We start from the raw sequence: 57,671 nt of genomic DNA, 5'->3' as shown, positions 1-57,671 counted from the left end.
GCGTCGGCGTGGTCGCCCGAGATTGGGTGGCGCCGGGCGGTCCGAGGCGTGCCGGCGATGATCGCCGGCGATGTCCGCGGTGCGCTCTTCCTCGTGGCGACCGTCGGGTTCGTCGTGGTGGTGACGTGGGCGCTTCCGCCGCTCATCATCGCGGCTCTCGGCTGCGCGGCACTGGCCGCCGTCGCGATTCCCGAGCGTCCCGCGCGTCGTGGATGACTCCACGCCCTCTCTTCCCTTTCCTTTCCCCCGCTTTCCTGCACCCTCGAGGAGACCCCCGTTGCTGTACGGCGCCGATTACAACCCCGACCAGTGGCCCGAAGAGGTCTGGGATGACGACATCCGCCTCATGCGCCAGGCCGGCGTCACGGTCGTCAGCCTCGGGATCTTCGCCTGGTCGCGCATCCAGCCGTCCGAGGAGACCTGGGACTTCGGGTGGCTCGACCGGATCATCGACAAGCTCCACGCCGGCGGCATCCAGATCAACCTCGCCACCGCCACCGCCTCGCCCCCGCCGTGGGTGAGTGCGCGCTACCCCGAGACCCTCCCGGCCGACGAGAGCGGAGCCTCGTACTGGCCCGGCAGCCGCCAGCACTTCGCGCCGTCCTCGCCCACCTACCGGCGGCTGGCCGGCAACCTCGTCCGCCGCATCGGCGAGCGGTACGTCGACCACCCCGGCGTGGTCCTCTGGCACATCGGCAACGAGTACGGCTGCCACCTGTGGATGGACTACTCGGATGCCGCGCGGGACGCGTATCGCGAGTGGCTGAGGTCGCGCTACCGCACGATCGATGCGCTCAACGACGCGTGGGGCACGAACTTCTGGTCGCAGCGCTACGGGGAGTTCGACGAGATCTTCCCCCCGCGCCTCGCCCCGTACAGCCAAAACCCGTCGTCGATGCTGGACTTCCGCCGCTTCACGTCGGACATGCTGCTCGAGTGCTACCTCATGGAGCGCGAGATCCTCCTCTCGCTCGGAGCGACACAGCCGATCACGACCAACTTCATGGGTCCGTTCAAGCCCGCCGATTATCGCAAGTGGGCTCCGTTCATGGACGTGATCGCCGACGACTGCTACACCGATCCGAGCAACCCCGATCGGGTGCGGGATGCCGCGTTCCAGCGCGACCTCGTGCGCTCGCTCAAGCCCGGCACGCCGTGGCTGCTCATGGAGCAGTCCACGGACGCCGTGAACTGGCGTCCGTCCAACCCGGGTAAGCGACCGGGTGCCCTGGCCGCCGAGACCGCGCAGTCGATCGCGCGCGGAGCGGACTGCATCATGTTCTTCCAGTGGCGTCAGTCCCAGGCGGGCAGCGAGAAGTTCCACTCCGCGATGCTGCCGCATTCCGGCACCGACACCCGCACCTGGCGGGCGGTCTCCGAGCTCGGCGAGCGCTTGGCGGCGCTCCCCGAGCTTCCGTCGCCCGGGCGCGATGCGCGCGTCGCGCTGGTGTTCGACTGGGAGAACTGGTGGGCCGTCGAGGAGCGCGATCACCCGACCGTGATCGACTACCTCGCCCTGTCGCTCGCCTGGTACGGCGGGCTGCACGATCGGGGCCTCATGGTCGACGTCATCGGCCCCGAACAGGTCGACAGCGGCTACGACCTCGTGATCGCGCCCGCGCTGTATCTGCTGAGCGACGCCGGCGCGGCATCCCTCACCGGTTTCGTCGAGAGCGGTGGAACGCTGCTCACGGGCCCGTTCAGCGACATCGTCGACCCGAACGACCAGTTCCGTCCGGGCGGGTTCATCACCCAGCTGGCTCCGATGCTCGGCATCCGCTTCGAGGACTTCGGTGCCCTCGGCGGCCGCTCGTCGACCGGGGGAAGCGGCGTCGGGGCGCAGACCACCCCGACCGGGTCCCCCATCGCCGTCGACACCGTCCACTTCGATCTCGGTGGCGCTCCCCGCACCGGCACCCTGGCGGCGGAGCTGATCGAGACCGCGGGCGCCGACGTCGTGTCGGTGTTCGCCGACGGACTCTCGGCCGGCTCCCCCGCGCTCACGCGTCACCGGCACGGCGCCGGGGAGGGCTGGTACGTCGCGACGATGCCCGACCGTGAGGGCGTCGCCGCCGTCCTCGACGCATTGATCGAGGCATCCGGTGTCGTCCCCGTGGTCGAGGGCCTCCCCGCGGGCGTCGAGGCGGCACGTCGGGGCGACCTCGTCACGGTCATCAACCACACCGACGCGGCCGCGACGATCGAGCTCGTCGGCACCGATCTGGAGACCGGTGAACAGGTCGACCGCCGGGAGCTGCCTCCGCAGGGCGTGCTGTTCGCGCTCGTGCCCGTCGATGCCGAGCCCATCGCGCCGTCACGGGCCGGCAGCGTGCTCGAGACGGCGGGGCTCTCGTGAGCGGCCGGCCCATCGGGGACGGCGCGTCCGCACGGCTGGATCCGCACAACGACATCGCCGACATCGACCGCCGGGTGTTCGGCGGTTTCGTCGAGCACCTCGGCCGGCACATCTATTCCGGCATCTTCGAGCCGGGGCACCCGACCGCCGATGCCGCGGGCTTCCGCACCGACGTCATCGAGCTCGTCCGCGAGCTCGGGGTCTCGTCGATCCGCTATCCCGGCGGCAACTTCGTGTCGGGGTATCGCTGGGAGGATGGCATCGGACCGGTCGACGAGCGACCGACACGGCTCGACCTGGCCTGGCACTCCACCGAGACCAACGAGGTGGGACTGCACGAGTTCGTCGCGTGGCTCGATCGCGTCGGCAGCGACCTGATGCTCGCCGTCAACCTCGGCACGCGCGACACCGCCGAAGCGCTCGACCTGCTCGAGTACGCGAACGCGCGCGTGCCCACCGCGTGGACGGCCCGTCGAGCGGCCAATGGGCACCCCGAGCCCTTCGGCGTGAAGATGTGGTGCCTCGGCAACGAGATGGACGGCCCGTGGCAGCTCGGGCACCGCAATGCCGACGACTACGGCAAGCTCGCCTCCCGAACGGCCAAGGCCATGCGGATGCTCGACCCCACGATCCAGCTCGTCGCCTGCGGCTCGTCGGCGCGCAGCATGCCGACCTTCGGCACGTGGGAGCGCACGGTGCTCGAGCACACGATCGACGACGTGGACTTCATCTCGTGCCACGCCTACTACCAGGAGCAGGGCGGCGACGCGCAGGAGTTCCTCGCGTCGGCGGTCGACATGAAGATGTTCATCGAGAGCGTGATCACGACGGCCGACGCGGTCGCCGCCGCCCGGAAGACGGACAAGCGCATCGACATCTCGTTCGACGAGTGGAACGTCTGGTACCTCTTCAACGATGACGGCACGATGAACGAGAAGAGCGAAGACGAGTGGCCGGTCGCGCCGCGTCTGCTCGAGGACGTCTACAGCGTGCTGGATGCCGTCGTGTTCGGCGACCTGTTGATCACCCTGCTGCAGCACGCCGATCGCGTGCGGTCCGCATCGCTCGCGCAACTGGTCAACGTGATCGCGCCGATCATGACCGAGCCCGGCGGACCCGCGTGGCGGCAGACGACCTTCTTCCCGTTCTCCCTCACCTCGCGTCTCGCGCAGGGGCGCGCGGTCAACGTCCCGGTCCGCTCGGGCAGCTTTTCGAGCAGTCGCTTCGGCGATGTCGACGCGGTCAACGCCGTGGCGACGATCGATGCCGCGGGTGCGAGCCTGTTCCTCGTCAACCGCTCGACGACGGAGGGTGGCCCGGTCCGGATCGACCTGCGCCCCTTGCAGGACTTCATCGAACGCACCGTCTCGCTCAGCGAGACGCATCAGCTGGCGGATGACGACATCTACGCGGTCAACACCCTCGCCCACCCCGACCGGGTCGGCGTGCGCGCCGTCGACAGCGCCTCGGTCGTCGACGGCTTCCTCGAGATCGATCTTCCCGCCGTGTCATGGACGGCCCTCCGCCTGGAGTAGCCGTGCTTGCGCCCGACCTCCCCTCCGTGGCACCATTGGGGGAGTTGGAAAGCGCTTACCCTCGCTGCCTCGGGCGGTCTTCTCCCCCGATCACCACACTGCTCCTCCACTCGACCATCAGCCAGACCGAAGAAAGAAGACACCGTGTCAGAGACGACCGTCCTCGCCCCGTCACAGCCGGCGGCATCCGCCCCCTCCGTTCGTGAGATCGGCATCATCATGAACGGCGTCTCCGGCCGCATGGGATACCGGCAGCACCTCGTGCGCTCGATCCTCGCGATCCGCGACCAGGGTGGCATCGAACTCAGCGACGGCACCAAGGTCACGGTGAAGCCGCTCCTGGTCGGGCGGAGCGCAGCGAAGCTCGCCGAGCTCGCCGCCGCCCACGCCATCGAGGACTACACGACCGACCTCGACGCGGCACTCGCCGACCCGCGCTGGGAGATCTACGCCGACTTCCTCGTGACGAAGGCCCGGGCATCCGCTCTTCGCAAGGCCATCGCCGCCGGTAAGACGATCTACACCGAGAAGCCGACGGCCGAGACCGTCGAAGAGGCCCTCGAGCTCGCGAATCTCGCGGCGGCGGCCGGCGTCAAGACCGGTGTCGTCCACGACAAGCTCTACCTGCCGGGGCTGCAGAAGCTCAAGCGCCTCATCGACTCCGGCTTCTTCGGCCGCATCCTCTCGGTGCGCGGCGAATTCGGCTACTGGGTGTTCGAAGGCGACTGGCAGCCCGCGCAGCGGCCCAGCTGGAACTACCGCGCCGAAGACGGCGGCGGCATCATCGTCGACATGTTCCCGCACTGGAACTACGTGCTCGAGAACCTCTTCGGCAAGGTCGAGACGGTCTACGCGCAGGCCTCCACCCACATCCCGACCCGCTGGGATGAGAAGGGCGAGCCGTACCAGGCCACGGCCGAAGACGCCGCCTACGGCATCTTCGAACTCGAAGGCGGCGCGATCGCACAGATCAACTCATCGTGGACCGTGCGCGTGCACCGCGACGAGCTCGTCGAGTTCCACGTCGACGGCACGCTCGGATCAGCCGTGGTCGGACTCTTCGGCGCGAAGATCCAGCACCGCAACGCCACCCCGAAGCCGGTCTGGAACCCCGACCTGGCCGACGCGCACGACTACGACGCCGACTGGGCGGACGTGCCCACGAATGACGTGTTCCAGAACGGCTTCCGCCAGCAGTGGGAGGAATTCCTCGAGTCGTACGTGCTCGACACCCCGTACGAGTTCGATCTGCTCTCGGGCGCGCGCGGCGTGCTGCTGGCCGAGGCGGGGCTGCAGTCCAGCCGCGAGGGTCGCAAGGTCGCCCTCACCGACCTGACGCTGGACTGACCCGATGACCGACCTCACCCTCCTCTCGACGGACGGCGTCACCTCGACCGTCGAGCTCGCCGCGGCGCCCGGCTACGCGAAGCCCACCTCGCCGCTGCAGAGTCGCGTCGCCTATGCCGCGGCGCACGTCGTGCCGAAGGTGTCGGCCGACAACACCCCCGGCCGTCCCGCCGAGATCGACTGGGATTGCACACTCGACTTCCGTCGCGCCGTGTACTCCTGGGGCCTCGGCGTGGCCGACGCCATGGACACCGCTCAGCGCAACATGGGCCTCGACGCCGCCGCGACCCGTGAGCTCATCGCGCGCTCCGCCCAGGTCGCCCGCGAGGAGGGCGGCTCGGTCGTGGTCGGGGTGAACACCGACCACCTGGATCAGGATGTCGTTTCGATCGACGCGATCATCGACGCCTACAAGGAGCAGCTGCACTTCACGGAGGAGCAGGGTGCCGGCCCGGTCCTGATGGCCAGCCGCCACCTCGCACGCGCGGCGGAGTCCGCCGACGACTACCGCCGCGTGTACCGCGAGATCCTCGGCGCGGCCACCACTCCCGTCGTGCTCCACTGGCTGGGAACGGCGTTCGACCCGTCCCTCGCAGGCTATTTCGGAGCGATCGACTGGCGTGAGGCATCCGCCGTGCTCCTCGAGATCATCGGCGAGAACACGGACCGCATCGCGGGCGTGAAGATGAGCCTGCTGGACGCCGCGTCCGAGGTCTCGGTCCGCGAGCGGCTCCCCGCCGGGGTGCGCATGTTCACCGGCGACGACTTCAACTACGTCGGTCTGATCGGAGGGGACTCGCTCGAGGGCGGTTCCGGGGTCGGTGCCGCGAGTGCACGATCCGCCGCCGAGCACACGGACTCCGTGCGCGGCGGATCCGCGCCGTCGGCGGGAACCCGTACGCTCGCGCCCGCCGCGCCCGCGGCCGGACACTCCGACGCACTGCTCGGTGCCTTCGCCGCCCTCACCCCGGTCGCCTCCGCGGCGATCCAGGCGCTCGACGCCGGCGACCCCGACGAGTATCTGCGCATCCTCGGTCCCACCGAGGCACTCAGCCGCCAGGTGTTCGCGGCGCCGACGTTCTACTACAAGACCGGAGTCGCCTTCCTGTCGTGGCTGAACGGCCACCAGAAGGCGTTCCAGATGGTCGGCGGGCTGCATTCCGCGCGCAGCCTCCCCCACCTGTCGCGCATCGTCGAACTCGCGAACGCCTCGAGTGCGCTCGAGCAGCCGGAACTGGCTGCCGACCGGTGGCACGCGATGCTGCGCGTGAACGGAGTGGACGCATGACGATCGACCCCCGCCTCTCGATCAACCAGGCGACGATCAAGCACGCCGACCTGGCGACGGCGCTCCGGGTGACGGCCGAAGCCGGCGTCCAGGGCATCGGCCTGTGGCGTGAGCCCGTGCAGGCGGTCGGGCTGGCCACGGCTGCGTCCATGCTGGGCGACTCCGGCCTGCGCTTCACCACGCACTGCCGCGGAGGCTTCTTCACGGTCCCCGAAGGTCCGTCGCGCCGCGCATCGATCGACGACAACCGTGTCGCGATCGACGAGGCCGCGACACTGGCCGCAGCCGGAGCATCCGGGTCGCAGGCGATCCTCGTGCTGGTCGCGGGCGGCCTTCCCGAGGGTTCGCGTGACCTCATCGGGGCTCGCGAACGGGTGCGCGACGCGATCGGCGAGCTCGCACCGGATGCTGCGGCCGCCGGTGTGACGCTCGCCATCGAGCCGCTGCATCCGATGTACGCGTCGGATCGCGCCGTCATCTCGACGCTGGGCCAGGCCCTCGACATCGCCGGCGACTTCGATCCGGACGTCGTGGGCGTGACGGTGGACACCTTCCACGTCTGGTGGGACCCGGACGTACGCGCCCAGATCGCCCGCGCCGGACGCGAGGGGCGGATCGCGACCTACCAGGTGTGCGACTGGAAGACGCCGCTCGCTGCCGATGTCCTGCTGTCGCGGCACTACCCGGGCGACGGGGTGATCGACTTCGGGTCGCTCACCGTCGCGGTGGAGGATGCCGGTTACACCGGCGACATCGAGGTCGAGATCTTCAACGAGGAGATCTGGGCGACCGACCCGCTGCTCGCCGTGCAGCGGACGGCGGCCGGCTTCGCGCGCGCCGTGAGCCCGCACCTGGCCGCACGGGCCGCCCGCGTCTGAGGGCTCGACCCGCGGACCCTCCCGCGTCGGCGACCGCGACGTAGGCGTCGGCGTACAGGAATAGAATCGGCGCTGTGAGCGAGACGAACACCCCCGTGCGCTCTGCGGCGACCCTCGAGGACGTCGCTCGGGAATCAGGGGTGTCGCTGGCCACGGCGTCGCGCGTGCTCAACGGCTCGACGCGCAAAGTGGCGGAGAGCTACCGGGCGCGGGTGCAGGATGCCGCGGATCGCCTCGGCTACACCGCGAACCTCTCCGCGCAGGCCACGGCCCGTGGCACCTCCGCCATCATCGCGCTGCTCGTCGCCGACATCGCCGACCCGTACTTCGGCCAGATCGCGGCGGGCGTCGCGCGCGGCGCCGACGAGGCCGGGTTGGTCGTCACGATCGGCATCACGGAGCGCGACCCGGTGCGCGAGACCCGTCTCGTGCGCGCCCTTCGCGGCCAGCGCCCGCGCGGCCTGATCCTCGCCGCCTCCCGCGGTGCCGACGCGGATTCCGCGGGGCTGCAGAGCGAGCTCGACGCCTTCACCGCCATGGGAGGACGCGTCGTGGTCTTCGGAGCCGGGGGCAGCGGCATCCGCTCGATCGTCTTCGACAACCGCACGGGCGCGGAGCAGCTGGGCGCCGCTGTGGCGGGTGCCGGCTATCGCGACGCGCTCGTGATCGGCGCCGCGAACGGTCTGCGCACGTCCGACGACCGCATCGCCGGTTTCACCGACGGGTTCGCGTCGGGCGGCGGCACGGTGCTCGAGGTGCTCCGCGGCGGCTTCACGCGTGATGCGGGGTACGCCGCTGCGACGGAAGCGCTCGCGCGCGGCGTCGCGCCGGGCACCGTCATCTTCGGCATCAGCGATGTCGTCGCGATCGGCGTCATGTCGGCGATCAGAGACGCGGGGCGAGTGGTGGGCGCCGACATCGCGGTCGCCGGGTTCGACGACATCTCCACCGGACGCGACGTGCAGCCCGGCCTCACGACCGTCCACGTGCCTCTCGAGGAGCTCGGCTACCGCGCGCTGCAGGCGGCGACGGACCCGGAATGGGATGCCTCGCTCCCGGCCCTCCCGCTCGACGTGAAGCTGCGCGGCAGCACGCCCCCTCGCGACTGAGTCGCCGGCACCGCGTCGCGTGTATCAGGGCGGCCGTTCGCGTCGTCTATCTCTTCGGAGGAACCACCCGGGTCCCCTCCGAGATCGAGGTGCGACATGACTCTTCCCATCAGCGGCGGAATCGGCGTGGCGACGACCACGAACGGCGGTCCGGCGGAACCCGCCGGCTTCTTCGCCGACATCCTGAGGTCTTCCGCCGAGAGCGCGTGGGCGGAGGGTCGTCCCCGGCTCGAGAAGCAGCTGAAGGACCTGCTGGGGCAGGGTGACCTGATCCATGCGGGGTTCACCCTGTACGACATCACGCTCCACCTCTCGCCCGACCTGTCGTTCACGATCGACAGGAACGCGCCCGGCGACCTCGTCGTCACGGTGACCACCGGCGGCAACTACGTCGAGGCGACCTCCACGCAGCCGACCGCGCTCGGCGAATGGGCGGACCCGAGAGTCTCGGTCGCGTTCGGTCTGACGTTCTCGTACGTGCTCGACATCCCGCCGCTCACCGGTGCCGTCTCGGCCACCGGCTTCCGAGACGTGCGCGTGCTGAACCCGCTGCCTGACTCACACAACCTGGTCGCCGACATCGCCTTCTTCTTGAACGACCTCGTGGATTTCTTCGGCGGTTCGAACCTGCTGGAATCCGTCCGGGCCATGGTGTCCTCGATGGACTTCTCCGGCATCATCAACGGGGCGCTGGCGCCCCTGAACGCGAAGCTCGCCGAACTCGCCGCGGAGGGCTTCTGGTTCCTCGACCTCGCCGTCGACCAGCTCGACGGCACGAGCGGCAGCATCCACGGACTGAGCATCCCGGGCGCGACGCCCGATCGGCTCGACGTGCTCCTCGTCGCCCGCGCACTCGACCGCTCCGGCATCGTCGAGGGCGAGATCTCCTGGCCGCGGGCCCTGGGCCGGCCGATGCTCGCCGGGATGATGACCGACTCGATCGACATCGCCGGGTCGACCGCCGCGGTCATGGTCGGATTCACCCGGTCGGACACCGTCGCCAGGTTCGCGACGCTCCCCCTCCCCGCCCGCCCCGCCGACGCGCCGGCGCCGGTGCTCGCCGACACTTCCGGTGCGCCCGCTCCTGCGCTCGACTCGCCGCTGGACGTGGCGCTGTCGCAGCTGCCCGACGCCGAGCGCGCCGCGGCGGTCGGCGAGCTGCGGCAAGGTGCGGCATCCCGCTTCGTCTCCCTCGTCGGATCGGCGACCGCAACCCTGGCGCTGAACGAGTTCGCGCGGGGACGAACGGACTTCACCGTCGAAGCCACGACCCCCGTCGGAGGCACCGGGCTGTTCCCCGACATGAGGGTCGTCTCGCAGCGCGACGGGCTCTGGGCGGCGGACGACGCCACGACCTGTCGCCGGCGGTTCCGGCTGGTGGATGTCGCGACCGACGTCGCCCTCACGATCACGGCCGCCGTCGCGCCGCGGTGGGAGTGGAACGGCCCCGACGATCAGGTCGTGGTGGTGAGCGCGGGCTGGAAGGGCACGGTCACGGTCGAAAAGGGTGACCCTGCCTCTCATCCGAAGCTGATCGAGGACTTCCGGCGGTTCACGCGGGAGCGGCTTACTCTCGAGGACGGTGTCGGAGGAGCCGTGCGCCGCCCCTTCACCCCGTCACGGTCCGACGAGACGTCGCTCAATCCGCAGCCGCTGCCTCCCGTGGAGGTGCAACTCAACCCGCAGCCGCTGCCGCCGGTCGAGGTGCGGGTGGGTGTCTCGGACGGCATCCTTTCGACGCTGCGCGGGCGCGCCTCCGTCTCGGACGCCGTCATCGGCGGGATGCGGAACGAAGCCGTCCTCTCCCAGGTTCGCCTGAGCGACCACGTCGATCAGGTCATCGACGCCGATCGCGTCGACCTCACCCGGTTCGATGTGCAGAACCCCTCCGGCAGGGGGCTCGTAGGCGGTATCGACTTCACCGTCCGGCCCTACGTCGCGCCGGTCGTGCGCTGATGCGGCGCCGCGGGAGGCAAGAGTCCGCCGGATAGGCTGAGCCGACCCGAGCCGGAAGGAGCAGCCGATGTCGCGGCCGACGAAGGGTGTCACGATCTCGGATGTGGCCGCACGGGCCGGGGTTTCGCTGTCGACCGTCTCCCGGGTGCTCAACGACAACCCGACGGTCGACCCGGTGATGGCGGACCGGGTGCGGGCCGCCGCCGCAGAGCTCAACTACTCGGCCAATCCGCTGGCGCGGAGCCTCGTGCTCGGCCGCACCCAGACGGTGGCGGTGGTGGTTCCCGATCTCGGCAACCCCACATTCCAGGGGATCCTCCGGGGACTGAGCCGCGCAGCGGCCGCGGACGGCTACCACGTGCTGATCGCGGATTCGGCGGAGACGGTCGGTGAGGAGTCCGTGCTCGCGGTGGCGACCCGCCGTCGCACGGACGGCATCATCCTCTGCGCCCCCCGCATGCCCCTGGACGAGCTGCGGGCGCTGCTGCCTCAGATCTCGCCGGTCGTGCTGGTCAACCGGGCTCCGGAGGCGGGTACCCCGGTCGTCGCCGCGGACTACGCGGCGGCCCTCCGCGAGATCCTCGACCACCTGTACGCGTACGGTCACCGTCGCTACCTGTACCTCGCCGGCACGACACGGAGCGCCTCGAATGCGGCGCGACTTCGGGCGATCGCAGAGTTCGGCGCCGCGCACCCGGACGTGACGGTCGACGAGCGGGAGGCGGGCGTCGATTTCGAGAGCGGGGAGCGGGCTGCGGCAGGCCTCGGCTCGACCGATGCCACGGCGATCCTCGGCTTCAACGACCTGGTGGCGATGGGCGCGATGAGCACCCTGCGGGCGGCGGGCGTTCGCGTCCCCGAAGACGTGTCGATCACCGGCTTCGACGACATCCCCTTCGCCCGACACGCCACGCCGGCGCTCACGACCGCCTCCGTGCCGACGGGCGAGCTGGGGGCTCGCGCCTGGGCGGCGATGGCCGCGCTGCTGGCGACGGGCGATGTCGCCGAGCCGCTGTTCCTCCGGCCGCGGCTGCAGGTGCGGGCGAGCACGGGCCCCGCGCGCTGAGCTGCGCCCCGCCCGCGCCGCGGACCGCGTGATACGCTGAGAAAACGTTTCCTGAAGGAGTCATCCCCCATGAACCAGCGGCGCTACGCCCTTGTCGGAGCCGGCGCACGCGCGTCGATGTACGTCGGCGCGATCACCGGCGACTACGCCGAGATCGCCACCCTCGCCGCGATCTGCGAACCCAACCCGGTGCGTGCGGCGCACTACCTCGGCACGGTCGCCGAGCGCACAGGGGCGACACCGAGCACGTGGCATCCGGATCGCCTGGAGGAGATGATCCGCACCGAGCGGATCGACCGCGTCATCGTGACGGCCCGCGACGATCTGCACGCCGAGATCATCGTGCGGGCACTGGATGCCGGAGCTGACGTCGTCGTCGAGAAACCGCTCACGATCGACGCCGGGAGTGCCGCCCGCATCGAGGACGCGATCGCCCGCACCGGGCGCGAGGTCGTCGTGACCTTCAACTACCGCTACTCACCGCGCAACAGCGCGCTGCGCGAGGTGCTGCAGAGCGGCGCGATCGGCCGCATCACCTCGATCGACTTCTCGTGGGTGCTCGACACCAAGCACGGCGCCGACTACTTCCGTCGGTGGCACCGCGAGAAGGAGCACTCCGGCGGTCTGCTTGTCCACAAGGCCAGCCATCATTTCGACCTCGTCAACTGGTGGATCCGCAGCCAGCCGCGCCGTGTCTTCGCCTCGGGCGGTCTGCGCTTCTACGGTTCCGAGAACGCGGACGCCCGCGGCATCCCTCCCCGCCCGACGCGGGGCACGCACGACGGCGATCACACGGCCTTCGAACTCGATCTGCGCGACGACGAGAACCTCGCGTCGCTCTACCTCGACGCCGAGGCCCATGACGGCTATCTGCGCGACCGCGACGTGTTCGGAGAGGGCATCACGATCGAAGACAACCTGGCGCTCGTCGTGGACTACGACTCGGGCGCGACCCTGAGCTACTCGCTGAACGCGCACTCGCCCTGGGAGGGCTACCGCGTGGCCGTCAACGGCACCGAGGGACGTGCCGAGCTCGAGGTGATCGAGCGCGGAGCCGTGCTCGCCGACGAGGGGCTGCACCCAGTGCTCGACCCGAGCGCGGTCGATGCCGGGGCGACCGGATCACTCCGGCCCCAGGGCGAGCGCCTGATCGTGCAGCACCACTGGGAGGACGCGACCGAGGTTCCGATCGACGGCGGCCTCGGCGGACACGGCGGCGGGGACGCGCTCCTGCTCGCCGACATCTTCCTCGGGCCTTCGGCCGACGACCCGCTGTCGCGCCCCGCCGACTGGCGAGACGGCGTGCGGTCGATCGCGGTGGGCATCTCGGGCAACCGCTCGCTCGAGACCGGACTGCCGGTGGACGTCGCCGACCTCGGGATCCGGATGCTCGAGCGGCAGCGCGCGTGAGCCGGATCGCCGTCACGGGCGGCTCGGGCCGGCTCGGCCGGTCGCTGGTCGCGGGCCTCTCCGCCGCCGGCCACGAGCTCGTCTCGCTCGACCGCGTGCCGTCCGACGCCCCCGAGCTCGCCACGGTCGAGCAGATCGCGGTCGATCTGACCGCGGCGGACGACGCCGCTCGCGCGATCCGGGAGGCCCGTGCTGATGCGCTCGTGCATCTCGCTGCGATCGCCGTACCCTTCAGCGCCCCCGAGCACGTCATCCTGCGGACGAACGCCGCGATGGCCCTGAACACTCTGAGCGCGGCCATCGGTGCCGGCATCCCCCGCATCGTCACCGCTTCGAGCCCGACGGTGCTGGGCTACGGCGCTCCTGCCGGCTGGATTCCCGACCGGTTCCCCCTCGACGAGGACACGGCGCCCGCGCCCTGGAACGCCTACGCGCTCTCGAAGCACCTGGCGGAGCAGACGATGCGGATGCTGCAACGGCAGACCGGCGATGCGACGCGTTTCGCCGCGTTCCGGCCCTGCTACGTCATCGCCCCCGAGGAATGGGCCGGTGCACCCACGCAGCAGGGCCACACGGTGCGCGAGCGCCTGGACGACCCCGCCCTGGCGGCACCCGCCCTGTTCAACTACGTCGATGCGCGCGATGTCGCGCGCTTCATCGACACCCTCTTGCCGGCGATGAGCGACATTCCCAACGGGGAGGTGTTCTTCGTGGGCGCCGAGGACGCGCTCGCCCGCGAGCCGCTCGCCGAACTCGTGCCCCGGTTCTTCCCCGGCACCGATGACGCGGCCGCGGTCCTGACCGGAACGGCCCCGGCATTCTCCACCGCCAAGGCGCGACGGATGCTCGGCTGGACGCCCGTGCACCGCTGGCGCGACGCACTGATCGCGCCCGCACCCCTCGACCGAAAGGACGTGCCGGAATGGACTTCGACGGCATCCTCTTCTTCCCGGTGACGCCGTTCGACGCGGATGGACGCGTCGAGACGGGGCTGCTGCGCCATCACATCTCGACCACGCTCGCGCACTCCCCCGGCGGGGTCTTCCCCGCGTGCGGCACCGGCGAGTTCCATGCCCTGTCGGCCGACGAGATCGGCACGGTCGTCTCCACCGCCGTCGACACCGTCGCGGGTGCGGTGCCGGTCGTGGCGGGCACGGGCGGTCCGCTCGGGCAGGCCATCGCGCTCGCGCGTGCAGCGGCGGACGCCGGAGCCGACGGGCTGCTCCTGCTTCCCCCGTACCTCGTGGGCGGACCGCAGGCGGGACTCGTGGCCTATGCGGAAGCGGTGGCCGCGGCATCCGATCTCCCCGTCGTCATCTACCACCGCGGCACCGCGCAGTACTCGGTGGAGTCCGTGCGCCGCCTCGCGCAGAACCCCAAGATCGTGGGGTTCAAAGACGGCACGGGTGACATCGGCCTCGCCCAGCAGATCGTGCGCGCCGTCGCCGAGACGGGGCGCACCGATTTCGCGTTCTTCAACGGGCTGCTCACGGCGGAGCTGACCCAGGGCGCGTACCGCGGCATCGGCATCCCGCTCTACTCGTCAGCGGCGTTCGCGATGGTCCCCGAAGTGGCGAACGCGTACTACCGCGCGTACGTCGACGGCGACGAGGGCCGGCGGCTGGAACTGCTCGACGGGTTCTACGCTCCCCTCGTGCGGCTGCGCGACGAGACCCCCGGGTTCGGCGTCTCGCTCATCAAGGCCGGGCTGCGCTTGTCGGGGCTGCCCGTCGGGGGCGTCCGCGCTCCGCTGGTCGACCCGTCGCCCGCGCAGGAGCAGCGTCTCGGCGAGATCCTCGAGGCGGGACGCGCCCTGCTGTGACCCCCACGATCGCCTCGTTCGACGCCCGTCTGCTGCGCGTGCCGCTGACGCGGCCGTGGGCGGCGGATGTCACGTCGGTCGGCGTGATCGCGACGCACGTGCGCCGCTCGGACGGCGGCGAGGGCTGGGGATTCTCGTGGACGCCGCAGATCGGGTCCCAGGCGGTGCACGCACTGCTCGCCCACGACATCACCGCGTTCGCGATCGGCCGGACCGCCGATCCCGAGCTGCTCTGGGACGACACGTGGCACCATCTGCACGAAGCCGGCGGGAGTGGTCTGACGACGATCGCGCTCGCCGGGCTCGACCTCGCGCTGTGGGATGCCGCGGCCCGGGCCGTCGGCCTCTCGATCGGCGACCACCTGGGCGGGCGTCGGACGTCGGTGCGCGCCTACGGGTCGGGCGTCAACCTGCACTACTCGCTCGATGACCTCCGCGCCCAGGTGGGCCGGTGGATCGACGCCGGGTTCGAGGCGGTCAAGATCAAGGTCGGCCGGAACGAGCTCGCCGACGACATCGCGCGGGTCGCCGCCGTGCGGGAGCTGCTCGGGCCGAACCGCGCGCTCATGATCGACGCGAACCAGCGCTGGAACCTCGAGACGGCGACGCGTGCCGTCGCCGCTCTCGCGGAGTTCGACCCGGCGTGGATCGAGGAGCCCCTGCGCGCGGAGGATCTCGCGGGTCACGCCGAACTCGCCCGTCGCATCGCCATCCCGATCGCCCTCGGCGAGAACCTCCACACGGCGTCGCGCTTCGCCGAGTTCCTCGACGCCGGCGCCGTGCAGATCGTGCAGCCCAATATCGTGCGCGTCGGCGGCATCACGCCCTTCCGCCGCATCGCCGCGCTGGCCGCCCGGCACGGCGCGACGCTGCATCCGCATCTGCTGCCCGAGCTCTCGGGTCAACTCGCGCTCACCCTCGAACACGCCCCCGGAGCCGCCGAGCCCATGGCCGAAGACGTCGAGGACGCCGGCTTCGGCGCGCTCGGCGCGCTCCTCGACCCCTCGCCGGTGGCCATCGCCGGTGGCATCCTGACCGTTCCGCCGCACGTCGGCCTCGGCATCCGCTTCGCCTGACCGTTCGCACACGAAGGACACCCCCATGAGCATCACCACCAGCCCTGAAACCAACGGCGGAGCGCCCATCGGCGCGGAGCCGACGAGCGCAGCGCGGCTCGACGAGCTCGCCCGGCGGGCGGCCGTGGCCGCGCCGATCTGGCGGGCGTCCACCGCCGCAGAGCGCGCGACGTGGCTGCGCGCCGCGGCGGACGCCCTCGACGCGCACCTCGACGAACTCGTGGTGATCGCCGACGAGGAGACGCGCCTGGGCGCCGTCCGCCTCCGGGGCGAGGTGGGCCGCACCTCGGGGCAGCTCCGGCTGTTCGCCACGGTCGTCGAGGAGGGCTCGTACCTAGAGGCGATCGTCGACGACGCCGATCCCACCGCCACTCCTCCCCGTCCGGAGCTGCGCCGCATGCTCACCGGGGTCGGACCGGTGGCGGTCTTCTCGGCCTCCAACTTCCCGTTCGCGTTCTCGGTCGCCGGGGGCGACACCGCCTCGGCTCTCGCTGCGGGCAACCCGGTCATCGTGAAGGCCCACTCCGGGCATCCGCGGCTCTCCGTCCGCACGGCCGAGGTCGTCGCCGCCGCGCTCACCTCCGCCGGTGCGCCCGAGGGCTCACTCGCGCTGGTCACGGGTCGGGAAGCGGGCAACGCCCTCGTGCAGCATCCGGTCATCCAGGCAGCGGGCTTCACAGGGTCGGTGGGCGGAGGCCGGGCCCTTTTCGACCTGGCCACCGGACGCCCCGACCCGATCCCCTTCTACGGTGAGCTCGGGAGCGTGAACCCGGTCGTCATCACCTCCGCCGCGATCACGGCGCGCGGCGATGCGCTGGCCTCGGGGCTGGTCTCGTCGTTCACGCTCGGCGTGGGGCAGTTCTGCACGAAGCCCGGCGTCGTCTTCGTGCCGCGCGGCGGTGCCGGCGGCGCGGAGTTCGGCGCGCTCGTCGCGCAGGCGGTGCAGGGCGTCGCCGGCGGCCCGCTGCTGACCGACCGCATCACCGAGGCGTTCCCCGAGGGCATCGCGCACCTCGCCGCCGACCCCTCGGTCTCAATCCTCGCGGGCACGGTGCCGACGCCCGACGCCGCTCAGCCCGACGCCGCTCAGCCCGTCGTCCTCGCCACGGACACCGCCGCGGTCATCGCGCGTCCCGAGGTGCTGCTCGAGGAGTGCTTCGGACCCGTCACGCTGCTGGTGGCCTACGACGGTCCCGACGATCTGCTCGCGGCGCTGGAGTCGGTGCCCGGCAGCCTCACGGCGACGCTGCACTCCGAGCCCGGCGACGACGTCGCGGACGTGCTCGAGGTGCTGCAGCGCAAAGCCGGCAGAGTGCTCTTCGCCGGGTGGCCCACGGGCGTCGCCGTGACCTGGTCGCAGCAGCACGGCGGACCGTGGCCGGCGACGACATCGCTGCACACGTCCGTCGGTGCCACCGCGATCCGCCGGTTCCTCCGCCCGGTCGCGTTCCAGGATGCCCCCGCTCATCTGCTTCCCGCGCCGTTGCGCGATGCGGAGCTCGCCGGCATCCCCCATCGCCGCAACGGTGTGCTGAGCTCCGCTACCGGCTGAACTCCGCTGCGAGCCGCGCCCCCGCGACGCGGAGCCAGTGCGCCGTCTCGGACATCGACGCCTCGGCCGAACCCGCCAGGTCGGTGAGCGAGATCGCCGCCGAGAAGGCCGAGGTCGGGGCATCCGGAGCTATCCGTCCCGCCACGAGTCTCACCGGCACGCCCGCCTGCGCCGCGAGCGCGGCGACATGCGAGGGCACTTTGCCCGACGCCGACTGAATGTCGAACGAGCCTTCACCCGTGATCACGACGGATGCCTCGGCCACCGCCGCCCGCAACCCGATGAGATCGGCCACGGCCGCCGAACCGGGAACCAGCGTCGCGCCCCACACGAGAAGTCCGTAGCCTGTTCCTCCCGCCGCGCCGGCGCCGGGAGCGACCGGGTCGGCTCTCCCGACGAGCGCGGCGAACCGTCCGAGCGCAGCGTCCATGGCTGAGACGTCGGCGGGTCCCGCGCCCTTTTGAGGCCCGAAGACGGCGGCGGCTCCGCGGGCACCCTGCAGCGGGTTCGTGACATCGGTGAGCACTGTGACACCGCCCGCCGGGAGGGCTGGCAGCCCTGAGAGATCGACCGCCGCGATCTCGGCGAGACCACGCGCGCCGTCGACGATCGCCCGGCCCCCGGCATCCGTGAATCGCGCGCCGAGCGCGCTGAGCATGCCTGCGCCACCGTCCGTCGATGCGCTCGATCCGATGCCGAGCACGAGGCGCGTGATGCCGTGAGCGAGGGCGTCCGCGATCGCCTCGCCGAACCCGCGGGTGCCCGCGTCGAAGGGGCGCCGACGTGGCCCTCCGCCGGGGAGGGTCTCGAGCAACTCGATGCCGGACGTGTTAGCGAGCTCGACGACGGCGGTACCCGCGGGGGTCTCGGCGGTCGGAGGGAGGAGGAGCCAGGATGCCGCCACCGGCGTGCCCTCCGGACCGTGGACCGTCACCGCACGGCGCGAGGCGCCGGGCACGGCCGCGGCGAAGGCATCGACGGTGCCCTCACCGCCGTCGGCCATCGGGCGCAGCACCACGTCGTCGGACGGACGCGCCTCGAGCCAGCCTTCGCGCAGGCACCGCGCGGCGTCGGCGGCGCCGATCGTCCCCTTGAACGAGTCGACGGCGATGACGATGCGTTCCGCCATCCCGACCTCCGTACCCGTCGCCCCGGTGCGGGCGCGGTCTCAGCATACCGCGGGGGCGTGAGCGAGGGAAAGCGCTATCCGATCGAGTGACCGACCCGGGCGGGACACGGCTCCGCGATAGCCTGGGCGACGGCGGCGCGTTCCCGCGGTCCGCTGCATCCACCCCGAGGAGTGTCATGTCCTGGCTCGTGACCGGCGGCGCCGGCTACATCGGCGCACACATCGTGCGCGCGCTCGACGCGGCGGGCCTGCCGCCCGTCGTGATCGACGACCTCTCGAGCGGTCACGCCTCCTTCGTGCCGCGCGGCGTGCCGTTCATCGAGGGCACGATCCTCGATCGGGCCCTCGTCGAGGACACGCTGCGCTCGCACGACGTCGAGGGCGTCATCCACGTGGCCGGCTTCAAATACGCCGGCGTCTCGGTCACGCGCCCGCTGCACACCTATGCCCAGAACGTCGATGCGACGCGGGTCGTCCTGGAGGCGATGGAGGCGGCGCGCGTGACGAACCTGGTGTTCTCCTCGAGCGCCGCCGTGTTCGGCACGCCCGATGTCGACCTCGTCACGGAGGAGACGGCGAAGGCGCCCGCCTCCCCGTACGGCGAGTCGAAGCTCATCGGCGAGTGGCTGCTGCGCGACCAGGGCATCGCGACCGCGGGGTCCAAGCATCCGCTCCGCCACACCTCCCTGCGCTATTTCAACGTCGTCGGGTCCGGCGATCCCGCGGTGTTCGACTCGAGCCCGCACAACCTGTTCCCGCTGGTGTTCGAGGCGCTCATCGACGGACGCACGCCGCGCATCAACGGCGAGGACTACGCCACGCCCGACGGCACGAACGTGCGCGACTACGTGCACGTCGCCGACATCGCCCTCGCACACGTCGCCGCCGCCCAGCGACTGGTCGCGGGAGAACCGATCGAACCGGCCTACAACCTCGGCTCGCAGAACGGCCTGTCGGTCCGCGAGATCATGGACGCGATGGCGCGGGTGACGGGCATCGACTTCACGCCCGACATCGGCCCCCGGCGCCCGGGCGATCCCGACCGGATCGTCGCCACCGGCGAGCTCGCCGCGCGCGACCTCGACTGGGCGAACCGCTACAGCGTCGACGACATGGTGCGGAGCGCCTGGGAGGCGCGTCGGGCGGCATCCGCCTGAGCCGGACGCCGGCGGTTCATCCGCCCGGCCGCCGCCGCGTGCTCTCGCGCACGACGAGGGAGGTCGCGATCAGCGCCCCGGACGACGCCCGACCGCCCTCGATCGTCGCCACGAGCATCGCCACCGCCTCCGCGCCGAGCGCGTCGAAGTCCTGACGCACCGTCGTCAGCGGCGGGCGGTACTGCGCGGCGTCCTCGATGTCATCGAACCCGATCACCTCCACATCGTCGGGGACACGACGCCCGGCGTCGAAAAGCCTTCGCAGCAGACCGAGCGCCATCTGGTCGTTCGCCGCGAACACCGCGGTCGCGTCGACGGGCAGGCGGAGCGCCGCGTCGTACCCGGAGCTCGCGGTCCAGTCGCCGCGGAGCACGGGCGGTGCGGAGCGGGCTCCGAGACCGAGTCGCCATCCTCGCTCCCGCTCGGCGGCCGCGAACGAGGCCGGCGGTCCCCCGAGGTGCCACACCACGTCGTGCACCGCACCGTCGTGCCCCACGTCGGGCGACGCGCCGTCGTGCGTCCGAGAGAGCAGATACTCGGTCGCCGCGCGGGCACCGGTCGCATGATCCGTCTGCACGATGCCGAAGCGTCCGTCGGGCGGAGAGTCCACCACGACGACGGCGATACCGGGCGGGATCCCGGCATCTCGCGCGAACACGGTGGCCTCGTTCAGCACGATCGCGCCGTCGACGCCCTGGTCGTGCAAGCGCGCGAACGCGTCGGCGACGGCGTCGGGGCCGCCGAGTGCGACGACCGTGAGGGCATAGCCCCGAGATGCCGCGGCATCCGTCACCGCCTGCAGCATGCGGGAGTTGCCCACCGTCGCCAGAGTCGACACGACCAGCCCGATGGTCTGCGTGCGGCCCGTGCGCAGCGCTCGCGCGGCACGGTGCGGTCGGTAGCCGAGACGGACCATCGCCGTCTCGACGCGCGAGCGGGTGCCGGGGTCGACCCGCGGGCTGCCGTTGACCACGCGCGAGACCGTCTGGCCCGACACTCCCGCCGCGGCGGCCACGTCGGCCATCGACACGCGACGGGTCGGATCGGGAGCCTCCCTCGGAGGTCGCCGGGGATCGGGGACGCCGGTCAGGTCCTGGTGACTGAGCCCCATTCGTCGCCCTTCTGATCGCCGCGGGGGCAGTCTGCTCCCGTACCCGCCGGAGCGCGTGCGCAACGTCGGCATGTTGACGTTACCATCCGGTCTTGCTACCGTGTTGACGTGAACACACCGGATTTCGGCACGACGATGCCCGCCCCTCAGACGCTCGGTGCGGGTGTCGTCAAGCGGTCGACCCGCCTGGCCGACGGCCGCGAGCTGATCTACTTCGACGACCCCGGGACGACCTTGCCCGCTGAGCGCGCCGCCGACACGCGTGAACCGGGTGCACGCGCCGAGACCGCGACGATGCGTCGCGACGTCCTGACCGGCGACTGGATCTCGATCGCCGCGGGACGCCAGAACCGTGCCTTCCTGCCCCCCGCGCACCTCGACCCGCTCGCCCCGCAGACGCCGACGAATCCGTCGGAGATCCCGTCGATGTACGACGTCGCCGTGTTCGAGAACAAATCGCCCTCGTTCGGGCCCGCCCTCGCCGTCGCCACCATTGACGCTCCCGCCGCGGAGGATCCGCCGCGCAGTCTGGCCGATCTGGACGCCCCCGGCCTCGGCCGCACCCGCAGCTCGGTCGGACGTTGTGAGGTCGTCTGCTTCTCGCCCGAGCGCGAGGGCTCCTTCGGCACCCAGACCCCCGTCCGCGCCCGCACCGTGATCGAGGCCTGGGCGGACCGCACCGAAGCGCTCTCGGCGCTCCCCGGCGTGCAGCAGGTCTTCCCGTTCGAGAACCGCGGCGAGGAGATCGGCGTCACGCTCCGCCACCCCCATGGGCAGATCTACTCCTACCCCTACCTCACCCCGCGGACGACCCTCCTGCTGGGCTCGATCGCCCGGGAGGGCGACGACCTCTTCGCACGCATCATCGACTTCGAGTCGGCGGGCCCCCGCGTCGTCCTCGAGGCGGAGCACTGGATCGCCTACGTGCCGTTCGCCGCGCGCTGGCCGATCGAGGTGCACCTGACGCCACGCCGCCACGTGCCCGACTTCGCCGCCACCTCCGCGGCCGAACGCGACGAGCTCGCCGCGGTGTACCTGCGTCTGCTCCGTGGCGTCGACGCCCTCTACGACAGCCCGACCCCCTACATCGCGGCATGGCACCAGGCCCCCGTGACCGTCGGCCGCGACACCGTGCGTCTGCACCTGCAGCTCACGAGCCCCCGCCGCGCCGTCGACAAGCTGAAGTACCTCGCCGGTTCGGAGTCCGCCATGGGCGCCTGGATCGGCGACGTCCCGCCCGAGACCGTGGCGGCCCGACTCCGAGAGGTGATCCCCGCATGACCGCAGCATCCGAGGCCCGCGCACTGCTGGCCACCCTCACGCGGACGGCGCCCTCGGGCGAGTGGTCCGCACCGGGGCGCGTCAACCTGATCGGCGAGCACACCGACTACAACGACGGCTTCGTCCTGCCGTTCGCGATCGACCACCGCACGCACGTCGCACTGGCCGAGCGGACGGATGCCACGATCCGCGTGGCCTCCACTTTCGATGCCGCCCCGGTCGAGGTGGCGCTGAGCGCACTGCCGGACGTGTTCCCGCAGCGCGACGGCCACGAGACCGTGCCGGAGTGGGCGGCGTACCCCCTGGGCGTCGCGTGGGCCCTCGTGCACGCCACCGGGGTCGACGTCTCGACCCTCACCGGCGTGGACATCGCGATCGCCTCCGACGTCCCCGTCGGCGCCGGCCTGTCGTCGTCCGCCGCCATCGAAGGGTCGACGGCCGCGGCGCTGAACGACGTCTGGGGTCTGCAGCTCGACCCGGTGGCGCTCGCGCGCGTCGGCCGCACCGCCGAGAACGATGCGGTGGGTGCCCCCACCGGCATCATGGACCAGATGGCCTCGATGCTGGGCCGGACGGATGCCGCGATCTTCCTCGACTGCCGTTCGCTCGAGGCGACGGTCGTCGACCTCGGCTTCGACCGGGCCGGCCTCGAGCTTCTCGTGATGGACACCCGCGTCTCGCACTCCCACGCCACCGGCGGCTACGGCGAGCGCCGCGCCTCGTGCGAACGCGGAGCCGAGATCATGGGGGTGCCGGCGCTCCGCGATCTCTCCCTCGCCGACCTCCCCCGCGCCGAGCAGCTGATGGACGACGTGACCTTCCGCCGCGTGCGGCACATCGTCACCGAGAACCAGCGGGTGCTCGACACCGTTCGCGCACTGGAGGACGACGGGCCGGCGGCGATCGGCGCACTGCTGGTGGCTTCCCACGCTTCCATGCGCGACGACTTCGAGATCTCCGCCCCCGAGCTGGACACCGCCGTGGACGCCGCACTGGCCGCCGGCGCCGTGGGCGCCCGCATGACCGGCGGCGGCTTCGGCGGTGCCGCGATCGCGCTCGTCGCACACGATCGGGTCGGGGCCGTGAAGGATGCCGTGGACGCGGCCTTCGCGGCATCCGGTTTCGCCGCTCCGGTGCAGTTCACCGTGACGCCCTCGCAGGGCGCCCGGCGCGACGCCTGAGCCGGGGTCGCCGGCCCGGGACGGCCGTCCTCAGCGCCGACTGTAGGGTCCGGTGCTGTCGCGCACGACCAGCTCGGTCGGAATGAACGTCGTGCCGACGCCCGCGCCGGGGTCGGCGATCTGCGCGAGGAGCCGCTCCATGGCGAGCCGTCCCACCTCGCGGAAGCTCTGATGCACGGTCGTCAGCGGCGGCCAGAAGTCGCGCGCCTCGTCCATGTCGTCGAAGCCCACGACGCTGACGTCGCCCGGGATGTCGCGACCCAGCTCGTGCAGCGCGCGCATGGCTCCGAGCGCCATCTGGTCGTTCGCGGCGAAGATCGCCGTGACGTCTTCGCGCGCGCCCAGCTCACGACCGATCCGGTAGCCGGAGTCGGTGGTCCAATCCCCGTAGAACTCCTCGGGCGGGGCGATGCCCGCGCGTCGCAGCGTCGAGCGCCACGAGTCCGCACGGTGGGACGCCGAGAACGACGTCGTCGGGCCGGCGATGTGCCAGACCTGCGGGTGTCCGAGGCTCAGCAGATGCTCGGTGGCGACGCGGGCGCCCTGCGCCTGGTCGGTGTCGACGACCGGGTAACCCGAGCCGGCGTTCGAGTCGATGACGACGACGGGGAGCCCGGGAGGCAGCGAGATCTCGACACGGTCGAGGAGAGACGCCTCGAAGATGATGATGACGCCGTCGACGGCCTGCTGTGTGAGGCGGCGGTACGCGCCGGACACGGCGCCGATCGTGGGGTCGGGGACGGGCATCAGCGTGACCGAGTAGTCGGCCCTCGCCGCCTCGACGGCGATGGCGTCGAGGGTGCGCACGTTGCCGAGCGTCTCGAGGGTGAACATGATCACGCCCACGGTGTGGAAGCGCCCGGACTTGAGCGCCCGGGCGGCGCCGTTGGGCCGGTAGCCGAGGGCGCGCATCGAGCGGAGCACCCGATCCCGCGTGGAGTCGTCGACGTTCGTGTGGCCGTTCGAGACCCGCGACACCGTCTGGGCCGAGACGGCGGCGTGCCGGGCTACGTCGGCCATGGACGGCGCGCGGCGCTGCTTCTCCTGCACGATCCCCCTCGATCCCGACGTGGAGCCTCCCGGTCTGCGGGATGACTTCCGGGCACTCCCTGCCGGACGCCTGCTGTCAGTGAATCAGCACTTGCATGGTTACGCAAACATGTTAGGCTCCGTTTCGGACATGGTTACGCAAACATGTCCCCCAGGTCAACGAATGGACTGAATCATGACGATGGCGTCGACACTCGCTTCGGGTGCTCCCCCCACCACCGCGGCCCCCCGTCGGGCGCGACGGGACTGGCGTGGCTGGGGATTCGTCGCACCGTTCATGATCGTGTTCCTCGCGGTGCTGGTCGCCCCCGTGATCTACGCCCTGTACCTCACGCTCTTCCGCCAGCAGCTCGTCGGCGGCAACGGATTCGTCGGACTCGCGAACTACATCCAGCTCTTCCAGGACGAGAAGTTCTGGGAAGCGCTCGGTCGCGTCACCCTCTTCCTGATCGTCCAGGTGCCGATCATGCTGCTGCTGTCGTTGTGCGCCGCCCTGGCCATCGACAGCGCGCGCCTCCACGGCGCCGGATTCATCCGCATCGCGATCTTCCTGCCCTATGCCGTCCCCGGCGTGGTGGCCGCCCTCATCTGGGGGTTCATCTACGGCAACCAGTTCGGGCTGACCGGGACGCTCAACGACCTCCTGGGTGCCGAGATCTTCCAGCCCTTCACATCCCAGTGGATCCTCGCCTCGATCGGCAACATCGTCACGTGGGAGTTCCTGGGCTACAACATGCTCATCTTCTACGCGGCCCTCAAGGTGATCCCCGCCGACCTCTACGAAGCCGCCGAGATCGACGGCGCGGGTCAGTTCCGGATCGTGACCGGCATCAAGCTTCCCGCCCTGCGGGGGTCGATCGTGATCGCGACAGTGTTCTCCATCATCGGCAGCTTCCAGCTGTTCAACGAGCCCAACCTGCTGAAGAACCTCGCCCCCAATGTCATCAGCAGTTTCTTCACCCCGAACATGTACGCCTACAACCTCTCGTTCGCGGGCCAGCAGTTCAACTACTCCGCCACCGTCGCGATCGTCATGGGTGTCGTCACCGCGACGATCGCCTACATCGTGCAATTGCGCGGCTCCCGACAGGAGGTGCGCTGAGATGGCCACCCACACCGAGGTCCTCACCTCCACCCCCCGCGCCCGGCCCGGAAACCGTCGCGTCCCCTACGTGCATCGGCGCCCGTCCCGCCCGCGCCGGTCGATTATGCTCACGATCGTCATGGCGATCATGGTGATCTACTCCGTCATCCCGCTCGCGTGGCTGCTCATCAATGCGACCAAGAGTCAGGCCGACCTGTTCTCGAGCTTCGGGTTGTGGTTCGGCTCCGATTTCCACCTGTGGCAGAACATCGTCGACACCCTGACCTACCGCGACGGCATCTTCGTGCAGTGGTTCGGCAACACCCTGCTCTACGTCGTGGTGGGCGCCGGCGGTGCGACACTGCTGGCGACGGTCGCGGGCTACGGGATGGCGAAGTTCAACTTCCCCGGTCGCCGCGCCGTGTTCGCCGTCGTTCTGGGCGCGATCGCGATCCCGGGCACGGCGCTGGCGGTGCCCACGTTCCTCATGTTCAGCCAGCTGGGGCTCACCAACACCCCCTGGGCGGTCATCCTCCCCTCCCTCATCAGCCCGTTCGGCCTGTACCTGATCTGGACCTATGCGGTCGACGCGGTGCCGACCGAGCTGCTCGAAGCGGCGCGCATGGACGGATCGGGCGAGTTCCGCACGTTCTTCACGATCTCGCTGCGCCTGCTCTCCCCCGGGATCGTGACGGTGCTGCTGTTCGCCGTCGTGGCCACGTGGAACAACTACTTCCTGCCGCTGATCATGCTGAGCGAGCCGACCTGGTATCCGCTCACGGTCGGTCTCAGTCAGTGGAGCGCGCAGGCGACGGGCGTCGCCGCCCAGCCGATCTACAACCTCGTCATCACCGGCTCGCTCCTGACGATCATCCCGATCGTCGTCGCCTTCCTCTTCCTCCAGCGCTTCTGGCAGTCCGGCCTCAGCGCCGGCAGCGTCAAACAGTAGGTCCCGCATCACCCGGGCGTCCTGCCCACCCCTAACAAAGAAGTGAAAGGAACACCGATGTCCACCATCACCCGAGCGCGCAGAGCGCGCCTGGCAGCTGTGGCCACAGCATCCGCCGTCTCCCTCGGCCTGATCCTGTCGGGCTGCTCGTCCAGCACCGGCGGGGCATCCGGCGGCGATGCCAGTGCCGACGCCCTCGAGAGCGCCCTGGAAGCCGGCGGCGAGATCACGTACTGGAGCTGGACACCGTCGGCCGAAGCCCAGGTCGAGGCGTTCGAGAAGGCCTACCCGAAGGTCACCGTCAACCTCGTCAACGCCGGGACGAACACCGACGAGTACACGAAGCTGCAGAACGCGATCACCGCGGGTTCGGGTGCTCCGGATGTCGCACAGGTCGAGTACTACGCGATCCCCCAGTTCGCCCTCGCGGACTCGCTGGTGGACCTCGCGCCCTACGGCTTCGGCGATCTGAAGGACAAGTACACCGCCGGACCCTGGGGCGCCGTCACCTCGGGCGACAAGATCTACGGCCTGCCGCAGGACTCGGGCCCCATGGCGATGTTCTACAACAAGACCGTCTTCGACACCTACGGCATCGCGGTCCCCACGACGTACGACGAGTACGTCGCCGCCGCCGAGAAGCTGCACGCCGCCAACCCGAATGCCTACATCGCATCCGACACCGGCGACTCCGGCTTCGCGACGAGCATGATCTGGCAGGCCGGCGGCAAGCCGTTCAGTGCCGACGGCACCGATGTGACGATCAACCTCCAGGACGACGGCTCGAAGAAGTGGGCCGACAGCTGGAACCGGCTCGTCGAAGGCGGCCTGCTTTCGAGCACCCCCGGCTGGAGCGACGAGTGGTACAAGGCCCTCGGTGACGGCACGATCGCGACCCTGCTGACCGGCGCGTGGATGCCCGGCGTCCTCCAGTCGTCGGTGCCGGATGCTTCCGGTGACTGGCGCGTCGCCCCCATGCCGACCTACGACGGCACCCCGGTGACCGCCGAGAACGGCGGCGGCGGCCAGGTCGTGCTCAAGCAGAGCAAGAACCAGGCGCTCGCGGCCGCGTTCCTGAAGTGGCTGAACAGCGACCCCGCGTCGATCAAGGTCTTCCTCGAATCGGGCGGGTTCCCCTCCACCACCGCGGAGCTCGAGTCCTCCGACTTCCTCGCCGACGCCCCCGAGTACTTCGGCGGCCAGAAGATCAACGAGGTGCTCGTGGATGCCTCGAAGAACGTCCCCTCCGGATGGCAGTACCTGCCCTACCAGGTGTACGCGAACAGCATCTTCGGCGACACCGTCGGTCAGGCCTACAAGAACGGCACCGACCTGAACGCCGGGCTCGAAGAGTGGCAGAAGCAGCTCGTGGACTACGGCAACCAGCAGGGCTTCACCGTCAAGTAGCACGAACGAAGAGATCGAACACGGATGCGGCGGCCGCACGTCGGCCGCCGCATCCGCATCTCCTCCCCCCGAAGGATCCCCATGCTCTCCGCGCGTCTCCCCCTCGACCCGCAGCTCGTCCTCGCGCCGGTCCCCCGCCGCCTGTTCGGCACGTTCGTCGAGCACATGGGCCGCGCCGTGTACGAGGGCATCTACGAACCGGGTCATCCCACCGCCGATGCCGAGGGGTTCCGCGGCGACGTGCTCGCGCTCGTCCGCGAGCTCGGGGCGACCACCGTGCGGTACCCCGGCGGCAACTTCGTCTCGGGCTACCGGTGGGAGGACGGGGTCGGACCGCGGGCCGATCGTCCGGTGCGACTGGACGCCGCGTGGCACAGCACCGAGACCAATGCCGTCGGGCTCCACGAATTCGCGAGCTGGGCCGCCCAGGCCGACCTCGAGCTCATGTACGCCGTCAACCTCGGCACGCGCGGCATCGACGCCGCCGCCGACGTCCTCGAATACGCCAACCACCCGGCCGGGACCGCGCTCTCCGACCAGCGTCGCCGCAACGGCGCCGACGCCCCCTTCGCCATCGGACTGTGGTGTCTCGGCAACGAAGTCGACGGCCCGTGGCAGATCGGCCACAAGACCGCCGACGAATACGGGCGTCTCGCTGCCGAGACCGCGCGCCTCATGACGTTCCTCGACCCCGACATCGAACTCGTGGCCGCGGGCAGCTCGAACGCCGAGATGCCGACGTTCGGCGAGTGGGAGCGGACGGTGCTCACGCACACCGCGGGACTGGTGCACCACATCTCTGTGCACGCGTACTACGAGGAGCAGGACGGGGACGCCGTCAGCTTCCTGGCCTCGGCCACGGCGCTCGACCGCTACATCGACACCGTCGCCGCGATCATCGACGAGGTCGGCGCGGGCCCCGGATCTGCGCATCCCGTCGGCATCAGCGTCGACGAGTGGAACGTGTGGTCGCAGACGAGGTGGAACGAGCACGACAAGACGGCCGTCCTCACCGGCGGATGGCCGGAGCACCCGCGGTTGATCGAGGACACGTACACGGTGACGGATGCCGTCGTGGTCGGGTCGCTGCTCATCTCGCTGCTCCGTCACAGCGACCGCGTGTCGATGGCCAACCTCGCCCAGCTCGTCAACGTCATCGCGCCGATCCGGTGCGAGCCGGGGGGTCCTGCCTGGCGTCAGAGCACGTTCTTCCCGTTCCAGCACACCGCGACCCGGGCACGCGGCAGCGTGCTCGCCGCCGACGTCGACTCCCCGGAGATCGACACGCTCCGCCACGGTGCGGCGCCGCTGGTGGATGCCGTCGCCACGGTCGACGACGACGGGCGGATGACCGTCTTCGCATGCAACCGATCGCTCGAGGACGCCGCCGAGCTGACGATCGACGTCACCGACGCCTCGGCCGCGACATCCGGATACAGACTCGTGCGCGCCGAGACGCTGACGATCCCCGCCGACGGCGACCGCCACACCACCAACACCGCCGAGGCCCAGCCGGTCGGCATGCGCCCCCTGACCGTTCCTGCACCGCAGGCGGCGGCGACACCGACGCCGCCATCGTCCTCGATCACCGTCGTGCTGCCGGCCCTCTCGTGGTCCGTCCTCGAGCTCGCTCCCACCCGAAAGACCCCGCATGAGTGATTCCCGCCCCGCCCACGACTTCCGCATCGGCGCCCAGGACTTCGAGTTCGACGGTGCACCGCTGCAGATCCTGTCGGGCGCCCTGCACTACTTCCGGGTGCACCCCGACCTCTGGCGCGACCGCATCCGCAAGGCCCGGCAGATGGGACTCAACACGATCGAGACCTACGTCGCATGGAACGCGCATGCTCCGCAGGAGGACGTCTTCGACCTCACGGGTGGCCTGGATCTCGGGCGGTTCCTGGACGATGTCGCTGCCGAGGGCATGCACGCGATCGTCCGACCCGGGCCGTACATCTGCGCGGAGTGGGACAACGGCGGTCTCCCCGCCTGGCTGTTCCGCTCGGGCACCGTCGGGGTGCGCCGTGACGAGCCGCAGTACCTCGCCGCCATCGAGCGGTACCTGCAGCAGCTCGCACCCGTGCTCGTCCCGCGGCAGGTGGGCCGCGGCGGGCCGATCATCCTCGTGCAGATCGAGAACGAGTACGGCGCCTACGGCCACGACCCCGTCTACCTGCAGAAGCTCGTCGACATGAACCGCGCGATCGGCCTCACCGTGCCGTTCACGTCGGTCGACCAGCCGACCGACGAGATGCTCGCGAACGGCAGCATCCCCGGCCTGCACACCACCGCCTCGTTCGGCTCCCGGTCGATCGAACGGCTGGCGACCCTCCGCCGGCACCAGCCCACCGGGCCGCTGATGTGCGCGGAGTTCTGGGACGGCTGGTTCGACCACTGGGGGGCGCACCACCACACCACCCCCGTCGAGGAGTCCGCGGGCGACCTCGACGATCTCCTCGCCGCCGGAGCCTCCGTGAACCTGTACATGTTCCACGGCGGCACCAACATGGGCTTCACGAACGGTGCCAACGACAAGGGCGTCTACCAGCCCCTCGTGACGAGCTACGACTACGACGCCCCGCTGGACGAGGCGGGCAACCCGACCGCGAAGTACTGGGCGTTCCGCGACGTGCTGGCGAAGTACACCGACCTCGCGATCGACGACGTGCCCGCGGCATCCGTCCCCGCGCCGACTCCTCACACCCGGTGGAGCTCCGCGGTGCCGCTGGCGGAGGTCGCACCGTCGCTGGGGACCGCGTCGGCGCACGAGGAGCTGCCGAGCATGGACGCGCTCGGCGCGTTCACCGGGTTCGCGCTGTACCGCACCGTGATCGACGTGAGCGGTCCCGCCGTCCTGCACATCGATGAAGTGCGCGACCGGGCGATCGTGTTCGTCGAAGGTTCGCCGGTCGGCGTCCTCGCGCGCGAGCATCACGATGCCCGCCTGCCGCTGCCTTCGCACGCGCGCGGGGTGTTGGAGCTGCTCGTCGAAGACCAGGGCCGGGTCAACTACGGCGAGCGCATCGGCGAGCCCAAAGGGCTGATCGGCGCCGCCACCCTCAACGGCGAACCGCTCCGTCAGTGGGAGGTGCAGGCCCTCGACCTCCGCGACCTCGGTCCCGTGCGGGACGCGCTCCACGACCGTCCGTGGGACGGCGCCCTCGCCGGACCGGTGTTCGGCCGCGCCGAGGTCGAGCTCGACGAACCCACCGACCTCTTCATCGACACCCGCGGCTGGGGCAAGGGCGTCGTCTGGGTCAACGGCGTGAACCTCGGCCGCTACTGGTCGAAGGGTCCGCAGCACACGCTGTTCGTCCCCTCCGCCCTGGTGCACGCCGGAGCGAACGAGGTGATCGTGCTCGAGCTGCACGCCGCCGCGTCGACGGTCGCCTTCGCCGCCGAGCCAGACCTCGGGCAGACCGACTTCTGAGTGCGGGTTCGATGCGGTCGCGGTGCCGCGGCGGTCGTACGCCGTCTCGGCCGCCGGGGCAACCCCTGGTCGCGCGCCCGCCCGCGATCTACCGTCGAAGGAGTGGCCGTTCCGCCCTCGGCACCCGAGGCGCCGGTGGGCGGACCTCCGGCCGCTTCAGACGAAAAGGAGCGAACGTGGCACGCATCACCGTCGGCATCGAGAACTCATCGGACATCTCGCTGTACTACACCGATCAGGGGTCGGGACAGCCGGTCGTCCTCATCCACGGATTCCCGTTGAACGGGGAGTCCTGGGGGAAGCAGCAGGCCGCCCTCCTGGACGCCGGCTACCGCGTGATCGCGTACGACCGCCGCGGTTTCGGCGCGTCGACGAAGACCGCGAGCGGGTCGGACTACGACACGTTCGCCAGCGACCTCGAGGCGCTCATGGTGGCGCTCGATCTCGAGAAGGCCGTGCTCGTCGGGTTCTCGATGGGCACGGGCGAAGTGGCTCGCTACCTGAGCACCTACGGCAGCGAACGGGTCGCGAAAGCCGTCTTCCTGGGGTCGCTCGAGCCGTATCTGCTGAAGACCGATGAGAACCCCGACGGAGCGGGCCCGCAGGACTTCTTCGACGCAACGGCTGCCTCGGTGCGCGCCGATCGGTACGCGTTCCTGACCGGGTTCTTCGCAGACTTCTACAACCTCGACGAGAACCTCGGCACGCGCATCTCCGAAGAAGCGCTGCACGCGAGCGTCTGCATCGCCAACCAGGCCGGCAACGCCGCGATCGCGGCCGCTCCCCTCACGTGGCCGACCGACTTCCGGGACGACATCCCCAAGATCGATGTTCCGGCGCTCATCGTCCACGGCACCGCCGACCGCATCCTCCCCATCGACGCGACCGCTCGTCGGTTCGCGAAGCTGCTCCCCGACGCGACATACGTCGAGATCGAAGGCGCTCCGCACGCCATGATCTGGACGCATGCCGACGAGGTCAACACGGCGATGCTGGACTTCCTGCGCACCTGAGCCGCGGTCCGGGAGGAACGACGGATGCCTCGGCGCAGAGTGTGCGCCGAGGCATCCGTCGTCCAGCCGCCGTGCTGTTACGTGCGGCTGATCCGGCGGCGCAGCGCCACGAGCGCTCCCCCGGCGATGAGCATCGACCCGGCGAGGACCAGCGGCACGATGGGCTGGCTCCCGCCGGTCGCGGCGAGCGCCTTCGTGGAGCCGTTCCCCGAGACGCCCGTGGCGTCGGTCGGACCCGAGACCGGACCCGCGGGAGTGCCGGGCCCGGTGACGGGCAGCGACGGGCCCACGGGGTCGGTCGGGTCGGTCGGGTCGGTCGGGTCGGTCGGATCGACCGGCGCCTCGACGTACGTGCAGGGGAAGGTGCCCTGACGCAGGGAGAAGCCATCGGTGTCGTTGTCGTCGGCGTAGAACGTCGGCTTGGTGCCCGCCGGCGCGCAGACCGCGTCATCGGCGATCGCGAAGCCCTCGTTCGCGATACCGGCACCCATGCCCGCCGGGCGCTCGTACACGTGCGTGGCGACGAAGGCGCCGTCCGTGAGCTCGTACACGGCGGTCTGACCGTCGCAGGCATCGTCGCAGGCGACCCACAGTGCGCCCGCACCGCTCGCGGCATCGGCGTCGAACTGCACCTCGGCGACGATCGCGAACGGTGTGGCGATCGTCGCCACCCGCGTGAAGGCGCCGCTGTCCTGAAGCGCATAGGCGTACACGGATGCCGTGCCCTCGACCCCGACGAAGAACAGGCCGTCGCCGTGGCCCGGGTAGGACGCCGGCGCGTACGGCGCACCTGTCGTCGCGTCGATGAAACCGCCCGCGACCAGGGAGGCGTCGGAGATCCAGGTGATGGCTTCGAGCCCGGCGTTGGCGCCCAGACCGGGGAAGTCGGCGGCGAGGTTCCACTCCTGCGACGCGTTCAGGCTCGTCGCCGAGCCCGACACGTCGTAACGAAGGACCGAGGGGCGGCTCACGCCGCTGTCGTCGTTGTCGCGCTCACTCGAGACGTAGACGCCCGCTGCGGCTCCGGCATCCGTCATCGTCACGCCCTCGGCGTCGACCGCGCCGGTGCCGTCGGCGTAGTGCAGCACCTTGCCCGCCGCCCATTCGGCTGAAGCATCCGGCGCCCAGCTGCCGTCGACGTCGGAGACGATGCGGTAGAGCAGTCCGTCGCCGTTCTGCACCGCCCACAGGGTGCCGGGCGCCGCCGTGCCCGATGCCTCCCAGTACAGTCCGCTCAGATCACCGCTGGGGAAGGTGTCGGCGTCATCGAGCGTGCGCACCTCGGCGCCGCCGGGCCACGCCTCAGGGGTGATCAGCCCGGTGCAGACGTTGATCGCATTCTTGGACGGGACCGCCGTCGTCGTGAACTCCCCCGTGCCGTCGGGGCAGCGGCCGTAGGTCGTCGAGGCGTGCTCCGCCCAGCTGTAGCTGTCGAGCAGCGTCGATCCGTTCGGCGCGAACAGCCGCACGGAGTCGGCGCCGCCGAGCCCGAAGCCGTCTTCGGCCGCGTCGACGTCGGCGACGTAGAAGCCGCCGGCCGCGACGGTCGTTCCGGCGGGCACGACGAACGCGTGCGTGTCGTCGTCGTCCTTCACCGTGAATCCACCGAGGTCGACATCGGTGGTGCCGGTGTTCACCAGCTCCACCCAATCGGTCGCGTCACCCCTGCTCTCGATCTCGTTGATGCGCACGGGCGAGCTGCAGTCGTTGGCCGCGCCCTTCGTCGATGCCGTCGTCTGCTGCATGTCGCCCACGCCGTCGGGGCACCGCCCGTAGCTGACGGCCGCGTGCGTCTCCCACGCATAGCTGGCGACGAGCGTGGTCCCGTCGGGTGCGAAGATCCGCGCGACGTCGCCCCCGCCCAGGCCGAAGTCGAACCCGACGGGGTTCGTCGCGCTGGTCTGGTCGATCACGAGGAATCCGCCTGCGGCGACGAGCGAGCCGGCCGGGAGGACGAACGCGGCGTGCGTGTCATCCGAGTCGAGGAACCGATAGCCCGTGAGGTCGATCGATTCGGCGCCGGTGTTGTACACCTCGACCCAGTCGGTGTCGTCGCCGTTGCTCTCGACCTCGTTGATGACGAGCGTCGAGGCGGCCGGCGGCAAGGGGTCGGCCTGCGCCGGCGCGGCGACCAGGAGCGGGACGGCCACGAGACCCAGCGCGGCGGCGACCGCGGCCCAGCGGCGCCCAGGGGTGGGAAGAGGGGAATCGGAACGCATGCGGCGTGCACCTTCGATCGGCAGACGGGGGAGCGGCCAGAATGGTCCGCGCACACGGCCGGGAGGTGAACGCCGCGTGACGCGCCAGGGACGGACCTCGCTGCGCGCGGGCCAGGCGAGCGCGCACGACCGCGGTCTACAGTCGAGACATGGCCCGACGAGATGCGCGTGGCGGCGAGCCCGTGGCACACGCCGCACCGGTCGTCGACATCGCCCCCGGGTCCGTCCGGGGATTCTGGCGCGGACCGTCCGCCGCGTTCCTCGGCATCCCGTTCGCGCAGGCACCCGTGGGCGACCTGCGGTTCGCCGCTCCGGTGCCACCCGAGCCGTGGGCCGGCGTCCGTGACGCACGCGAGAACGGCGCGACGGCCAAACGGGCGAAGCCGGGCGAGCGGACGCTCATCCCCGAGCCCGCGATCCCCGGGGAGAGCACGCTCAATGTCAACGTCTTCACGCCCCTACCGGGAGCAGTGGATGCCGCATTGCCCGTGCTCGTCTGGATCCACGGCGGCGGCTTCGTCGAAGGCTCGCCGGCGAGCCCGTGGTACGACGGGGCGGCCTTCACCCGCGACGGCATCGTGACCGTCAGCGTGTCGTACCGCCTCGGTTTCGATGGATTCGGCGCGATCGAGGACGCCCCGAGCAACCGTGGAGTGCGGGACTGGCTCGCCGCACTCGAGTGGGTGCAGACCAACATCCGCGCGTTCGGCGGTGACCCCGGCCGCGTCACGATCGCCGGGCAATCCGCCGGGGGCGGCGCCGTCCTGACCCTGCTCGGCATGCCCGCCGCGCAGCATCTCTTCCACGCCGTCTGGGCGCTGTCCGCCGTGGTGGGCGATGTTCCCGCGGCCCGAGCGACGGCGCTCGTGGACCGCCTCGCCGATCTGGCGGGGGTCGCCCCCACGCGGGCGGGTTTCCGTTCGGTGCCGGAAGCCCGGCTTCTCGAGCTGCAGGATGGCGCGGCATCCGCTCTCGGGACATCGCCGTTCGAGAAGCTCAGGTCCACCCTCGACGAGGGTCGCGCGTGGGCTCCCACGATCGACGGCGACCTGCTCACCCGCCCCACGCCGGAGTCGCTGCGTTCCCGCATCGGCGCGGACAAGCCGCTCGTGCTGGGCACCACCGACGACGAATTCACCATGGCGACCGACAGGGCACGCAAGGCGCTGCGGTTCGTGCCGGTGTCACTCGCCCTCGGTCGCCTGCAGAAGGACCGGGGTGTGCGGAATGCCTACCTCGCCGACAATGCGCAGCAGAGGCGGAGGGGCACGGCCGCCGTGCTCGGCCGGTACGCCACCGACCGGATCTTCCGGGCGTTCGCCGTGCGGGTGGCCGACGCACGCGGGGACGCCCCGACGTGGATGTACCGCTTCTCATGGGTGTCGCCGACGATCGGCTGGGCGTGCCACTGCCTCGACGTGCCGTTCTGGTGGGACTGCCTCGACGCCGACGCGGTGCCGGGGATCGCGGGCGACGCTCCCCCGCAGGCTCTCGCCGACGCGCTCCACGGCTCGGCCGCGGCTTTCATCCGTGGCGCCGAGCCGGGGTGGGAGGCGTGGTCGGACAGCCGTGGGACGACGCGTGTGTTCGGCGGCGAGGCGTCCACCGCCGATGTGATCCCCGACGGTTACGCCAGCGTGCGGGCCCTGGTCTGAGTCCCGTCGCCGGTCAGAACCCAGGCCCGGTCCCGGGGCCGCTCAGTCCAGTGCGGGGATGACCTCGCGCTCGAACAGGTCCACGCCCGAACGGTCGTAGGCGTGCTCGGGGAAGTAGTGGATCGCGTAGCCGAGCCCGACCGCGCGCATCTCGTTGAGGCGCTCCACGATCTGCTCGGGGGTTCCGACCAGGCCGGCGCCGCCGCGGTACTCCGCCATGAAGGCCTCGGTACGGTCGCCGAGGTACGGGGCGACGCGTGCCTCGATGGCGTCGACGCGCTCGGCCACTTCGGCCTCGGTCTCGCCGATCACGGTGTTGAAGTTGGCCGACTTGGTGATCTCGGCGAAGTCGCGGCCGACGGCGTCGGTGTGGCCCCGCAGGATCTCGGACTTGCGGGCGAACTCCTCCGGCTGACCGGAGAAGTTCGTGTACTGCGCGTACTTCGCCGCGATCTTCAGCGTGACCTTCTCGCCGCCGCCGGCGATCCAGGTGGGGATTCCGCCCTTCTGCAGCGGCTGCGGCTGGACGATCGCGCCGTCGACCTGGAAGTGCTTGCCGTCGAGCGTGGCGGATCCCGTCGCCCAGGCCTGCTGCATGATCTGCACGCCCTCGTCGAGCGCGCCGAGGCGGTCGCCGATGCCGGGGAAGCCGTAGCCGTAGGCACGCCACTCGTGCTCGTACCAGCCGCCGCCGATGCCCATCTCGACGCGTCCGCCCGAGATGATGTCGACCGTGGCGGCGACCTTCGCGAGGTAGGCCGGGTTGCGATAGCCCATGGACGTGCACATCTGCCCGAGGCGGATGCGGTCGGTCACCGCCGCGAAAGCCGACATGAGCGTCCACGCCTCGTGGGTCGCCTCTGCGCTCGGTACGGGGACGGTGTGGAAGTGGTCGTAGACCCACAGGGATTCCCACGGCCCCTCATCGGCGCGCTGCGCCAGCTCGCGCATGACGCGCCATTGGTCGACGGGATCGATGCCGACGAGGTCGTGACGCCAGCCCTGGGGGATGAAGGTTCCGAAACGCATGCTCTCAGACTAGGCGCGTCCGGCCTCCGCGTCTCGGCGACGCTCCTGGTCGACGACGGCCTCGCGATCAGCGAGCCGCCGGAGACCGGCGAACGGCTGCGCGAGACGGTGGTTCTTGCCGAGGGTCGGCTCGACGCGGTCGAGGAAGGCCCAGTATCCGGCCGTGTACGGGCAGGCGTCCTCGCCGAGACGCTTCTTGGGGTCGAAGCGGCAGCCGCCGCAGTGGTCGGACATCCGGTTGATGTAGGCGCCGCCCGCCGCATAGGGCTTCGTCGCGACACGGCCGCCATCGGCGTGCAGCGTCATGCCGACGACGTTCGCGGGCATGACCCAGGGGGTGCCGTCGACGAACATGGCCACGAACCAGTCGTTCATCTCGCGCGGGTCGTAGCCGCGCTGCAGAGCGTGGTTGCCGATCACCATGAGTCGCTGGATGTGATGCGTCCACCCGTGGTCGCGGACGCCCTCGACGGCGGCCGACAGGCACGCCTCCTCGATCGCCTCAGGAGCCAGATCGAGGAACGACGACGGCACCGGATGCCGCGCCCCGAGCTCGTTGCTGTGCACGTAGTCCTCGCCGAACCGCCAGTAGAGATGCCAGACCCACTCGCGCCATCCGATGATCTGGCGGGTGAAGCCCTCGACGCTCGCGATGGGAGCGCGTCCCGCGTCGTATTCCGCGACGACCGTCTCGACGGCTTCGCGGGGGTCGAGCACCCCGAGATTCATCGGCACGCTCAGCAGCGAGTGCGCCATCGTCCAGTCGCTGCGGAGGATGGCGTCCTCGAACGGCCCGAAATCGCCGAGCCGGGTGTCGACGAAATCCTGCAGCGCAGCACGAGCCTCTGTCGGAGTGACGGCGAACTCGCGGGGCCCGTCCTCGCCGACGAAGCGCACGTCGCCGTCGCGCTCCCAGCGGTCGAGATCTCGACGCACCTCGGCGTCGATGTCGTCCTCGGTCGGCCACCACGGATCGGGAAGCCCGAGGGTGAGGGCGTTCTTGGGTGGGGGGTTGCGGTTGTCGCGGTCGAAGTTCCAGGCGCCGCCCGCGGGGCGGTCGCCCTCCATGAGGATGCCCGTGCGCTCGCGGACCCAGCGGTAGTAGTCCTCCATCGCCGCATGCTCGTGCGCGTCGGCGAACCCCGCGAAGTCGGCCTCGGAGGTGACGAAGCCCCGACTCGGGAGGATCTCGGCGCCGAGCTCGCGGGCGAGGCGTCGCGCTCGATAGGACGTGGGATCGATCACCTCGAGGTCGCGTCCTGCGAGCGCTTCGCGGAAGGTGTCGGCCCGCACGTACTCGAGCCGATCACCGAGTTCGGCCTTGCGGTGCCGCATGGCGGAGAGGTACAGGTGTGCTTTGCGCCGATGCATCGGAGCACGGGCGAATGCCGAGCGCGCCTCGACCAGCAGCATCCGTCCACCGTCGTCGAACTGCTCGCCGAGCTGACCGGCCACCACCCACCGCACGCGTGTCATGGCTCCATCCTCCGGCACGGGTGCGACACCGGGGCGGGGTTGCGCCGGCCGCGACCTCCTCCGCGCGCCGGTGCTCAGTCGACGACGCGGGCGTACGGCATCCTCGAGGTCATCACGGCGATCGCCTCCGGGTTCGCGTCGACCAGCACGGCGTCGCGCCCGAGGGACGCGGCGACCGCACCTGTCGTGCCGCTGCCGGCGAAGAGGTCCAGGACGAGGTCGCCGGGGCGACTGGAGGCCTGGATGATCCGGCGCAGGATTCCCTCGGGCTTCTGCGTGGGGTAGCCGGTCTTCTCCCGGCCGGTGGTCGGCACGATCGTGTGCCACCAGACATCGGTGGGCAGCTTGCCGCGCGCCGCCTTCTCGGGCGTGACCAGTCCCGGCGCCATGTAGGGCTCGCGGTCGACGGCGTCGGAGTCGAACCAGTAGCGGGCCGGGTTCTTGACATACACGAGGATCGTGTCGTGCTTCGTCGGCCAGCGCTTCCTCGTCTTCGCTCCATAGTCGTACGCCCAGATGAGTTCGTTCAGGAAGCGCTCGCGGCCGAAGAGCGCGTCCATCAGCACCTTCGCGTAGTGCACCTCGCGATAGTCCAGGTGCACGTACAGCGTGCCGTCGTCGGCGAGGAGTCGCCAGGCCTCGAGCAGCCGCGGCTCGAGGAAGGCCCAGTAGTCCTCGAAGCGGTCGTCATAGACGCGGAGGTCGCCCCGCAGCCGCTCGTACTCGCGCCCGTGGAACCCGAGGCGCCGGGCCGGTGCCGCGGGGCCGGCTGCCGCCGAATCCCGTCCCGAACTTCTGCGCGGTGGGTCTGATGTCGCCGACACCGACCCCTCGGCGCTGATTCCGTCACGCGCAGCAGAACTCGGGGACATCCACCGCGCCGTCTCGACCGCCTTCTCCTGCGGCCGCCCCGTGTTGAACGGCGGATCGAGGTAGATCAGGGTGAACGCGCCGTCGGAGAGACCCGCGGCCACGGCGAGGTTGTCGCCGTGGTGGATCGTCACCGCACCGGGTGCGACACCGCCCGCGGGTGCCGGCCGCGCGGGGTCGGTCACGGAACCCGGTGCAGCCAGGCCTCGGTCGAGAACTTCGACTGCACGAGCGCCTCCGCTTCGGCGTACTCGTCGTCGGTGATGTGGCCGGTCTCGGCGCCGTACATGGTCGTGAACGTCTCGATGAAGCGCTCGATGATCGCCTCGCGCGGCAGGCCGGTCTGGCGCCGGAGGGGATCGACGCGCTTGGCCGCCGACACCGTGCCCTTGTCGCTCAGCTTCTCGCGCCCGATACGCAGCACCTCGGTCATCACCTGACCGTCCATGTCGTAACTGAGCGTCGCGTGGTGCAGCACTCCCCCGTTCGCGAGACGCTTCTGCGCGGCGCCGCCGATCTTGCCCTGCGGCGAGGCGATGTCGTTGAGCGGCTGGTAGGTGGCGTCGACACCGAGGGAGCGCAGGGCCTGCAGCACCCAGTCGTCGAGGAAGGCGTACGAGTCGGCGAACGTCATCCCCGAGACGAGGGATGCCGGGACGTACAGCGAGTAGGTCACGATCGAGTTCGCGCCCATCATCATCGCGCCGCCGCCCGAGATGCGCCGGACGACGTCGAAGCCGTGCGCGGCCGCCCCGGCGGGATCGACCTCGTTGCGGTAGGACTGGAACGATCCGATCACGACCGCCGACTCGTCCCATTCCCACAGCCGCAGGGTGGGGTTGCGCCGACCTTCCCCCACGCGGGTGGTGAGCACCTCGTCGAGCGCGAGGTTCAGCTGCGGCGAGACCGGGCGGTCGTGGACCACCTCCCACGAGAAGTCGCTCCAGCCCGGGGCGACCACGAGCGCGCGCCGCACGGCGGTGCCCACCGACTCGGCCGTGAACCCGAGCAGCTGCGCCCCCTCGGGCAGCGCCGCCCGCACCGCGGCGGCGATGGTCGTGACATCGGATTCGACCGGCATCCCGGTCACGGCCGCGTCGATGTCGGCGAGGGCGTCGTCGGGCTCGAGGAAGAAGTCGCCGGCGAGGTGGAAGTCGGCGATGACGCCGTCGCGCACCTCGAGATCGACGACGACGAGTTTGCCGCCCGGAACCTTGTATTCGCCGTGCATGGCTTCAGCTTAGGCCGCACCCGCTAGGCGGTGACGAGCGCGCGCAGCGCCTCCGGCGACAGGGCGTGCTCGATCGCCAGCATCCCGGCGCCGCGGACGCCGGCGTCACCTGCTGCCGAGGACTGCACGATACTGAGGTGTTCGGTCGCGAGCGGCGTCGAGCGGCTGTAGATGACCTCGCGCACCCCTGCGATCAGATGCTCGCCGACGCGCGCCATCGACCCGCCGATGGCGATCACCGACGGGTTCATGAGGCTGACGCAGGTGGTCAGCACTTCGCCGATGTCGCGCCCCGCCTGGCGCACGGCCAGGATCGCGTCGATGTTGCCGTGCTTCACGAGATCCACGACGTCGTTGCCCCCGTGCGCATCGATCCCGTGACTGCGCAGCTCGCGCGCGATCGCGGGGCCGGATGCGAGCGCTTCGAGGCATCCGCGGTTCCCGCAGGTGCACGGCACGTCCGCGCCGCGCGCGACACGCACGTGCCCGATGTCGCCCGCCACACCCTGTGCTCCGCGCAGAAGCTGGCCCGACGAGACCACACCCGCGCCGATGCCGGTCGCGACCTTCACGAAGATGAGGTTCTCCACCGCCGGGTCGACCGCCGCCCGTTCGCCGAGCGCCATGACGTTGACGTCGTTGTCGACGAGCACGGGAGCATCGAGATGCTGCGCGACCCAGCCCGGCACGTCGAAGCGATCCCAGCCGGGCATGATCGGAGGTTTGATCGGTCGTCCGCTGGAGAACTCCACCGGCCCGGGGACACCGATGCCGATCGCCGCCACGTCGTGCGGCGAACGCCCCGCCTCCGCGAGCAGCTCGAAGACGATCTCGAGGGTGCGCTCCAGCACGGGAACGGGGCCCAGGGCGATGTCGAGAGGCTCCTGGCGCTCCGCGAGCGGCGTCGCCCCGAGGTCGGTGATGGCGACGGTCGCGTGGGATGCCCCGAGGTCGGCGGCCACGACCACCCGGGCGGCCGGGTTCAGGGCGAACTGCGAGGGCGGCCGGCCGCCCGTGGACGCCGCCTCGGCGACGGGCGTGACGAGCCCCATCCGCATGAGTTCGTCCACGCGGACGGCGATGGTCGAACGGGCGAGACCGGTCGACTTCGCCAGCTGGGCCCGCGTCCGCGGCACTCCGTCGCGGAGGAGCTGGAACAGCTCCGTCACACCGATTCCGGCAGAGGCAGACTCCACACCCATGTACCGATCCACTCACTCATGCAGCCGCAGAGGGCGGGAGGGAGCGACATCCTCCCCGGCCTCGCGGACGGCCACCGTCGACCCGCCGAAAGTGCTGACGTCGCCCGCACGAGCAGGCAGACGGACCATCGTCAGGATTCTCGGCCGACCGGACGAGCGAATCTCTGCTGCAGGAGCACCGCGACCACGATGATAACGCCCTTGGCCACCGCCTGAACCGAGGATGACAGGTTGTTCTGGACGAACACATTGGTGAGGGTCGCGAAGATCAGGACACCGAAGACCGTGCCCGTGATGGTGCCGCGGCCGCCGACGAGCAGGGTGCCGCCGACGACGACGGCGGCGATCGCGTCGAGTTCGTAGAGCTGACCGTTCGTCGAGCTGCCGGCGGTCGTGCGGCCGAGGATCATCACACCGGCGATGCCGGCCGTCAGTCCCGCGATCGCATACAGCCACATCGTGTGGCGCCGCACGTTGATGCCCGCGAGGCGCGCGGCCTCGCGGTTGCCGCCGATCGCGACGGTGCGTCGTCCGAAGGTGGTGCGATTGAGCAGCACCCAGCCGAGGGCGGCGACGAGCACGAAGATCCAGATCAGGATGTCGACGCCGATGAAGTCGGAATTCATGAACGTGATGAACCCGCGGTCCTCGACCACGAGGGTGCGCCGCTCCGCCAGGATCTCGGCGAGCCCGCGTGCGGCCACCAGCATCGCGAGGGTCGCCATGAAGGCCACGACCTTGCCGTACGCGATCACGACGCCGTTGATGAGCCCGGCGGCGAGCCCCACGGCGAGCGCGATGAGCACCATCACGAACCAGTGGGTCTGGTCGGCGAGGTCCTGGATGGCTGCGAGGGTGGCGACGATCGAGGCCAGTCCCATCACCGAGCCGACCGACAGGTCGATGCCGCCGGCGATGATGACCAGTGTCATGCCGATGCTGATGACGCCGATGATGGATGCCTGGCGGAGGATCACCAGGGCGTTGCTCAGGGATGCGAAGTTCTCGCCGGCGCTGACGGTGCCGACGACGACGAGCACCACCAGAGCGACGACCAGTCCGAGGTTGCGGCCGACCGAACCCGACATCACCTTCTGCAGGCCGGTCTTCTCACCGGCGCGCGGTGAGGACGGCCCGGACGGAGCGCCCTGCGGCGTGCCCGCCGAAGAGGGCGGACCGACCAGGTCCCCGGTGGTTACTGGCTCGCTCATGCGGCTGTTCCTCTCATGACGAGATCGAGCACACCGTGCTCGTCGATCTCTGCGGCGGGAAGGGTCTGGAGAACGCGTCCGTCCGAGACGACGAGCACGGTGTCGGCGAGGCCGAGCACCTCCTCGATCTCGCTCGAGACGATGACCACGGCGTTGCCCGCGGCGGCCAGCCGGCGGATGAGGGCGTAGATCTCGGCGCGGGCACCGACGTCCACGCCGCGGGTGGGCTCGTCCAGCAGGAGGACCCGGGTGCCGTGCACCAGCCACCGCGCGAGGAGGATCTTCTGCTGGTTGCCGCCCGAGAGGGTCCGCGCCGGCCGATCGGTGTTCGCGGGCCTCAGCTCGAGCGCTTCGATCTGCTCCGCCGCGACGCGGCGCTCCGCCCGTTCGTCGAGGAAGCCCGCTTTCGCGAACCGGTCCATGGACGAAAGTGTGACGTTGACGAAGATGGGTTCGTCGAGCACGAGCCCCTGGCTCTTGCGCTCCTCGGGTGACAGCCCGATACCCGCGCGCACCGCGGCCACGACCGATCCGCGCCGGAGCGGACGCCCGGCGACCGTCACCGTGCCGGCGGTCGCCTTGCGTGCGCCGTACACGGTCTCGACGATCTCCGATCGGCCCGACCCGACGAGGCCGGCGAGGCCGACGACTTCGCCGGCCCGCACCGAGAAGGACACGTCCGAGAACACCCCCGCGAGGCCCAGGCCATCGACCTCGAGCACGACCGGGGCGTCCGCGGCCAGAGGCTCGGCCGGCGGGAAGACGTTGGCGACCGTGCGGCCCGTCATGAGGCGGATCAGTTCGGCGGTCGGGGTGTCGGCGACCGGGATGCCGGACGCCATCGACTTGCCGTCCTTCAGCACCGTGATGCGGTCGCCGATCTGGCGGATCTCCTCCAGTCGGTGGGTGATGTAGACCACGGCGATGCCCTCGGAGGTCAGCTCCTTGACGACGTGGAAGAGGTTCTTCACCTCTTCGGTGTCGAGCACGGCCGAGGGCTCGTCCATGATGATCAGCTTGATGTCGTGCGACAGCGCTCGCGCCATGCTCACGATCTGCTTGTTCGCGGCGCTGAGCTGGCCGACCTCCGTGTTCGGGGCGAGGTTCTCGTGACCCAGACGCCGCAGAAGTTCTCTGGTCTGACGAGCGGCCTCCGACCGCTGCGTGAAGCCGCCGCGCGAGAGCTCGTGACCGAGGAAGATGTTCTCGGCGATCGTCAGGCCGTCGACGACGTCGAGCTCCTGGTACATCGTCGCGATGCCGAGACCGATCGCGGTGTCGGGGTCGCTGATCTCGACGACCTCGCCGCGCCACACGATGGTGCCCTCGTCTGGCCGGTGGACCCCCGCGAGCGTCTTGATGAGCGTCGACTTGCCGGCGCCGTTCTGGCCGAGTACGCAGTGCACCTCGCCCTCGCGGACGTCGAGATCCACTCCGCGCAGCGCCTGCACGCCGGCGAAGCTCTTCGTCACACCGCGCACCTCGAGTAACGCCGAATGTTGGTCACCTTTGATCACGAGCAGACAGTAACACGCCGGTCGCTGCCGGATCGAGACCCACATGCGAAAGTCACCGTGCCCCGCCGACGCTCGCGAACCCCGGAACGGCGCTGATTTCGGATCATCACACTTCTGCCACGAAACCCGCAAAAGCTGTCGCCCGAATGCAGCATTCTGCTACGTTGTCCCCGTCAGCCCGGTCGACCTCCGCTTCCCTGCGCGCCGCTCGCCGCCGACACCGCATTCACATTCAAGGAGGAATACATGCGTTCTACTCGATCCGTGCGCGTTCGCACGATCGGCGCCGGCGTCGCAGCGTTCGCCGCCATCACCATGCTCGCCGGCTGCACCGCCGGCGCGGCCGAAGAGGACGTGGCCGACCAGGGGACCACGTCGGAGGAGAACCAGGCGAGCGGCGACAAGGTCGTCATCGGCTTCTCGGGCCCCGCGGCCGACCACGGCTGGCTCGGCGCGATCAACTCGGGCGCAACGGCGGCGGCCGCCAGCTTCCCCGATGTCGAGCTCGAACTGGCGGAGGGCACCAACGACGTGAACGCCCAGATCGCCGCCGTCGAGACCTTCATCAACAACGGCGTCGACGCGATCGTGTTGCTGCCGAGCGACGGCGCAGCCCTCACCGAGGTCGCGACGAAGGCGATGGAGGCCGGCATCCCGGTCATCAACGTCGACCGCGAGTTCTCCAGCCCGTTCGCGGCACGCGCCACGATCCTCGGCGACAACTACGGCATGGGCGTCAGCGCCGGCACCTACATCTGCGAGCAGCTCGGCGACAACCCCGACGCCGTGGTCGCCGAGATCCCCGGTATCGACTCCCTCCCGCTCACCCAGGACCGCTCTGCAGGCTTCGCGGACGCCCTCGAGGACTGCGGCCTGACGGTCTCGGCCCGCGTGGCGGCGGACTTCACGGTGCAGGGCGGAGAGGCCGCGGCATCCCAGCTGCTGTCGGCCAACCCGCAGATCGACGCCCTGTGGAACCACGACGACGACCAGGGCATCGGCGTCCTCGCGGCGATCGCCGCCGCCGGACGCGACGAGTTCATCATGGTCGGCGGTGCCGGCTCGAAGAACGCGATGGACGCCATCGCCGCGGACGACTCGGTGCTCAAGGCGACGATCATCTACCCGTCGACCCAGGCCGCCGACGGCATCGCGCTCGCTCGACTGATCGCCCAGGGCAAGACCATGAGCGACCTGATCACGCCGAGCGTCGCGAACCGCATCGTCCTGGATGCGCCCGTCGTCACGAAGGAGAACGTCGACCAGTTCATCGATCTGGCCTTCGAATCCTGATCTGAACCGCTCGACACTCCGTGGAGGGGGCGCCTGCGAACAGCGGGCGTCCCCTTCACGGCATCCCCCTGTCTCTTCGACACCCTCTGCACTCTCCCAACCCCAGGAGCACTCATGACCGAAACACTCCGCGTCGCCATGATCGGCCACGGCTTCATGGGCGCAGCCCACTCTCAGGGATGGCGCGTCGCTCCCCGCTTCTTCGACCTGCCCGCCGATCCGGTGATGGCGGTGGTCGTGGGTCGCGACGCCGCCGCGGCCGCGCGGGCCGCACAGAAATGGGGCTGGGCCGAGTCCTCGGTCGACTGGCGCGAAGTCATCGACCGCGAAGACATCGACGTCATCGACATCGTCACCCCGGGTGACACGCACGCCGAGATCGCGATCGCCGCACTCGAGGCGGGCAAGCACGTCCTCTGCGAGAAGCCGCTGGCGAACACGGTGGAGGAAGCGCAGGCGATGACGGATGCCGCGTCCCGGGCGGCGTCCCGGGGCGTTCGGGCGATGGTCGGCTTCACCTATCGTCGGGTTCCGGCTGCGACGCTCGCCCGCGACCTGGTGGCCGCCGGCCGCATCGGCGAGATCCGCCAGGTGCGCGCGGCCTACCGTCAGGACTGGCTGACGGATGCCGAGGCGCCCCTCACGTGGCGCATGCAGAAGGACCGTGCCGGTTCGGGTGCCCTCGGCGACATCGGCGCGCACGCCGTCGACCTGTCGGAGTACATCACCGGTCTGCGACTGACGAGCGTGTCGGGCATCATCGACACCATCGTGACGGAGCGTCCGCTGCTCGCCGAGGGCTCAGGTCTCTCGGGCACCGCCTCGACCGAGCGCGGCGCCGTGACCGTCGACGACATCGCCCTCTTCTCCGGTCGCTACGAAACGCCCGCGGGCAGCCGCTACGCGCCCCTCGCCGGCTTCGAGGCGACGCGCTTCGCGACCGGTCGCAAGAACGGCCTGACCATCGAGGTGTCGGGGTCGAAGGGGGCGGTCTCGTTCGATCTCGAGCGCTTGAACGAACTCGACTTCTACGACGCCACCCTCCCCGGCGCCGAGCAGGGCTTCCGCACGATCCTCGTCACCGAGCCCGAGCACCCCTACCTCGCCCCGTGGTGGCCGGCAGGCCACATGCTGGGCTACGAGCACGGCTTCTCGCACCAGGTGGTCGACCTCGTCGAGGCGATCCATCGCGGGGAGCAGCCGCGGCCGTCGTTCGGCGACGGACTGCACGTGCAGCGCGTCCTCGACGCCGTGGAGCGCAGCTCGGCCGCCGGCAGCAGCTGGATCGCGATCCCCGAGGATCAGCGCGACTGACGACCGAGCGCCGGTGCGACGGTGACGCCGACGCGAATCCGTCAGTCCCGCGCCGGGAAACGGGCGTCGAGCCAGGCGAGCAGGTCGGCGCGCACGTCCTCTTGCGCGACCTCGGCGAAGATCTCATGCCGCGCGCCGGGGTACACCAATGTCGTGACGTCGGTGAAACCCGACCTCGTGCGGTAGGCGTCGGCCAGTCTGTGCACGCTCCGCGGTCCACCGACGGTGTCGTCCCGACCCACCATGAGAAGAGTCGGGATGTCGCGGCCCAGGTTCTTCCTCGGCCGGCCGAAGAGGCGCGCGGCGTCGATCGGTCCGAACAGCTGCATCAGCGGCGTGCTGGTCGTGAGCGGATCGTCGACGAAAGCTCGGCCGACGGCGAGATCGGACGAGAGCCATTCCATGCCGATGGCGTCGGGACCCGCCCACGGCGCGTTGAGATCGCCGGCGTTCAGCGATCCCGGCCAGCGCAGCGCCGACCCCGAGAGGATCAGCCCGTCGTAGGCGTCGGGGTGGTCGTTGAGCAGGATCTGCGCGAGGAATGAGCCCCACGAGTGGCCGAGCAGTACGAGAGGCAATCCGGGGTTCTCGTCGCGGATGAGCCGGGTGAGCTGCCAGACGGCGGCGACCGTGGCGCGATGACCGCCCGCGCCGAGCCGCCCGAGCTTCGAGGCATCCCCCGCGTGCTGCTTCATACCCGTGCGGCCGTGACCGCGATGGTCGTCGGCGTACACCGTGTAGCCGTCGGCGACGAGAGCGGCGATCGTGGCCTGGTATCGGCCGGCGTGCTCTCCGACGCCGTGCAACAGCTGGACGACCGCCCGCGGCGCGGTGGTGGCGGGATGGACGTCGTAGACGATCGCGACGCCGTGCGCGTCGATGAACTCGGGCATGGTGCCGATCCTATGGTTCCGGACGCCGTGAAGGCCGGGGCACCCGTGCGGATGCCCCGGCCTTCACGTTCGATCAGCCGCAGGTGATCGCGGCGTACGGCAGCGAGTATGTCGAGTGGTACCCGACGCCGTCCGCGAACGAGTACGCCGTCACCGAGGCGGCGCCGGCCGCGACGGACGTCTGCCCGCTGGGGACGAGGTTGTACACCGCGGCGGCAGGTGCGACCGCCGACTGCTTCTTGTCGACGCCCCGCACCGAGAGCCGGATGTCGGCCGCCTTGCCGGAGCTGTTGTAGGCGTACACCGCGACGTGAGCAGTGCCGTTCACGCACTGCGACTTCGCGTTGACGCCCAGCGGAACGGGCTGCTTCCCGGTCACCACCGCACCCGCGGAGGCGTCCGACGGGTCGGACGCTCCCTGGGCGTTCCGGGCGACGACGGTGGCCGTCCAGGTGCCGGCCGGCACCCCCGCGAACGTCGTGCTCCGGGCCGCAGCCCCCACGTCCTGGGTGCGCGACTCACCCGAGGCGGGCGTCAGCGTGACGCGGTAGCCGGTGATCGCCGAGGTGCCCTCGACCGCCGGCGCCTGCCAGGTGACGTTGACTCCCGCGGTCGCGACGCCGATGCCCGGCTTCGCGACGGGCTGGGGAGCGGCGCGCAGCGGTACGTCCGCGAACGACATGTCGGACGCGAGGTAGAACCCGGTGTAGCTGGGCTGGTTGTAAGTCGTCTGCTGGCGGGCGACCTCCGCGCGGTACTGCGGATCGTGCATGAGCGTGTACAGCTTGTGGGTCGTCACCTCGGTGCTCGTGAACAGCCGGAGCGCGCTCGAGTCCGCCGTGCGCACGACGAGCTCCTCCCGCCAATCCCCCAGCACGTCGGCGACCAGCCCGGGGTTGCCCTTCGTGCCGTTGTTCGTCCGCGTGCCGGTGGCATCGAGCACACGGCCGCGCGTCCAGTCGTCGATCGTCGCGTCTGCGGTGCCGCTGCCGTTCACGAGCTGCGTGGTGAGGTCGGCCGACCACCGGATGGACTGGTTGGTCCCAGGCGTCGAGACGGAGAGGATGTCACCCTGCGCGGACAGCAGGCCCGAGGCATCCGTCCCGCCCGGCATACTCGACCACGTCTCGATGCCGGGCACATCCGCCCGGACGTCGCCGATCATTCCGCGGCCGGTGTCGCGGCCGGAGTAGGCGCCGAAGATCACCTCTCCGGTCGCCGCATCGCGCATCGCGGTGCCGTAGGGCGCGTAGGCGCCGCCCTCGTGCACCGTGAAGATCTCGAGTCCGGGGCGAGCGGGATCGATGTCCGTGACGTGCATGGCGTCCCCGTGCCCGAGGCGCGTGTCGACGCCGGGGGTGGCACTGCCCTCGGGCATGACGTCGGTCGAGCTGTAGAGCAGGCCGCCGTCGTCGTCGATCGTCGCCGAGCCGTAGACGATCTCGTGCTTGCCGTCGCCGTCGACGTCGGCGGCGCTCAGGCTGTGGAAGCCCTGCGTCGTGATCGACCCGTACACGGGGTCGGTGCCGTCGCGACCGTGCGGGCCGTCGTTGAACGGGTTGGTCAGCGGAACGTGCCCACTGTCGATCGACCAGCGCGGGGTGAGGTGCGAGCCGTCCCAGTCGTACGTCGCGATCGTGGACCGCGTGTAGTACCCGCGGGCGAAGACCGCGGACGGACGCTCGCCGTCGAGGTACGCGACTCCCGACAGGAATCGGTCGACCCGGTTGCCGGGCTCGATGCGCCCCATGGCGTAATCGCCCCACAGCAGGCCGTCGTCGCCGCGACCGGGCTCATAGCGGACCGTCTCGAGTTCGGCCCCGGTGGCGCCGTCGAAGACCGTGAGGTACTCCGGGCCGTCGAGGACGAATCCGGCGAAGTTGCGCAGCTTGTTGTTCGCACTCCGTGACGGGGCGTAGACGTCGATGAAATAGTCGACGAGCTCGCGCGCATCGGTCTGGGACAGCGGGTAGGAGTGCGTGACGGGAACGCCGAGGGCCTCTTCGATCGTGGCCGGCCACTGACCCGAGGCCACTTCCGAGCGGGTACTCCACCCCTGGAAGGTCTCGGTCAGCTGGTCGGCGAAGTCTGCGGCGCTCATGCGGTAGTCATCGGTATGACCGAAGCCCGCCGCGACGTCGTCCGCCGGCATCGTGATGAAGCCTTCGTCGGCGACGCTGCCATCAGCGGCGTAGGTCACCGACTTCGTTCCCGGCGCGGTCTTGAGGATCGTCTCCGACTTCCCGTCGCCGTCGAAGTCGTAGACCAGGAACTGCGTGTAGTGGGCGCCGGCCCGGATGTTGACGCCGAGATCGATGCGGTTGAGCAGCGTGCCGTCGAGCTCGTAGGTGTCGACGTAGACGGTTCCCGTGTAGCCGACCTGCGAGACGTCCTTGCTGTTGGACGGGTCCCATTTCACGACGTACTCGTACTGTCCGTCGCCGTCGACGTCACCGACCGAGACGTCTCCGGCAGCGTAGGTGAATGCCTCCCCGGCGGGCGTGACACCATCGGCCGGGCGCTGCAGCGGGATGTCGAGGTGGTTCTCGGCGAGCGGCGCGACAGCGTCGCTCGGGGCGGACTCCCGACCGGCGACGACTTTCGCCACCTGGTACTGCGACGTCGCGGTGCCGGCGGCATCCAGGTAGTTGGTGCTGTCGGTGACCGTCGCGAGCGCCTGACCGTCGCGATAGACGACGAAGTCCGCGCCCGTGAGCCCGGTGGCGCCGGAGCCGTACGCCTCCCCCACGAGCAGACGCCAGCTGAGGAACACACCGGTGCCCGTCTGCGCCGCGACGAGGCCGCGATCCAGCTGCTCGAGCTGGGGTGCGCCGGTGCCCGACCCGCCGTCGGGCGGCGCGGCGACAGCAGGTGGCGCGACGGTGAACGCGAGCGCCGCGGCGGTGATCCCGACGATCGTGGCGCGCGTCATGGACCTGAACGTATTCGTCATCGAAGTTGTCCCAATCTTCGGGAAGCGTTTTCCCGAGGCACTTCGACCATACGTCCGTCGTGTGCCGGGGTCAACCAGCTCAGCAGGACCCATCCGCGCACGAGACCGGCGGTGCTATCGTGGCATCCGTCCAATTTCGCTAGAAAAGCTAGGGATATCTCGTGGCCGAACTCTCTTCCAAAGCCCACCGCCTGCGGTGGGTGGGCCTGATCTTCATCAGCATCGCGGTGTCGTTGATCATCGTGGACTCGACGATCGTGAACGTCGCGATCCCCTCGATCGTCGACGACCTCGGCATCTCGTCGACCCAGGTGCAGTGGGTGCAGGAGGCGTACACACTCGTCTTCGCCTCCTTGCTGCTCCTCTTCGGCAGCCTCGCCGACAGATTCGGGCGACGACGGATGCTGCTCATCGGCGTCATCGTCTTCGCTCTGTCGTCCGTGCTCGCGGCGCTGGCGCCCACGGGAGAGCTGCTGATCCTCTCGCGCCTGGTACAGGGCATCGGCGGAGCGATGATCCTGCCGACGACGCTGTCGCTCATCAACGCGACCTTCCGGGGGCGGGAGCGCGGAATCGCCTTCGCCGTCTGGGGCTCCACCATCGGCGGCATGGCGGCGGTGGGACCGCTGCTCGGCGGCTGGCTGACCACCGCGTTCTCGTGGCGATGGGCGTTCGGCATCAACATTCCGCTGGGCATCATCATCGTGATCGGCGTGCTGCTCACCGTTCAGGAGTCCTCAGAACGGCGAGCGGGTGCCCTCGACGTCGTCGGAGCGGCCTTGTCGGTCGTGCTCTTCGGCTCGCTCGTCTTCGGGCTCATCGAAGGACGCTCGTTCGGATGGTGGACGGCGACGGAGAACGTCGACCTCGGCCCGATCGACTGGACCTGGAGCGTGTCGCCGATCCCGTTCGCGTTCGGGCTGGCGATCCTGGCGGCGGTGGGATTCGTGGTCTGGGAGATCCGCCGCAGCCGCGCGGGCCGATCGACGCTCATCGAGCCATCGCTGTTCCGCATCACCTCGTTTCGCAACGGCAACATCGCCGCTCTCGTCGTCTCGCTCGGCGAGTTCGGCATCATCCTGTCGCTGCCCTTGTGGCTGCAGTTCGTGCTCGGCTTCGACGCACTCAAGACCGGGCTCGTGCTGCTCGCGCTCGCGGTCGGCTCGTTCGTGGCGAGCGGCTTCGCGGGAGCGTTCAGCGGACGGGTCGCTCCCGTCGCGGTGGTGCGGATCGGCATCCTGGCGGAGATCGTCGGCATCGTCTGGGTGGGGATCGTCGTGGCGCCCGATGCCGCGTGGGGATGGCTGCTGCCGGCCCTGTTCATCTACGGCTTCGGAGTCGGCCTCGCCACCGCTCAGCTCACGGGCGTGGTGCTGCAGGACGTTCCCGTCGAATTGTCGGGACAGGGCTCGGGCACGCAGTCGACCGCGCGTCAGGTGGGCTCGGCGCTCGGCATCGCGATCCTCGGAACCGTGCTGTTCACGAGCACGGCGGGCGTGCTGGGCGCCCGCCTCGACGACCAGGGGGTCCCCGCCGCGCAGCGCGACTCGGTCGTCTCGGCCGTGGTCGACAGCGCGGGCGGCGCCATCGCGGGGCTCGTCGCGGACCCCGCCACCGCGGACGTGGGAGCCGACGCACAGGCCGCGTTCTCCGACGGCACGCGCTTCTCTGCCTTCACGGCGGCAGGCTTCCTCGTGGTCGGACTGCTCGCGTCCCTGTCGCTCGGCTCGGGGTCGGCACCGGCGTCGGGCTCGGGCTCGGGGCCGCGGAAGAGGGGCGAGGAACGACCGGAGGATGCCGCGGCCGGCCGCTGAGAACGCACACCCCGAACGGTCAGGTGGTGGGCGTTCGATTTCCTTAGCAGAGCTAATGAGCTAGGCTAAGTAAAAGCATGAGTACCCCCCATCCCGATGCCGCATCCGACCTGCGCATGGCCACCTTCCGCCTCGCCCGACGTCTCCGGGCGCAGCGCGCCGTCGACTCGATGGGCGACGGTCAGTTCGCCGTCCTCGCCGCCCTCAAGGTGCACGGTCCCCACACGCTGAGCGAGCTGGCGGATCGCGAGCGGGTCACGGCGCCGTCGATGAACCGCACCGTGAACTGTCTGGAGGAGTCGGGGTACCTCACCCGGACGCCCGACGAGAACGACCGGCGCAAGGTGAACATCGCGCTCACGCCTCGTGGACTCGACGTCGTGCAGGAGACCGTCCGGCGTCGCGATGCGTGGCTCGAGGAGGCGCTCGCCGAGCTGTCCGGCGACGAGCGCGAGCTGTTGGAGCGCGCGGCCGAGGTCATGCGCAAGGTCGCCGAACGATGAGGGGCATGTTCCGCTCCCTCCGGCTCTACAACTTCCGGGTGTGGACCATCGGCGCGCTCGTCTCCAACGTCGGCGGCTGGATGCAGTCGACTGCTCAGGACTGGGTGGTGCTCACCCAGCTGACCGACAACGACGCCACGGCCATGGGCATCACGATGGCCCTGCAGTTCGGGCCGCCGCTGCTGCTCGTGAGCGTCACCGGCTGGGTCGCCGACCGGTTCGATCGGCGCAGGCTCCTGATGCTCACCCAGACGATCCTCATGGCCCTGGCCGTGGCGATCGGCGTGCTGCTCCTCACCGACGTGATGACCCTGCCCATGATGTGGTGCTTCGCCCTGGGATTCGGCGTCGTCAACGCTTTCGACGGCCCGGCGCGGCAGGCCTTCGTCTCCGACGTCGTGGCGAGGGAGAACGCGTCGAACGCGGTCGCCTTGAACGCGGCATCCTTCAACGCGGCCCGCATGATCGGACCCGCGGTGGGCGGCTTCATGATCGTGCTCGTCGGCACCGGCTGGGTGTTCATCGTGAATGCGATCACGTTCCTGGCGATGATCGTCGCGCTCATGCTGATCCGGCAGCGCGAGCTGATCCCGCGTCTGCGGTCCGCGGGCTCCGCGCGCCTCGCGGACGGTTTCCGCTATGTCGCGAAACGACCCGACCTCATCGTCACCTTCGTGATGGTCTTCCTCGTCGGCGCTTTCGGGATGAACTTCCCGATCTTCGCCTCGACCATGGCGCTCGAATTCGGGCAGCAGGCCGACGGCTACGGCATCCTGAGCTCGATCCTCGCGGTCGGTTCGCTCGCCGGTGCCCTGCTGGCCGCGCGCCGCGACCGTGCGCGCATGCGCGTGGTCATCTTCGCCACCGGCGGGTTCGGGATCGCGTCGCTGGTCTCGTCGTTCATGCCGGTGTACGGGTTGTACGGCGTCACGCTCGTGTTCGTGGGGTTCTGCACGGTGTCGATGCTGACGACCGCGAACGGCTACGTGCAGACCACGACCGACCCCGCGCTGCGCGGCCGCGTGCTCGCGCTGTACATGGCGATCCTGATGGGCTCCACGCCGGTCGGCGCGCCCATCGCGGGCTGGGTCGCCACGACGTACGGACCGCGCGCGGCGATCCAGCTCGGAGCCCTCGCCGGGCTCGTCGCCTGCCTCGTCGGCCTCGTGTGGATCGCGGCATCCGGCCGGCTGCAGCGCGATGCCACCCGGCGCTTCCGGCTCACGATCGACGAGACCCTGCCGATCCGCGTCGTCGCCCCCGAGGAGTTCAGCGAGCAGATCGCGTCGACGACCCCCGTGCCGCTCCCCGAACCCGCCGGCTCGCCGACGGGCCGGACGCCACCGCGCTGAGCCCCGCTAGACCTCGCGCGCGCGCAGACCGACCCGCTGGAGGTGGGCGTTCGTGAACCGGCCCTCCGGGTCGAGGCGCTCGAACACCGCTCGGGCATCGGCGAGCCGCGGGTGCACCTGCGCCATCCGCACCGCGTCGAAGGAGTGGTACTTGCCCCAGTGCGGCCGCGCGCCGAACGGTGCGAGGGCCTCCTCGATCTGCGGGATGACGCGGGCCACCCCGGCCGCGTCGTTGCGCCACGTGAAGTGGATCGCGAGAGTGTCCCGTCCGCTCGCTCCGCTCAGCCACAGGTCGTCGGCGGCCGCCGTGCGCAGCTCGCTGACGAACAGCAGAGGACGGATGCTGTCGGCCAGGCCGCGCACCGCCTGCAGTGCCGCCACGGCGTCGGCCCGGGGCACGAAGTACTCGCTCTGGATCTCGTCGCCGAAGGACGGCGTGCCGTCGAGGCGGAAGTGCGGCAGCCGGTGCAGCCACGGGCCCGGCACGCCACCGAGTGTCGTGAGGTTCGGATCGTGCTCGTCCCCGAGGGGGGAGGCCGGGTCCTTCCGGTGGCCGTCGAGGAGAGCGTCCGGCACGGGGTCGTCATCGTGCGCGAGGCGCGTCTTGACCCACACCGAGTCGAGCGTGGTGTCGTCCCACGACGTGAACACCGACACGCTGTAGCCCGCGCCGGTCACCGCGGAGAGATCCTCGAGCGCGGCATCCCATGTCACGCCCGCGTAGATGTCCTGCCGCATCCGGTAGGAGGGCTGGATGTCGAGGGTCAGAGCGACGGTGATGCCGAACCCGCCCACGCCGGCGACCGCGGCCGGGAAGTCGGCGTCGCCGCGCGCGAGATCGTGCACCTCGCCGTCGGCACCCACGTAGCTGATCGCCCCGACGGCGGTGGTGAGCACGCCGTTGCGGTCACCCGAGCCGTGCGTCGCCGTGGCGGTCGCGCCACCGACGCTGATGTGGGGCAGCGAGCCGAGATTGTGCAGCGCCCACCCGCGCTCCTCGAGCCAGAGGGCGAGCACGCCGAAGCGCGTCCCTGCGGCGACCGTCACGGTGCGCGCCTCCTCGTCGAGGGCGAGCACGCCGTCGAGCCCCGAGACGTCGATGAGCGTCCCGGCGGTGTCAGGGAGGTCGGTGAAGGAGTGCCGTGTGCCGAGGGCGTGCACCTTGCCCGCGGTGGCCGCTTCGCGGGCGACGAGCGCGCGCACCTCGTCGACGGAGGTCGCCGCCTCGATCCGGGGTGCGGTGAACTCGTACGTGCCTGCCCAGTTGCGTTCCATGCGCGCTCCTTCACTTCGAACGATTCACGCTAACCCCTTCGGACGGCTCGGGGGCGGCGGTCGACATCCGCGAGCCCGCACCGGCGAGCGCTGACCTCGGTGCGTGCCGCTCGCGAGGAGGCGCCGTGACGGTCCAGTCCATGTTCTGAGGGCGACGACCATGTCGGCGACGGGCGGCAGCGGATTGAATTCTTCTGACGCAGGAGATGCGAACAGGGACGAAGGAGTACCGATGGGTGTCATCGTCACGCAGGATGCCTGCATCGGAGCCGGGCAGTGCGCCCTCGTCGCTCCCGACGTGTTCGATCAGGACGACGACGGCATCGTGGTCGTCCTGAATGCCGAGCCCGAGGGCGACGACAGGGTTGCCGCGACGCGTGCGGTGCGACTGTGCCCGGCGCGGGCCATCGCCCTCGAGGGATGACCGTCTCGAGGGGTGTCGTCGTCGTCGGCGCATCCATCGGCGGCCTCACCGCCGCGGAGACGCTGCGGGAAGAGGGCTATGCCGGACCGATCGTCCTCATCGGTGACGAGAACCACCTGCCGTACACGCGTCCGCCGCTGTCGAAGCAGATCCTGCTCGGGGAGTGGGAGCCTCATCAGGCGGTGATCCGCGAGGTCGGCGAGATCGACGCGCTCGGTGTCGAGTTCCGCTCCTCCTGCACCGCGACGGGACTGGACGTCGGGCTGCGCGTGCTGCACACGACGACCGGCGACGTCGCCTTCGACGAGTTGGTCATCGCGACGGGCACGGGGCCGCGCCGTCACCCCGCCCTCCCGGATGCGCTCACGCTGAGGACGATGGGCGACGCCGTTCGGCTGCGGGATCGGCTGGCCGCCGCCGGTCGCGTGGCTGTGGTCGGCGCGGGCATCCTGGCATCGGAGGTCGCGAGTGCGGCCCGCCACCACGGCGCCGACACGCTCCTGGTCGGCCGAGGCGCCTCGCTCAGTTTCGGCGGCGTCGGGACCCTGCTCTCCGCCCCGCTGGAAGACCTGCACCGGGAGCACGGCGTCGAGCTGGCGCTGAACACGCACGTCCGCGGCAGCAGACCGCTCCCCCGCGGGTCGGAGCTCGAGTTCTCCGACGGCAGCGTGCAGCGGGTCGATACCGTGTTCGCCATGATCGGCGGCAGCCCGCGAACGGAGTGGCTCAAAGAGTCCTCATTGGACATCTCCGACGGCGTCGTCTGCGACGAGGCAGGTTGTGCGGCGCCCGGCGTGTCGGCGATCGGCGACGTGGCAGCGTGGCGCGACCCGGGGTCGGGCCGCCACGTGCGCGTCGAGCACCAGAGCAACGCCATCGAGCAGGCGGTCGCCGTCGCGTGCCGCATCGCGCACGGACAGCAGTCGGCTCAGCCGATCCCCCTCTTCTGGTCGGAGATCCACAAGACGCGCATCAACGCGTTCGGGTGGTTCGATCGCGATGCGCGGGTGGTGGATCTCACACCTCCCGATGCCGTCGGCACGGTCTGGGGGTTCGGCGGACGCGTCGAAGGCGAAGTCCGCGGCGTCGTCGGGTGGAACGCCTCACCGAAGGCCTTCCGTCAGGCGCGCGCCGTGCTCGCCCGCTCCGCGCTGGCGACCACCGGCTGATCCGACCGAGTCCCCCGCCCCACCTGTCGCCGCCCACGATTCGAAACGGAAGAAACGGCCCATGTCCGAACCTGCTCAGTGCCC

The 57,671-nt window shown here is 70.5% G+C and carries 46 protein-coding genes (2 of these 46 cut by a window edge); 32 read left to right on the top strand and 14 right to left on the bottom strand.

Annotated features, from left to right (window positions below):
• The 14 genes from ACFM35_RS15125 to ACFM35_RS15060 form a co-directional block, all read left to right on the top strand.
• Positions 1–216, top strand: the 3' end of a protein-coding gene (locus tag ACFM35_RS15125; protein WP_378843523.1) for a hypothetical protein. 432 nt of this gene lie to the left of the window's left edge; only the last 216 of its 648 coding nucleotides appear in the window; the start codon falls outside the window, past its left edge; it ends in the stop codon at positions 214–216.
• A gap of 61 nt (positions 217–277) precedes the next feature.
• Positions 278–2,356 carry a beta-galactosidase gene (locus ACFM35_RS15120; RefSeq protein WP_378843521.1) on the top strand — a complete coding sequence of 693 codons (2,079 nt, stop codon included), beginning with the start codon at positions 278–280 and terminating at the stop codon, positions 2,354–2,356.
• A complete protein-coding gene (gene arfA, locus ACFM35_RS15115) occupies positions 2,353–3,891 on the top strand; it encodes an arabinosylfuranosidase ArfA (protein WP_378843519.1) in 1,539 nt (512 codons plus the stop codon). The genes ACFM35_RS15120 and arfA (ACFM35_RS15115) overlap by 4 nt, the downstream gene beginning before the upstream one ends.
• A gap of 219 nt (positions 3,892–4,110) precedes the next feature.
• Positions 4,111–5,238: a Gfo/Idh/MocA family protein gene (locus tag ACFM35_RS15110; protein ID WP_378843632.1), complete on the top strand. Its 1,128-nt coding sequence runs from the start codon at positions 4,111–4,113 to the stop codon at positions 5,236–5,238.
• A 4-nt stretch (positions 5,239–5,242) separates the two neighbouring features.
• Positions 5,243–6,526 (top strand): dihydrodipicolinate synthase family protein, encoded by a 1,284-nt coding sequence (locus ACFM35_RS15105; protein ID WP_378843517.1) that lies wholly within the window; start codon positions 5,243–5,245, stop codon positions 6,524–6,526.
• Entirely contained in the window at positions 6,523–7,404 is an 882-nt protein-coding gene (locus tag ACFM35_RS15100; RefSeq protein WP_378843515.1) for a sugar phosphate isomerase/epimerase family protein, read from the top strand. Before ACFM35_RS15105 ends, ACFM35_RS15100 begins: the two co-directional genes overlap by 4 nt.
• A 74-nt stretch (positions 7,405–7,478) precedes the next feature.
• Positions 7,479–8,513, top strand: a complete 1,035-nt coding sequence (locus ACFM35_RS15095) for a LacI family DNA-binding transcriptional regulator (protein ID WP_378843513.1) — start codon at positions 7,479–7,481, stop codon at positions 8,511–8,513.
• Between the two features lie 96 nt (positions 8,514–8,609).
• Positions 8,610–10,469: a hypothetical protein gene (locus tag ACFM35_RS15090; protein ID WP_378843511.1), complete on the top strand. Its 1,860-nt coding sequence runs from the start codon at positions 8,610–8,612 to the stop codon at positions 10,467–10,469.
• Positions 10,470–10,536: 67 nt separating this feature from the next.
• Positions 10,537–11,535: a LacI family DNA-binding transcriptional regulator gene (locus ACFM35_RS15085; RefSeq protein ID WP_378843509.1), complete on the top strand. Its 999-nt coding sequence runs from the start codon at positions 10,537–10,539 to the stop codon at positions 11,533–11,535.
• Positions 11,536–11,604: 69 nt separating this feature from the next.
• Positions 11,605–12,945, top strand: a complete 1,341-nt coding sequence (locus tag ACFM35_RS15080) for a Gfo/Idh/MocA family protein (protein ID WP_378843507.1) — start codon at positions 11,605–11,607, stop codon at positions 12,943–12,945.
• Positions 12,942–13,901, top strand: coding sequence for an NAD-dependent epimerase/dehydratase family protein (locus ACFM35_RS15075; RefSeq protein WP_378843505.1), 960 nt, complete (start codon positions 12,942–12,944; stop codon positions 13,899–13,901). Before ACFM35_RS15080 ends, ACFM35_RS15075 begins: the two co-directional genes overlap by 4 nt.
• On the top strand, positions 13,868–14,767 hold the full coding sequence (locus tag ACFM35_RS15070; RefSeq protein WP_378843503.1) for a 5-dehydro-4-deoxyglucarate dehydratase: 900 nt from the start codon (positions 13,868–13,870) through the stop codon (positions 14,765–14,767). Before ACFM35_RS15075 ends, ACFM35_RS15070 begins: the two co-directional genes overlap by 34 nt.
• Positions 14,764–15,843, top strand: a complete 1,080-nt coding sequence (locus ACFM35_RS15065) for a mandelate racemase/muconate lactonizing enzyme family protein (protein ID WP_378843501.1) — start codon at positions 14,764–14,766, stop codon at positions 15,841–15,843. Before ACFM35_RS15070 ends, ACFM35_RS15065 begins: the two co-directional genes overlap by 4 nt.
• A 25-nt stretch (positions 15,844–15,868) precedes the next feature.
• Positions 15,869–17,395, top strand: a complete 1,527-nt coding sequence (locus ACFM35_RS15060) for an aldehyde dehydrogenase (NADP(+)) (protein ID WP_378843499.1) — start codon at positions 15,869–15,871, stop codon at positions 17,393–17,395.
• Here the strand turns inward: ACFM35_RS15060 and ACFM35_RS15055 are convergent.
• Entirely contained in the window at positions 17,385–18,524 is a 1,140-nt protein-coding gene (locus ACFM35_RS15055; RefSeq protein WP_378843497.1) for a glycerate kinase, read from the bottom strand. The two genes, ACFM35_RS15060 and ACFM35_RS15055, sit on opposite strands and share 11 nt — an antisense overlap.
• A gap of 176 nt (positions 18,525–18,700) precedes the next feature.
• Here ACFM35_RS15055 and galE point away from each other — a divergent pair, with 176 nt between their 5' ends.
• Positions 18,701–19,681, top strand: a complete 981-nt coding sequence (gene galE, locus ACFM35_RS15050) for a UDP-glucose 4-epimerase GalE (RefSeq protein WP_378843495.1) — start codon at positions 18,701–18,703, stop codon at positions 19,679–19,681.
• 16 nt (positions 19,682–19,697) lie between these two features.
• Here galE and ACFM35_RS15045 read toward each other — a convergent pair whose 3' ends face one another.
• The gene (locus ACFM35_RS15045; RefSeq protein WP_378843630.1) at positions 19,698–20,705 is read right to left on the bottom strand and encodes a LacI family DNA-binding transcriptional regulator; all 1,008 of its coding nucleotides are present in this window, start codon (positions 20,703–20,705) and stop codon (positions 19,698–19,700) included.
• A 222-nt stretch (positions 20,706–20,927) separates the two neighbouring features.
• Here ACFM35_RS15045 and galT point away from each other — a divergent pair, with 222 nt between their 5' ends.
• Together galT and galK are read left to right on the top strand one after the other, a co-directional pair.
• On the top strand, positions 20,928–22,073 hold the full coding sequence (gene galT / locus ACFM35_RS15040; RefSeq protein WP_378843628.1) for a galactose-1-phosphate uridylyltransferase: 1,146 nt from the start codon (positions 20,928–20,930) through the stop codon (positions 22,071–22,073).
• Positions 22,070–23,254, top strand: coding sequence for a galactokinase (gene galK, locus ACFM35_RS15035; protein ID WP_378843493.1), 1,185 nt, complete (start codon positions 22,070–22,072; stop codon positions 23,252–23,254). Before galT ends, galK begins: the two co-directional genes overlap by 4 nt.
• Positions 23,255–23,284: 30 nt before the next feature.
• Here the strand turns inward: galK and ACFM35_RS15030 are convergent, their stop codons facing one another.
• The gene (locus ACFM35_RS15030; protein WP_378843626.1) at positions 23,285–24,274 is read right to left on the bottom strand and encodes a LacI family DNA-binding transcriptional regulator; all 990 of its coding nucleotides are present in this window, start codon (positions 24,272–24,274) and stop codon (positions 23,285–23,287) included.
• A gap of 205 nt (positions 24,275–24,479) precedes the next feature.
• Between ACFM35_RS15030 and ACFM35_RS15025 the strand changes: the two genes are divergently transcribed.
• The 6 genes from ACFM35_RS15025 to ACFM35_RS15000 all read left to right on the top strand — a co-directional run bounded on the left by ACFM35_RS15025 (position 24,480) and on the right by ACFM35_RS15000 (position 32,187).
• Positions 24,480–25,406 (top strand): carbohydrate ABC transporter permease, encoded by a 927-nt coding sequence (locus ACFM35_RS15025; RefSeq protein ID WP_378843491.1) that lies wholly within the window; start codon positions 24,480–24,482, stop codon positions 25,404–25,406.
• A 1-nt stretch (position 25,407) separates the two neighbouring features.
• Entirely contained in the window at positions 25,408–26,337 is a 930-nt protein-coding gene (locus ACFM35_RS15020; protein ID WP_378843489.1) for a carbohydrate ABC transporter permease, read from the top strand.
• 57 nt (positions 26,338–26,394) lie between these two features.
• On the top strand, positions 26,395–27,744 hold the full coding sequence (locus tag ACFM35_RS15015; protein ID WP_378843487.1) for an ABC transporter substrate-binding protein: 1,350 nt from the start codon (positions 26,395–26,397) through the stop codon (positions 27,742–27,744).
• A gap of 81 nt (positions 27,745–27,825) precedes the next feature.
• Positions 27,826–29,403: an arabinosylfuranosidase ArfA gene (arfA, locus tag ACFM35_RS15010; protein WP_378843485.1), complete on the top strand. Its 1,578-nt coding sequence runs from the start codon at positions 27,826–27,828 to the stop codon at positions 29,401–29,403.
• Positions 29,396–31,174, top strand: coding sequence for a glycoside hydrolase family 35 protein (locus ACFM35_RS15005; RefSeq protein WP_378843483.1), 1,779 nt, complete (start codon positions 29,396–29,398; stop codon positions 31,172–31,174). The genes arfA (ACFM35_RS15010) and ACFM35_RS15005 overlap by 8 nt, the downstream gene beginning before the upstream one ends.
• Positions 31,175–31,350: 176 nt before the next feature.
• Entirely contained in the window at positions 31,351–32,187 is an 837-nt protein-coding gene (locus ACFM35_RS15000; protein WP_378843481.1) for an alpha/beta fold hydrolase, read from the top strand.
• Positions 32,188–32,264: 77 nt separating this feature from the next.
• Here the strand turns inward: ACFM35_RS15000 and ACFM35_RS14995 are convergent, their stop codons facing one another.
• A complete protein-coding gene (locus ACFM35_RS14995) occupies positions 32,265–34,406 on the bottom strand; it encodes a lamin tail domain-containing protein (protein ID WP_378843479.1) in 2,142 nt (713 codons plus the stop codon).
• 149 nt (positions 34,407–34,555) lie between these two features.
• Here ACFM35_RS14995 and ACFM35_RS14990 point away from each other — a divergent pair, with 149 nt between their 5' ends.
• Positions 34,556–36,061: a carboxylesterase/lipase family protein gene (locus tag ACFM35_RS14990; protein WP_378843477.1), complete on the top strand. Its 1,506-nt coding sequence runs from the start codon at positions 34,556–34,558 to the stop codon at positions 36,059–36,061.
• A 42-nt stretch (positions 36,062–36,103) separates the two neighbouring features.
• Here the strand turns inward: ACFM35_RS14990 and ACFM35_RS14985 are convergent, their stop codons facing one another.
• The 7 genes from ACFM35_RS14985 to ACFM35_RS14955 all read right to left on the bottom strand — a co-directional run bounded on the left by ACFM35_RS14985 (position 36,104) and on the right by ACFM35_RS14955 (position 44,552).
• Positions 36,104–37,090 (bottom strand): LLM class F420-dependent oxidoreductase, encoded by a 987-nt coding sequence (locus ACFM35_RS14985; RefSeq protein ID WP_378843475.1) that lies wholly within the window; start codon positions 37,088–37,090, stop codon positions 36,104–36,106.
• Between the two features lie 9 nt (positions 37,091–37,099).
• Positions 37,100–38,566: a cryptochrome/photolyase family protein gene (locus tag ACFM35_RS14980; protein WP_378843473.1), complete on the bottom strand. Its 1,467-nt coding sequence runs from the start codon at positions 38,564–38,566 to the stop codon at positions 37,100–37,102.
• A 74-nt stretch (positions 38,567–38,640) separates the two neighbouring features.
• The gene (locus tag ACFM35_RS14975; protein ID WP_378843471.1) at positions 38,641–39,621 is read right to left on the bottom strand and encodes a DNA-methyltransferase; all 981 of its coding nucleotides are present in this window, start codon (positions 39,619–39,621) and stop codon (positions 38,641–38,643) included.
• Entirely contained in the window at positions 39,618–40,667 is a 1,050-nt protein-coding gene (lplAB, locus tag ACFM35_RS14970) for a lipoate-protein ligase LplAB (RefSeq protein ID WP_378843469.1), read from the bottom strand. The genes ACFM35_RS14975 and lplAB overlap by 4 nt, the downstream gene beginning before the upstream one ends.
• Positions 40,668–40,690: 23 nt before the next feature.
• On the bottom strand, positions 40,691–41,869 hold the full coding sequence (locus ACFM35_RS14965) for an ROK family transcriptional regulator (RefSeq protein WP_378843467.1): 1,179 nt from the start codon (positions 41,867–41,869) through the stop codon (positions 40,691–40,693).
• Between the two features lie 131 nt (positions 41,870–42,000).
• Positions 42,001–43,080, bottom strand: a complete 1,080-nt coding sequence (locus ACFM35_RS14960) for an ABC transporter permease (protein ID WP_378843465.1) — start codon at positions 43,078–43,080, stop codon at positions 42,001–42,003.
• Positions 43,077–44,552 (bottom strand): sugar ABC transporter ATP-binding protein, encoded by a 1,476-nt coding sequence (locus ACFM35_RS14955; protein WP_378843463.1) that lies wholly within the window; start codon positions 44,550–44,552, stop codon positions 43,077–43,079. Before ACFM35_RS14955 ends, ACFM35_RS14960 begins: the two co-directional genes overlap by 4 nt.
• A gap of 291 nt (positions 44,553–44,843) precedes the next feature.
• Between ACFM35_RS14955 and ACFM35_RS14950 the strand changes: the two genes are divergently transcribed.
• Positions 44,844–45,890: a substrate-binding domain-containing protein gene (locus tag ACFM35_RS14950; protein ID WP_378843461.1), complete on the top strand. Its 1,047-nt coding sequence runs from the start codon at positions 44,844–44,846 to the stop codon at positions 45,888–45,890.
• A gap of 138 nt (positions 45,891–46,028) precedes the next feature.
• Entirely contained in the window at positions 46,029–47,204 is a 1,176-nt protein-coding gene (locus tag ACFM35_RS14945) for a Gfo/Idh/MocA family protein (RefSeq protein ID WP_378843624.1), read from the top strand.
• 41 nt (positions 47,205–47,245) lie between these two features.
• On the opposite strand, the gene ACFM35_RS14940 is transcribed toward ACFM35_RS14945, so the two are convergent.
• Positions 47,246–48,097, bottom strand: coding sequence for an alpha/beta fold hydrolase (locus ACFM35_RS14940; RefSeq protein WP_378843459.1), 852 nt, complete (start codon positions 48,095–48,097; stop codon positions 47,246–47,248).
• 73 nt (positions 48,098–48,170) lie between these two features.
• Positions 48,171–51,029 (bottom strand): rhamnogalacturonan lyase family protein, encoded by a 2,859-nt coding sequence (locus tag ACFM35_RS14935; RefSeq protein ID WP_378843457.1) that lies wholly within the window; start codon positions 51,027–51,029, stop codon positions 48,171–48,173.
• Between the two features lie 182 nt (positions 51,030–51,211).
• Between ACFM35_RS14935 and ACFM35_RS14930 the strand changes: the two genes are divergently transcribed.
• The 3 genes from ACFM35_RS14930 to ACFM35_RS14920 all read left to right on the top strand — a co-directional run bounded on the left by ACFM35_RS14930 (position 51,212) and on the right by ACFM35_RS14920 (position 54,719).
• Positions 51,212–52,864: a DHA2 family efflux MFS transporter permease subunit gene (locus ACFM35_RS14930; RefSeq protein ID WP_378843455.1), complete on the top strand. Its 1,653-nt coding sequence runs from the start codon at positions 51,212–51,214 to the stop codon at positions 52,862–52,864.
• Positions 52,865–52,941: 77 nt separating this feature from the next.
• Positions 52,942–53,367 carry a MarR family winged helix-turn-helix transcriptional regulator gene (locus ACFM35_RS14925; protein ID WP_378843453.1) on the top strand — a complete coding sequence of 142 codons (426 nt, stop codon included), beginning with the start codon at positions 52,942–52,944 and terminating at the stop codon, positions 53,365–53,367.
• Positions 53,368–53,372: 5 nt separating this feature from the next.
• Positions 53,373–54,719: an MFS transporter gene (locus ACFM35_RS14920; RefSeq protein WP_378843451.1), complete on the top strand. Its 1,347-nt coding sequence runs from the start codon at positions 53,373–53,375 to the stop codon at positions 54,717–54,719.
• Between the two features lie 6 nt (positions 54,720–54,725).
• Here ACFM35_RS14920 and ACFM35_RS14915 read toward each other — a convergent pair whose 3' ends face one another.
• Positions 54,726–55,994 carry a D-arabinono-1,4-lactone oxidase gene (locus tag ACFM35_RS14915; RefSeq protein WP_378843449.1) on the bottom strand — a complete coding sequence of 423 codons (1,269 nt, stop codon included), beginning with the start codon at positions 55,992–55,994 and terminating at the stop codon, positions 54,726–54,728.
• A 232-nt stretch (positions 55,995–56,226) separates the two neighbouring features.
• On the opposite strand from ACFM35_RS14915, the gene ACFM35_RS14910 reads away from it, so the two are divergent.
• From ACFM35_RS14910 to ACFM35_RS14900, 3 genes are all read left to right on the top strand, one after another.
• Positions 56,227–56,418 carry a ferredoxin gene (locus tag ACFM35_RS14910; protein WP_378843447.1) on the top strand — a complete coding sequence of 64 codons (192 nt, stop codon included), beginning with the start codon at positions 56,227–56,229 and terminating at the stop codon, positions 56,416–56,418.
• Positions 56,415–57,587, top strand: a complete 1,173-nt coding sequence (locus ACFM35_RS14905; RefSeq protein WP_378843445.1) for an NAD(P)/FAD-dependent oxidoreductase — start codon at positions 56,415–56,417, stop codon at positions 57,585–57,587. The genes ACFM35_RS14910 and ACFM35_RS14905 overlap by 4 nt, the downstream gene beginning before the upstream one ends.
• Before the next feature lie 61 nt (positions 57,588–57,648).
• Positions 57,649–57,671 carry the 5' end (the start) of a cytochrome P450 gene (locus ACFM35_RS14900; RefSeq protein ID WP_378843443.1) on the top strand. 1,231 nt of this gene lie beyond the right edge of the window, so 23 of the gene's 1,254 nt are visible here — the first part of the coding sequence; its start codon is at positions 57,649–57,651; its stop codon lies beyond the right edge, outside the window.

It is taken from the genome of Microbacterium songi (assembly GCF_042747925.1).
Lineage (GTDB): Bacteria > Actinomycetota > Actinomycetes > Actinomycetales > Microbacteriaceae > Microbacterium.
This window is presented reverse-complemented; position numbering and strand designations above follow the sequence as displayed.

What these genes read in the sequence shown, in the direction of transcription:
- ACFM35_RS14915 (WP_378843449.1), bottom strand. Translation starts at nt 55,994, where the DNA reads ATGGAACGCAACTGGGCAGGCACGTACGAGTTCACCGCACCCCGGATC.
- ACFM35_RS14950 (WP_378843461.1), top strand. Translation starts at nt 44,844, where the DNA reads ATGCGTTCTACTCGATCCGTGCGCGTTCGCACGATCGGCGCCGGCGTC.
- ACFM35_RS15030 (WP_378843626.1), bottom strand. Translation starts at nt 24,274, where the DNA reads ATGGCCGACGTAGCCCGGCACGCCGCCGTCTCGGCCCAGACGGTGTCG.
- lplAB (WP_378843469.1), bottom strand. Translation starts at nt 40,667, where the DNA reads ATGCACGGCGAATACAAGGTTCCGGGCGGCAAACTCGTCGTCGTCGAT.
- ACFM35_RS14910 (WP_378843447.1), top strand. Translation starts at nt 56,227, where the DNA reads ATGGGTGTCATCGTCACGCAGGATGCCTGCATCGGAGCCGGGCAGTGC.
- ACFM35_RS14940 (WP_378843459.1), bottom strand. Translation starts at nt 48,097, where the DNA reads ATGCCCGAGTTCATCGACGCGCACGGCGTCGCGATCGTCTACGACGTC.
- ACFM35_RS15070 (WP_378843503.1), top strand. Translation starts at nt 13,868, where the DNA reads ATGGACTTCGACGGCATCCTCTTCTTCCCGGTGACGCCGTTCGACGCG.
- ACFM35_RS14920 (WP_378843451.1), top strand. Translation starts at nt 53,373, where the DNA reads ATGTTCCGCTCCCTCCGGCTCTACAACTTCCGGGTGTGGACCATCGGC.
- galE (WP_378843495.1), top strand. Translation starts at nt 18,701, where the DNA reads ATGTCCTGGCTCGTGACCGGCGGCGCCGGCTACATCGGCGCACACATC.
- ACFM35_RS14990 (WP_378843477.1), top strand. Translation starts at nt 34,556, where the DNA reads ATGGCCCGACGAGATGCGCGTGGCGGCGAGCCCGTGGCACACGCCGCA.
- ACFM35_RS15105 (WP_378843517.1), top strand. Translation starts at nt 5,243, where the DNA reads ATGACCGACCTCACCCTCCTCTCGACGGACGGCGTCACCTCGACCGTC.
- ACFM35_RS15080 (WP_378843507.1), top strand. Translation starts at nt 11,605, where the DNA reads ATGAACCAGCGGCGCTACGCCCTTGTCGGAGCCGGCGCACGCGCGTCG.
- ACFM35_RS15005 (WP_378843483.1), top strand. Translation starts at nt 29,396, where the DNA reads ATGAGTGATTCCCGCCCCGCCCACGACTTCCGCATCGGCGCCCAGGAC.
- arfA (WP_378843485.1), top strand. Translation starts at nt 27,826, where the DNA reads ATGCTCTCCGCGCGTCTCCCCCTCGACCCGCAGCTCGTCCTCGCGCCG.
- ACFM35_RS15090 (WP_378843511.1), top strand. Translation starts at nt 8,610, where the DNA reads ATGACTCTTCCCATCAGCGGCGGAATCGGCGTGGCGACGACCACGAAC.
- ACFM35_RS15085 (WP_378843509.1), top strand. Translation starts at nt 10,537, where the DNA reads ATGTCGCGGCCGACGAAGGGTGTCACGATCTCGGATGTGGCCGCACGG.
- galT (WP_378843628.1), top strand. Translation starts at nt 20,928, where the DNA reads ATGCCCGCCCCTCAGACGCTCGGTGCGGGTGTCGTCAAGCGGTCGACC.
- ACFM35_RS15020 (WP_378843489.1), top strand. Translation starts at nt 25,408, where the DNA reads ATGGCCACCCACACCGAGGTCCTCACCTCCACCCCCCGCGCCCGGCCC.
- ACFM35_RS14980 (WP_378843473.1), bottom strand. Translation starts at nt 38,566, where the DNA reads ATGACACGCGTGCGGTGGGTGGTGGCCGGTCAGCTCGGCGAGCAGTTC.
- ACFM35_RS15060 (WP_378843499.1), top strand. Translation starts at nt 15,869, where the DNA reads ATGAGCATCACCACCAGCCCTGAAACCAACGGCGGAGCGCCCATCGGC.
- ACFM35_RS14905 (WP_378843445.1), top strand. Translation starts at nt 56,415, where the DNA reads ATGACCGTCTCGAGGGGTGTCGTCGTCGTCGGCGCATCCATCGGCGGC.
- ACFM35_RS15025 (WP_378843491.1), top strand. Translation starts at nt 24,480, where the DNA reads ATGACGATGGCGTCGACACTCGCTTCGGGTGCTCCCCCCACCACCGCG.
- ACFM35_RS14935 (WP_378843457.1), bottom strand. Translation starts at nt 51,029, where the DNA reads ATGACGCGCGCCACGATCGTCGGGATCACCGCCGCGGCGCTCGCGTTC.
- ACFM35_RS15015 (WP_378843487.1), top strand. Translation starts at nt 26,395, where the DNA reads ATGTCCACCATCACCCGAGCGCGCAGAGCGCGCCTGGCAGCTGTGGCC.
- ACFM35_RS14960 (WP_378843465.1), bottom strand. Translation starts at nt 43,080, where the DNA reads ATGAGCGAGCCAGTAACCACCGGGGACCTGGTCGGTCCGCCCTCTTCG.
- ACFM35_RS14985 (WP_378843475.1), bottom strand. Translation starts at nt 37,090, where the DNA reads ATGCGTTTCGGAACCTTCATCCCCCAGGGCTGGCGTCACGACCTCGTC.
- ACFM35_RS14945 (WP_378843624.1), top strand. Translation starts at nt 46,029, where the DNA reads ATGATCGGCCACGGCTTCATGGGCGCAGCCCACTCTCAGGGATGGCGC.
- ACFM35_RS15100 (WP_378843515.1), top strand. Translation starts at nt 6,523, where the DNA reads ATGACGATCGACCCCCGCCTCTCGATCAACCAGGCGACGATCAAGCAC.
- ACFM35_RS14965 (WP_378843467.1), bottom strand. Translation starts at nt 41,869, where the DNA reads ATGGGTGTGGAGTCTGCCTCTGCCGGAATCGGTGTGACGGAGCTGTTC.
- ACFM35_RS14925 (WP_378843453.1), top strand. Translation starts at nt 52,942, where the DNA reads ATGAGTACCCCCCATCCCGATGCCGCATCCGACCTGCGCATGGCCACC.
- ACFM35_RS15110 (WP_378843632.1), top strand. Translation starts at nt 4,111, where the DNA reads ATGAACGGCGTCTCCGGCCGCATGGGATACCGGCAGCACCTCGTGCGC.
- ACFM35_RS14995 (WP_378843479.1), bottom strand. Translation starts at nt 34,406, where the DNA reads ATGCGTTCCGATTCCCCTCTTCCCACCCCTGGGCGCCGCTGGGCCGCG.
- ACFM35_RS15055 (WP_378843497.1), bottom strand. Translation starts at nt 18,524, where the DNA reads ATGGCGGAACGCATCGTCATCGCCGTCGACTCGTTCAAGGGGACGATC.
- ACFM35_RS15045 (WP_378843630.1), bottom strand. Translation starts at nt 20,705, where the DNA reads ATGGCCGACGTGGCCGCCGCGGCGGGAGTGTCGGGCCAGACGGTCTCG.
- galK (WP_378843493.1), top strand. Translation starts at nt 22,070, where the DNA reads ATGACCGCAGCATCCGAGGCCCGCGCACTGCTGGCCACCCTCACGCGG.